48 protein-coding genes, 3 pseudogenes and 1 riboswitch (2 of these 52 running past the window's edge) are annotated in these 55,545 nt (G+C 72.2%); of the genes and pseudogenes, 29 read left to right on the top strand and 22 right to left on the bottom strand.

The window, feature by feature from the left end; translation table 11 throughout:
- The 3 genes from ACGFIK_RS05375 to ACGFIK_RS05365 form a co-directional block, all read right to left on the bottom strand.
- Nucleotides 1-593: the 5' portion of an LppM family (lipo)protein gene (locus ACGFIK_RS05375; protein ID WP_327025383.1), read on the bottom strand. The gene continues 298 nt to the left of window position 1, outside the view; 593 of the gene's 891 nt are visible here — the first part of the coding sequence; the start codon lies at nt 591-593; the stop codon falls past the left edge of the window.
- 222 nt (nt 594-815) lie between these two features.
- Nucleotides 816-1,241 carry an FAD-dependent monooxygenase gene (locus ACGFIK_RS05370; protein ID WP_327025384.1) on the bottom strand — a complete coding sequence of 142 codons (426 nt, stop codon included), beginning with the start codon at nt 1,239-1,241 and terminating at the stop codon, nt 816-818.
- Nucleotides 1,242-1,263: 22 nt separating this feature from the next.
- On the bottom strand, nt 1,264-2,244 hold the full coding sequence (locus tag ACGFIK_RS05365) for a LacI family DNA-binding transcriptional regulator (protein ID WP_327025385.1): 981 nt from the start codon (nt 2,242-2,244) through the stop codon (nt 1,264-1,266).
- A gap of 161 nt (nt 2,245-2,405) precedes the next feature.
- On the opposite strand from ACGFIK_RS05365, the gene ACGFIK_RS05360 reads away from it, so the two are divergent.
- Both ACGFIK_RS05360 and paaI read left to right on the top strand, forming a co-directional pair.
- Complete coding sequence (locus ACGFIK_RS05360) at nt 2,406-3,620, top strand: MFS transporter (RefSeq protein ID WP_393337835.1); 1,215 nt, start codon at nt 2,406-2,408, stop codon at nt 3,618-3,620.
- A gap of 256 nt (nt 3,621-3,876) precedes the next feature.
- Nucleotides 3,877-4,248, top strand: a pseudogene (gene paaI, locus ACGFIK_RS05355) (hydroxyphenylacetyl-CoA thioesterase PaaI); the annotation flags it as partial.
- A 717-nt stretch (nt 4,249-4,965) separates the two neighbouring features.
- On the opposite strand, the pseudogene ACGFIK_RS05350 reads toward paaI, so the two are convergent.
- Nucleotides 4,966-6,126, bottom strand: a pseudogene (locus ACGFIK_RS05350) (adenylate/guanylate cyclase domain-containing protein); the annotation flags it as partial.
- 200 nt (nt 6,127-6,326) lie between these two features.
- Between ACGFIK_RS05350 and ACGFIK_RS05345 the strand changes: the two are divergent.
- The 5 genes from ACGFIK_RS05345 to ACGFIK_RS05325 all read left to right on the top strand — a co-directional run bounded on the left by ACGFIK_RS05345 (nt 6,327) and on the right by ACGFIK_RS05325 (nt 14,670).
- Entirely contained in the window at nt 6,327-9,200 is a 2,874-nt protein-coding gene (locus tag ACGFIK_RS05345) for an AAA family ATPase (RefSeq protein ID WP_327025386.1), read from the top strand.
- A gap of 86 nt (nt 9,201-9,286) precedes the next feature.
- Nucleotides 9,287-10,057, top strand: a complete 771-nt coding sequence (locus ACGFIK_RS05340; protein WP_327025387.1) for a DUF5995 family protein — start codon at nt 9,287-9,289, stop codon at nt 10,055-10,057.
- Between the two features lie 242 nt (nt 10,058-10,299).
- Nucleotides 10,300-10,710 (top strand): hypothetical protein, encoded by a 411-nt coding sequence (locus ACGFIK_RS05335; RefSeq protein ID WP_327025388.1) that lies wholly within the window; start codon nt 10,300-10,302, stop codon nt 10,708-10,710.
- Between the two features lie 72 nt (nt 10,711-10,782).
- The gene (locus tag ACGFIK_RS05330) at nt 10,783-12,879 is read left to right on the top strand and encodes an amino acid transporter (RefSeq protein WP_327025389.1); all 2,097 of its coding nucleotides are present in this window, start codon (nt 10,783-10,785) and stop codon (nt 12,877-12,879) included.
- A 198-nt stretch (nt 12,880-13,077) separates the two neighbouring features.
- Nucleotides 13,078-14,670 (top strand): hypothetical protein, encoded by a 1,593-nt coding sequence (locus ACGFIK_RS05325; protein ID WP_393337830.1) that lies wholly within the window; start codon nt 13,078-13,080, stop codon nt 14,668-14,670.
- A gap of 94 nt (nt 14,671-14,764) precedes the next feature.
- On the opposite strand, the gene ACGFIK_RS05320 is transcribed toward ACGFIK_RS05325, so the two are convergent.
- The 5 genes from ACGFIK_RS05320 to ACGFIK_RS05300 all read right to left on the bottom strand — a co-directional run bounded on the left by ACGFIK_RS05320 (nt 14,765) and on the right by ACGFIK_RS05300 (nt 18,894).
- On the bottom strand, nt 14,765-14,971 hold the full coding sequence (locus ACGFIK_RS05320) for a hypothetical protein (RefSeq protein WP_327025391.1): 207 nt from the start codon (nt 14,969-14,971) through the stop codon (nt 14,765-14,767).
- A gap of 205 nt (nt 14,972-15,176) precedes the next feature.
- Nucleotides 15,177-16,034 carry a helix-hairpin-helix domain-containing protein gene (locus ACGFIK_RS05315; protein ID WP_327025392.1) on the bottom strand — a complete coding sequence of 286 codons (858 nt, stop codon included), beginning with the start codon at nt 16,032-16,034 and terminating at the stop codon, nt 15,177-15,179.
- 217 nt (nt 16,035-16,251) lie between these two features.
- Nucleotides 16,252-17,601, bottom strand: a complete 1,350-nt coding sequence (locus ACGFIK_RS05310; protein WP_327025393.1) for an FAD-dependent monooxygenase — start codon at nt 17,599-17,601, stop codon at nt 16,252-16,254.
- Nucleotides 17,602-17,613: 12 nt separating this feature from the next.
- Nucleotides 17,614-17,964 carry a TcmI family type II polyketide cyclase gene (locus tag ACGFIK_RS05305; protein ID WP_327025394.1) on the bottom strand — a complete coding sequence of 117 codons (351 nt, stop codon included), beginning with the start codon at nt 17,962-17,964 and terminating at the stop codon, nt 17,614-17,616.
- 123 nt (nt 17,965-18,087) lie between these two features.
- A complete protein-coding gene (locus ACGFIK_RS05300) occupies nt 18,088-18,894 on the bottom strand; it encodes a BTAD domain-containing putative transcriptional regulator (protein ID WP_327025395.1) in 807 nt (268 codons plus the stop codon).
- A gap of 383 nt (nt 18,895-19,277) precedes the next feature.
- Here ACGFIK_RS05300 and ACGFIK_RS05295 point away from each other — a divergent pair, with 383 nt between their 5' ends.
- The 7 genes from ACGFIK_RS05295 to ACGFIK_RS05265 all read left to right on the top strand — a co-directional run bounded on the left by ACGFIK_RS05295 (nt 19,278) and on the right by ACGFIK_RS05265 (nt 23,964).
- Nucleotides 19,278-19,622 (top strand): TcmI family type II polyketide cyclase, encoded by a 345-nt coding sequence (locus ACGFIK_RS05295; protein ID WP_327025396.1) that lies wholly within the window; start codon nt 19,278-19,280, stop codon nt 19,620-19,622.
- Nucleotides 19,609-20,331 (top strand): SRPBCC family protein, encoded by a 723-nt coding sequence (locus ACGFIK_RS05290; RefSeq protein ID WP_327025397.1) that lies wholly within the window; start codon nt 19,609-19,611, stop codon nt 20,329-20,331. Before ACGFIK_RS05295 ends, ACGFIK_RS05290 begins: the two co-directional genes overlap by 14 nt.
- Nucleotides 20,324-20,722: a cupin domain-containing protein gene (locus ACGFIK_RS05285; protein ID WP_327025398.1), complete on the top strand. Its 399-nt coding sequence runs from the start codon at nt 20,324-20,326 to the stop codon at nt 20,720-20,722. The genes ACGFIK_RS05290 and ACGFIK_RS05285 overlap by 8 nt, the downstream gene beginning before the upstream one ends.
- Nucleotides 20,719-21,993, top strand: coding sequence for a beta-ketoacyl-[acyl-carrier-protein] synthase family protein (locus tag ACGFIK_RS05280; protein WP_327025399.1), 1,275 nt, complete (start codon nt 20,719-20,721; stop codon nt 21,991-21,993). Before ACGFIK_RS05285 ends, ACGFIK_RS05280 begins: the two co-directional genes overlap by 4 nt.
- Nucleotides 21,990-23,246 carry a beta-ketoacyl synthase N-terminal-like domain-containing protein gene (locus ACGFIK_RS05275; RefSeq protein WP_393337823.1) on the top strand — a complete coding sequence of 419 codons (1,257 nt, stop codon included), beginning with the start codon at nt 21,990-21,992 and terminating at the stop codon, nt 23,244-23,246. Before ACGFIK_RS05280 ends, ACGFIK_RS05275 begins: the two co-directional genes overlap by 4 nt.
- A complete protein-coding gene (locus ACGFIK_RS05270) occupies nt 23,243-23,560 on the top strand; it encodes an antibiotic biosynthesis monooxygenase family protein (RefSeq protein WP_327025401.1) in 318 nt (105 codons plus the stop codon). The genes ACGFIK_RS05275 and ACGFIK_RS05270 overlap by 4 nt, the downstream gene beginning before the upstream one ends.
- A gap of 143 nt (nt 23,561-23,703) precedes the next feature.
- Nucleotides 23,704-23,964, top strand: coding sequence for a hypothetical protein (locus tag ACGFIK_RS05265; RefSeq protein ID WP_013734497.1), 261 nt, complete (start codon nt 23,704-23,706; stop codon nt 23,962-23,964).
- Between the two features lie 85 nt (nt 23,965-24,049).
- Here the strand turns inward: ACGFIK_RS05265 and ACGFIK_RS05260 are convergent, their stop codons facing one another.
- Nucleotides 24,050-25,486 carry a glycine hydroxymethyltransferase gene (locus ACGFIK_RS05260; protein WP_393337819.1) on the bottom strand — a complete coding sequence of 479 codons (1,437 nt, stop codon included), beginning with the start codon at nt 25,484-25,486 and terminating at the stop codon, nt 24,050-24,052.
- A gap of 19 nt (nt 25,487-25,505) precedes the next feature.
- Nucleotides 25,506-25,595: riboswitch (ZMP/ZTP riboswitch) on the bottom strand.
- 66 nt (nt 25,596-25,661) lie between these two features.
- Entirely contained in the window at nt 25,662-27,137 is a 1,476-nt protein-coding gene (locus tag ACGFIK_RS05255) for a S8 family serine peptidase (protein WP_393337816.1), read from the bottom strand.
- Between the two features lie 176 nt (nt 27,138-27,313).
- On the opposite strand from ACGFIK_RS05255, the gene ACGFIK_RS05250 reads away from it, so the two are divergent.
- Entirely contained in the window at nt 27,314-28,285 is a 972-nt protein-coding gene (locus ACGFIK_RS05250) for a DNA primase small subunit domain-containing protein (protein WP_327025404.1), read from the top strand.
- A gap of 1 nt (nt 28,286) precedes the next feature.
- On the opposite strand, the gene ACGFIK_RS05245 is transcribed toward ACGFIK_RS05250, so the two are convergent.
- Nucleotides 28,287-28,790: an Lrp/AsnC family transcriptional regulator gene (locus tag ACGFIK_RS05245; RefSeq protein WP_393337812.1), complete on the bottom strand. Its 504-nt coding sequence runs from the start codon at nt 28,788-28,790 to the stop codon at nt 28,287-28,289.
- A 104-nt stretch (nt 28,791-28,894) separates the two neighbouring features.
- Here ACGFIK_RS05245 and pdhA point away from each other — a divergent pair, with 104 nt between their 5' ends.
- From pdhA to ACGFIK_RS05220, 5 genes are all read left to right on the top strand, one after another.
- Nucleotides 28,895-30,061, top strand: coding sequence for a pyruvate dehydrogenase (acetyl-transferring) E1 component subunit alpha (gene pdhA / locus ACGFIK_RS05240; RefSeq protein ID WP_393337809.1), 1,167 nt, complete (start codon nt 28,895-28,897; stop codon nt 30,059-30,061).
- Nucleotides 30,061-31,077, top strand: coding sequence for an alpha-ketoacid dehydrogenase subunit beta (locus ACGFIK_RS05235; RefSeq protein WP_393337806.1), 1,017 nt, complete (start codon nt 30,061-30,063; stop codon nt 31,075-31,077). Before pdhA ends, ACGFIK_RS05235 begins: the two co-directional genes overlap by 1 nt.
- On the top strand, nt 31,074-32,540 hold the full coding sequence (locus ACGFIK_RS05230; protein ID WP_393337803.1) for a dihydrolipoamide acetyltransferase family protein: 1,467 nt from the start codon (nt 31,074-31,076) through the stop codon (nt 32,538-32,540). The genes ACGFIK_RS05235 and ACGFIK_RS05230 overlap by 4 nt, the downstream gene beginning before the upstream one ends.
- 262 nt (nt 32,541-32,802) lie before the next feature.
- Entirely contained in the window at nt 32,803-34,062 is a 1,260-nt protein-coding gene (locus tag ACGFIK_RS05225) for an Ig-like domain-containing protein (protein ID WP_327025408.1), read from the top strand.
- Nucleotides 34,063-34,327: 265 nt separating this feature from the next.
- Nucleotides 34,328-34,672 (top strand): STAS domain-containing protein, encoded by a 345-nt coding sequence (locus tag ACGFIK_RS05220; RefSeq protein ID WP_327025409.1) that lies wholly within the window; start codon nt 34,328-34,330, stop codon nt 34,670-34,672.
- Nucleotides 34,673-34,723: 51 nt separating this feature from the next.
- Here the strand turns inward: ACGFIK_RS05220 and ACGFIK_RS05215 are convergent, their stop codons facing one another.
- The 3 genes and pseudogenes from ACGFIK_RS05215 to ACGFIK_RS05205 all read right to left on the bottom strand — a co-directional run bounded on the left by ACGFIK_RS05215 (nt 34,724) and on the right by ACGFIK_RS05205 (nt 36,534).
- Nucleotides 34,724-35,104 carry an FKBP-type peptidyl-prolyl cis-trans isomerase gene (locus ACGFIK_RS05215; protein ID WP_327025410.1) on the bottom strand — a complete coding sequence of 127 codons (381 nt, stop codon included), beginning with the start codon at nt 35,102-35,104 and terminating at the stop codon, nt 34,724-34,726.
- 292 nt (nt 35,105-35,396) lie between these two features.
- Nucleotides 35,397-35,966, bottom strand: coding sequence for a hypothetical protein (locus tag ACGFIK_RS05210; protein ID WP_393337798.1), 570 nt, complete (start codon nt 35,964-35,966; stop codon nt 35,397-35,399).
- Between the two features lie 132 nt (nt 35,967-36,098).
- Nucleotides 36,099-36,534, bottom strand: a pseudogene (locus ACGFIK_RS05205) (helical backbone metal receptor).
- Nucleotides 36,535-36,610: 76 nt separating this feature from the next.
- Here ACGFIK_RS05205 and ACGFIK_RS05200 point away from each other — a divergent pair.
- Together ACGFIK_RS05200 and ACGFIK_RS05195 are read left to right on the top strand one after the other, a co-directional pair.
- Nucleotides 36,611-37,525: a hypothetical protein gene (locus ACGFIK_RS05200; protein ID WP_357531538.1), complete on the top strand. Its 915-nt coding sequence runs from the start codon at nt 36,611-36,613 to the stop codon at nt 37,523-37,525.
- A gap of 282 nt (nt 37,526-37,807) precedes the next feature.
- A complete protein-coding gene (locus ACGFIK_RS05195; RefSeq protein ID WP_327025413.1) occupies nt 37,808-39,076 on the top strand; it encodes a hypothetical protein in 1,269 nt (422 codons plus the stop codon).
- A gap of 109 nt (nt 39,077-39,185) precedes the next feature.
- Here the strand turns inward: ACGFIK_RS05195 and ACGFIK_RS05190 are convergent, their stop codons facing one another.
- On the bottom strand, nt 39,186-39,530 hold the full coding sequence (locus ACGFIK_RS05190) for an Lsr2 family protein (RefSeq protein WP_327025414.1): 345 nt from the start codon (nt 39,528-39,530) through the stop codon (nt 39,186-39,188).
- Between the two features lie 269 nt (nt 39,531-39,799).
- Here ACGFIK_RS05190 and lon point away from each other — a divergent pair, with 269 nt between their 5' ends.
- Nucleotides 39,800-42,121, top strand: coding sequence for an endopeptidase La (gene lon / locus ACGFIK_RS05185; RefSeq protein ID WP_393337794.1), 2,322 nt, complete (start codon nt 39,800-39,802; stop codon nt 42,119-42,121).
- Nucleotides 42,122-42,178: 57 nt separating this feature from the next.
- Here the strand turns inward: lon and ACGFIK_RS05180 are convergent, their stop codons facing one another.
- Nucleotides 42,179-43,924 (bottom strand): DEAD/DEAH box helicase, encoded by a 1,746-nt coding sequence (locus ACGFIK_RS05180; RefSeq protein ID WP_327025416.1) that lies wholly within the window; start codon nt 43,922-43,924, stop codon nt 42,179-42,181.
- Nucleotides 43,925-44,110: 186 nt separating this feature from the next.
- Between ACGFIK_RS05180 and ACGFIK_RS05175 the strand changes: the two genes are divergently transcribed.
- The 3 genes from ACGFIK_RS05175 to ACGFIK_RS05165 are packed head-to-tail and all read left to right on the top strand — an operon-like array spanning nt 44,111 to nt 47,576.
- Complete coding sequence (locus tag ACGFIK_RS05175) at nt 44,111-45,067, top strand: hypothetical protein (RefSeq protein WP_327025417.1); 957 nt, start codon at nt 44,111-44,113, stop codon at nt 45,065-45,067.
- A 4-nt stretch (nt 45,068-45,071) separates the two neighbouring features.
- Nucleotides 45,072-46,703, top strand: coding sequence for an asparagine synthetase B family protein (locus tag ACGFIK_RS05170; protein WP_393337790.1), 1,632 nt, complete (start codon nt 45,072-45,074; stop codon nt 46,701-46,703).
- 54 nt (nt 46,704-46,757) lie between these two features.
- Nucleotides 46,758-47,576 carry a MerR family transcriptional regulator gene (locus ACGFIK_RS05165; protein WP_393337789.1) on the top strand — a complete coding sequence of 273 codons (819 nt, stop codon included), beginning with the start codon at nt 46,758-46,760 and terminating at the stop codon, nt 47,574-47,576.
- Between the two features lie 110 nt (nt 47,577-47,686).
- On the opposite strand, the gene ACGFIK_RS05160 is transcribed toward ACGFIK_RS05165, so the two are convergent.
- From ACGFIK_RS05160 to ACGFIK_RS05150, 3 genes are all read right to left on the bottom strand, one after another.
- Entirely contained in the window at nt 47,687-48,898 is a 1,212-nt protein-coding gene (locus tag ACGFIK_RS05160; RefSeq protein ID WP_393337786.1) for an SLC13 family permease, read from the bottom strand.
- A 133-nt stretch (nt 48,899-49,031) separates the two neighbouring features.
- On the bottom strand, nt 49,032-49,253 hold the full coding sequence (locus ACGFIK_RS05155; RefSeq protein ID WP_327025423.1) for a DUF2188 domain-containing protein: 222 nt from the start codon (nt 49,251-49,253) through the stop codon (nt 49,032-49,034).
- Between the two features lie 119 nt (nt 49,254-49,372).
- Entirely contained in the window at nt 49,373-50,830 is a 1,458-nt protein-coding gene (locus tag ACGFIK_RS05150) for an LVIVD repeat-containing protein (protein ID WP_393337783.1), read from the bottom strand.
- Between the two features lie 29 nt (nt 50,831-50,859).
- Here ACGFIK_RS05150 and ACGFIK_RS05145 point away from each other — a divergent pair, with 29 nt between their 5' ends.
- Nucleotides 50,860-51,120 carry a hypothetical protein gene (locus ACGFIK_RS05145; protein ID WP_327025425.1) on the top strand — a complete coding sequence of 87 codons (261 nt, stop codon included), beginning with the start codon at nt 50,860-50,862 and terminating at the stop codon, nt 51,118-51,120.
- 84 nt (nt 51,121-51,204) lie between these two features.
- On the opposite strand, the gene ACGFIK_RS05140 is transcribed toward ACGFIK_RS05145, so the two are convergent.
- Both ACGFIK_RS05140 and ACGFIK_RS05135 read right to left on the bottom strand, forming a co-directional pair.
- Nucleotides 51,205-52,467 (bottom strand): nucleotide sugar dehydrogenase, encoded by a 1,263-nt coding sequence (locus ACGFIK_RS05140; protein ID WP_327025426.1) that lies wholly within the window; start codon nt 52,465-52,467, stop codon nt 51,205-51,207.
- A gap of 102 nt (nt 52,468-52,569) precedes the next feature.
- Nucleotides 52,570-53,937, bottom strand: a complete 1,368-nt coding sequence (locus ACGFIK_RS05135) for a serine/threonine-protein kinase (protein WP_393337780.1) — start codon at nt 53,935-53,937, stop codon at nt 52,570-52,572.
- Nucleotides 53,938-54,412: 475 nt separating this feature from the next.
- Here ACGFIK_RS05135 and ACGFIK_RS05130 point away from each other — a divergent pair, with 475 nt between their 5' ends.
- Together ACGFIK_RS05130 and ACGFIK_RS05125 are read left to right on the top strand one after the other, a co-directional pair.
- Entirely contained in the window at nt 54,413-55,030 is a 618-nt protein-coding gene (locus tag ACGFIK_RS05130) for an RNA polymerase sigma factor (RefSeq protein ID WP_327025428.1), read from the top strand.
- A 1-nt stretch (nt 55,031) separates the two neighbouring features.
- Nucleotides 55,032-55,545: the 5' portion of a hypothetical protein gene (locus tag ACGFIK_RS05125; RefSeq protein WP_357531528.1), read on the top strand. 305 nt of this gene lie beyond the right edge of the window; 514 of the gene's 819 nt are visible here — the first part of the coding sequence; the start codon lies at nt 55,032-55,034; its stop codon lies off the right edge, out of view.

Below are 55,545 nucleotides of genomic sequence, written 5' to 3'. Positions count from 1 at the left end.
GAGGGTCGGGGTGGCGCCTCGGCCACGGCACGTAGTTCGGCCGGCTTGGGCTCGTTGGGGTTGACCCGCCAGGTCACCGTCCGGTCGTTGACCTGGCCGCCGGCGTTGACGTCGAGAACGCGGCCGGGGAAGGTCACGGCGATCTCGAAAGACATCAACGACATGAATCTGGCTTGATTCTCCGGGTCCTGCTCGGCCACTTTCCCGCCGTACTTTTTCGGATCAAGCGGCAGGGTGAAGACGTATCGGTCGTTCGCCCGGACGATGCGCAGGCTTTCGCTGTCGAATTGATCGAGCGGCACATTCCGGTAGTTGATCTGAAAACCGAAGTGGGTGTCGGTCGCGTACGGCGTTTCGGGGCCGGGCGGCAGCGCGGGGATGTTCTGCCGAAGGTCGGCGAACCCCTGCTCGACGGTCTGATTGTTCCAGGTCAGGACCTTGCGCTCGGCGGTCAGCAGGAGTTGCCCGCTGACCGTGTCGTCCGCCTTGACGGTCAGCCCGATATTGAGTTGCATGCAGCCGGAAAGGGCCGCCAGCAGGACCAGGCACGCGACACCCTGGAGTGTCCTGCTGCGCCCGCTCCCACTTCTCATGGGCACAGTGTGTGCGCTTTCCGGCCGAGCCATCAGTCAGCGATCAGTCATAAGCAAGTCGCCGATCTTACCGATGGTCAGTCACATTCAGCCGAGGGCGCAAGGCGCATGAATCGATATTCTGAAGGGTTCGGGGCTCAGGTGATCGCCGGAGGTCGCCAGTCGGCATGACGTGCCATGCTGCGCAGGGCCGTCCGGTCGGGTGCCAGCCAGGCCAGGGTGTCACGTACCGCGACCGCCACCGGATTGCGCAAGTTCTGGCCGTACCGCGCCATCTGGGCCGCCGCCCGCGCGATGGCCTGGCTGCGGGGGCGCCGCCGCGTGCAGGAACGCCGGGACCTCGGTGCCGGGGTCGGCCACGGCGCCCAGGGTGACCGCGTCCTCGATCGCCTGGCAGCCGCCCTGCCCGAGGTTGGGCATCATGGCGTGCGCGGCGTCGCCGAGCAGCGCCAACCGGCCCCGCACGTAACGGGGCAGGGGCGTGGCCAGGTGGTAAAGGTCGTGCCGCAGTACCGCCTCCGGTGCGGTGGCGGCCAGCAGCGCGGGAATCGGATCGTGCCAGTGGCCGAAGTGTTCGCGTACCAGGGCCAGTTCGTCCGTGGCACGCCCGCCCGGCGCGGCCGTCCGTGACCTGCTGCGGGCCCTCACCAGCTGAGCGGCGTGCCGAGGCTCAGGCGGTTTCGCGTAGCACCAGCGACGACGGGAACAGGGTCACCGGCGGTGCCGGACGCTGCTCCAGCACCATGCTCGCGGCTGCCCTGGCGATCCGCCGCACCGGATGGCTCGCCGTGGTCAGGGCGGTCACCGAGGCCAGCGGGATGTCGTCGAACCCGGTCACCGCGACGTCGGCGGGCACCCGTACCCCGTCGGTCCGCAACTGGTCGATCACCCCCAGCGCGGTCGCGTCGCTGACCCCGACGATCGCGTCGGTGTCCGGCCAGCGGTGCAGCACCTCCCGGGCGGCCTGCCGGCCGCGCGCCACACTGAAGTCACCGGCCACCTCCCGGATCGGCAGGCCGGCCGCCCGCAGCACGCCCCGGTAAGCCTCCACGGAGCGGTGGGAACAGGCCAGCCAGGCCGGGCCGGTCACCATGGCGATCCGCCGACGGCCGGCGGCGTACAGGTGGCGGACGATCGCGCCGGTGCCGCCGCCGTTGTCGATGTCCACCGAGGGTACGGCCGTCGAACCGATGCCGATCGAGGCGGTCCGCCCGTGCAGACGGCGCGGCACCACATCGAGCAACGCTTCCGTGGTGTTGACCAGCAGCAGACCGGCCACCGCACGATCGTCGGCCAGCCGGGCCAGCTGTCCCGGCTGGTCCAGCGGCACCCACGCCACCGTCACCCCCAGCCCGTACGGGGCGCAGACCTGCGCGGTGCTGCTGACCACCTGGTCCAGGTAGCTGTCGTCGAGCACAGTCGGCGAGGCGCCGGCCACCGCCACCAGCAGGCGTACGCCGGCACCCCGGACCAGCGCCCTGGCCGCCGGGTTGGGCACATAGCCGAGCCGGTCGGCGGCGTCGCGCACCCGCTGTCGGGCGACCGGTGAGGCGAAGCCGGTCTCGGCGAGGACCCGCGACGCCGTCGACCGGGACACCCCGGCCGCACGGGCGACATCCTCCAGGGTGGCGTGCCGTCGTGTTGTCGTCATGTTGTGCTCCCCGTTGCCTGTCCGGTGCCGTCGTGCGGGTGTCTCGAGCGCATCATGCCTCGCCGCAGGGCCGGTCGGTAAGGACCGGGAGGATTGTTCTGGTAGCGCTCCCAGGTGTGGGATCGTGGCGAAGGTCAGCACCAGGAGAGGAACGCGAACACGTGGATCCCAGCGCCATCCCCACGGCCCCGCCGGTCGGAACCGGCCCGTCCCGCGCCGTGCTGGCCGCCCGCAACGGTGTCGCCGTGGTGTTCGCCCTCAACGGGCTGGCCGTGGCCACCTGGTTCGCCCGGGTGCCGGCGGTCCGCGACGGCCTGGACCTGACCCCCGGGCGCCTGGGGTTGCTCCTGCTGGCCATGTCCGCCGGCTCCATCGTGGCCATGCCCACCGCCGGCCTGGTCACCCAGCGCCTCGGCACGGCCCGCGCGGTGATGCTGTCCACTCTGATCCTGACGGTCGGGTTGACCATCGCCGGGGTGTCGGCAAGCGTGCTCGGTTCGTTGGCCGGAGTGGCCGTGGGCCTGTTCGGCCTCGGGTACGGCTCCGGCAGCTGCGATGTGGCGATGAACATCGAGGGTGCGGCCGTCGAACGGCGGCTGGGGCGTACGGTGCTGCCCCGCTTCCACGCCGCCTGGAGCCTGGGTGGGGTGGCCGGTGCCGGGATCGGGGCGCTGGCGGCCCGGCTGGGGGCGCCGATCGGGGTGCACCTCAGCGTCCTGGCCGCCCTGGTGCTCGTCGGCACCCTGTTCGGGGCGCGGGCCTTCCTGGCGGTCGAGCCGGAGGCGCAGCCCAGCACTCCGGCGGACCGTCGCCGCCGCCTGTTCGCCGCCTGGCGGGAGCCCCGCACCCTGCTCATCGGTCTGCTGGTGCTGGCGGTGGCCTTCGCCGAGGGCAGCGCGAACGACTGGCTGGCGGTGGCCTTCATCGACGGGTACGGCTTCGGCGAGGCGGCCGGGGCGGCGGTCTTCGGCCTCTTCGTGGTCGGCATGACGGTGGGTCGCACCCTCGGCACGGTGGCCCTGGACCGGTGGGGGCGAGGGCCGGTGCTGACCGCCACCATCGGGCTCGCCATCGTCGGGGCCGCCCTGGCGGTGCTGGCCGGCTCCGGCCCGATCGCGGTGTTCGGGGTGCTGCTGTGGGGCCTGGGGGCCTCGCTGGGCTTCCCGGTCGGCATGAGCGCCGCCGCCGACGAGGAGGAACACGCCCACGTCCGGGTCAGTGTGGTGGCGGTGATCGGCTACACCGCCTTCCTGGCCGGGCCGCCCCTGCTGGGCCTGCTCGGCGACCGGGTGGGCACCCTGCACGCCCTGCTGGTCGTGCCGATCCTCCTGCTGCCCACCCTGGCCCTGGTCCCCGCCGCCCGCCCGCCCCGCTGAGTCGAGATCCTGGTACGAAACCGCCCTTGGAGGGGCACTTTCGTACCAAGATCGGTCGGTCCCCGGGGAGGGTGCCGACCTCGGTGAAGTCGGCGGCGGAGAGGGCGGCCAGGTGGCAGGGCGATGATCCTGGGGCCGTCGGCGGGTGCCGGCGGCCCCTGCCACCGGCGATAACATGGTCGTCCCCCGGGCGGGGTCCGCCCGACCGCACGGCCTCAGGAGTCAGGTGGAACCGCAGCGCACCGCCGCGCATGAGATGTTCGAAGCCGATGTCGCCTCGAACCGGCTCGGCATTGAGTTGATCACGGCGGCGCAGGGTGCCGCGGTGGCCCGGATGCGGATCACCCCCGAGATGGTCAACGGACACCGCATCGCCCACGGCGGCTTCGTGTTCCTGCTCGCCGACACCGCCTTCGCCCTGGCCTGCAACAGTCACGGACCGGTGACCGTGGCCGCCGGTGGCGAGATCACCTTCGTCCGCCCGGCCTTCGAGGGTGACCTGCTGCTGGCCCGCGCCACCGAGCGCACCCGGTACGGGCGCAGCGGGATCTACGACGTCACGGTGACCCGCGCGAACGGGCAGGTGGTGGCCGAGTTCCGGGGCCACAGCCGAGCCCTGGGCCCGGCTGCGGTCGGCGACGACGCATTGGTGCCGAGGCAGGACAGCGCCGGGGCGGTCGCCGGCCACCCAGGCTGATCCACCCGGCCGGGCCGGTGCGGCACCGGCCGCCCGCGGACCACTGCCGGACCGCCACCGCCGGGCGGGGGTGGCGACCGAGGAGGGTGTCGGCTGGCACCCCTCCTCCGGCTGGTCCACGGTGGCCGTGGCGGCCCGGCGGGCGAAGGTGGCCCGCAGCCTGCGGGTCAGCCGGGCGGCGGCGACCTCACCCAGCACCGGATCGGCCAACCGGTACCCGCCGGTCGGCAGGGCCACGAGCAGCCCCGCCACGGCCAGGGCACACAGCGCCCCCTGGGCCCGCCGCACCGACCAACCCACCGTGTGCGCCAGCCGGGCCGCCGAGCGGTGGGTCGAGACGGTGGCGGCCAGCAGGGCCACCCGCAGGGGATCGTCGAGCCGGTCCAGCCGGGCGTCGACCACCCTCCGCACGCTCTCCGGTACGGCCGGGGCCGAGGTGTCGGAGTCCAGGGCCTCCACGTACGCGACCGCGTGTCCGGGGTTGCCGCCGACCAGGGGGATCAGGTGCGGGACCAGGGCGATCGGCCGTCCCGCCCGGCGCAGCAGTCGACGCAGCAGCCGGCCGGTGGTCACCGGGTCCAGGGCACGCAACCGCACCCGGGCCCACCCGGTCACCTGCTCGGTGCCGGTCGCCACCAGCGCCAACGGCAGACCCCCGGCCGAGGCCTGGTCCAGCAGCAGATCCAGTTGGTGTCGCAGGGCCGGTGCGGCCCGGTCGAGATCGTCGACGGCCACCACCACGGGTTGTCGTCGGGCCAGGTCCAGCAGCACCTCCCGCCAGCAGGCCGCCGCCCGGGCCCCGGTGCTGCCGGCTGCCCCGGTCACCGCCTCCGCCGTAGCCGCCAGGCGCTGCGGCGACACCTGACCGTGCAGGGCGGTGGAGAGGCGGTGGCGTACGGTCGCGGGGTCGTCGGTGTCCCGGACCCCGGCCAGCCCGCGCAGCAGGTCCACCACCGGGGTCAGGGGACCGTCCGGATGCGGGGGACAGGCCGTCACGCACCAGCGGATCGGCCTGCCGTCCACCGTGGTGACCCGCCGGACCAGCTCACCCAGCAACCGGCTGCGGCCGGACCCGCGCGCACCGGTCAGCAGCAGGCCCCGGGGGCCGTGTCCGCGTACCGCCCGGTTCAGGTGGTCCTGGGCGGTGGCCAGCTCCCGGACCCGGCCCAACAGGGGCACCTCGGCCGGGGGTGGGGTGGGACGCAGGGTGCCGGTGGCGTGCCAGATCTCGATCGGGGCGGCCCGGCCGGCCACGGTCACCGCCGGGGCCGGCTGCTGGGCGATCAGGCCGTGCACCGCCCGGTGGGTGGCCGGGCAGAGCGCCACCCCACCGGGAGGCGCGTACCCCTGCAACCGCGCGGCCAGGGTGGTCACCGCGCCACTGGCCACCCCGTGCCCACCGTCGTGCCGGATCCCCAGGTCCACCACCGCCTCGCCGGTGGCCACCCCTACCCGCACCCGCAGGCCGGGGGCCAGGGTGGAGCTACGGCGGTCCAGGGCCCGCTGGATCTCCAGGCCGGCCCGCACCGCCCGGTACGCCTGCCACCCGTCCCCGTGCCGTGCCCCGAACAGGGCCATCACGGCGTCGCCGACGTACTTCTCGACCGCGCCGTCCCAGCGGCGCAGTATCCGGGCGACCGTGCCGAAGTAGACCCGTTGCAGGGTGCGGATCTCCTCCGGATCAAGTCGGCCGACCAGCTCGGTGGAGCCGACGATGTCGACGAAGAGCACGGTGACGATCCGCCGCTCCTCGGTCGTCGACCAGGGCCTTCGGCTGGTCGACCCGCATGCGCGGACGATGGTGGACATGGGCATCGAGACGCACCCGCCTCTCCTGCAGATGTGGGTCGACGTTGCCGGGGAGACTGCCATCGCGGGTCTGACCGGCGGATCGGCAGAACGACGTATGTCCGACCTGCGAAACCGGTCGGTCGCAATGTGGAGGCGGGCGGTGAGCAGGCTCCCGCGGTGGTAGAGGGCGACCGGCGGCTGTGACTAGGCTGCGAGCCATGGCCAGCGACGTGGACAGCACACCGCTCGTCGGTCGGGCCGACCTGGTGGCGGCGACGCGGGCCGCGCTGCTCGACGACGTGCCGCCGGCCGGCACGGCCGCCGTCTTCCTCACCGGTGAGAGTGGGGTTGGCAAGACCCGGCTGCTGCGCGAACTCGGCCGACGGCTGGGCGAGGCGGGTGCCCTGGTGCTCACCGGCTCCTGTCTGGACATCGGCGACGCCTCGCCCCTGCACCCGCTCCGGCAGGCGTTGCGCCGCCTCGACGCCGACCTGTCCCCGGCCGCCGCCGCCTCGGTCCGGGCGCTGCTGGCGATGTTCGCCGACGAGGCCGCGGGCCCGGACGGCGCGGGGGCCCTGCTGGAGCGGGTCGCCCGAGGGCTCAGCGTGATCGCCGACGGCCGACCGGTGGTGCTGGTCCTCGACGACCTGCAATGGGTGGACCGGACCACCCGGCAGTTGCTGCTGTACCTGCTGGCCGGTCTCGGTGACCTTCAGCTGTCGGTGCTGGCGGCGGTGCGTTCGGAGTCCCTGCAGGGTGCGCATCCGCTGCGTCGGGTGCTCACCGAGCTGCGTCGGCTGCGGTCGGTGCAGGTGCTGGACCTGGCCCCGCTGGACCGGGCCGCCGCCGAGCAACTGGCCGCCGCGGTGGTGGGCCGGCCGCTGCCCCCCGAGGCGGTGGAGCGGTTGTGTCGGCGCAGCGGCGGCAACCCCTTCGTCGTCGAGGAACTGGCCCGCGATCTGCGCGACGGCCGCGACGGGCTCTCCGACACCCTGCGGGAGGTCTTCCTGGCCCGGGTGGACGCGCTGCCTCAGCCGGCGCACCGGGTCGTGCACGCGGTGTCCGTCGGGGTGGAGCCGGTCGAGCACTGGCTGCTGGCCCAGGTGCTGGGACTGCCCGAAGAGGAGCTGTTGGAGGCGGTCCGGGCCACCGTGGCCCACCGGTTGGTGGTCGGCTCCCAGGACGGCTACCGCCTGCGGCACCGCCTCGTGGCCGAGGTGCTGGAGGACGAGTTGCTGCCCGCCGAGCGGGCCGTGCTGCACCGCCGCTACGCGGAGGCCCTGACCGGGGCGCCGGGGGAGTTGCACCAGGCCCGGCTGGCCCACCACTGGCGGTTGGCCGGCGAGCCGCAGCGGGCCCTGCCGGCGGCCATGGCCGCGGCCCAGGAGGCGGAGCGGCTGTACGGCTACGCGGAGGCGCACCGGCACTGGTCGGTAGCGGTGGAACTGTCCCAGGACCTGCCCGATGCCGAGCGGGCGGTGCTGTTGGGGCACGCGGCGGAAGCGGCCCACCACTGCGGTGAGTACGCCCGCGCGCTGACCCTGCTCGAACGACTGGCCGAGATCGACACCGACCGTCCCGAGTGTGAGCTGCACATCCGTCGGGCCCGTTACCTGGCCGCGGCGGGTCGCTCGGCGTTGGCCGAGGCGGAGTACCAGCGTGCCCTGGACGCCGCCGACTGCAGCCCTCGGCAACGGGCCACGGCCGCCGCGCGCCTGGCCGAGCTGCTGCTGCAACTGGGCCGGTACGCCGACGCCGGCCAGTGGGCCAAGGAGGCGTTGAGCCTGGCCGAGCACGCCGGTCAGGCCACCACCGAGCTGGTGCTGGCCAGCATGGCGCTGGGTTTCTCCGAGGCGTACCGCCAGGATCCGGACGCCGGGTTGGCGGTGCTGCGCCGGGCCCTGGCGACCGCCGAGACCGCCGGCCGTCCGGAGGACGTCGCCCTGGCCTACCTGCATCTGGCGGAGTTGCTCACCGGGCCGCTGAACCGCCTGGAGGAGGGGGTGGTGGTGGCCCGCCGGGGCGCCGAGCGGGTGGCCGAGCTGGGGTTGGGGCGCAGCTACGCGACCCGGCTGCTGGCCATCGCCACCAACGGGCTGTTCCGGGTGGGGCAGTGGGCCGAGGCGGCGGAGGTGGTCGCCGCGGCCCTGCGGCACCGCCCCAGCGGGACCGACGCGGTGGAGTTGCTGCTGGCCCGCTGCCGTCTCTCGGTCGGCTGCGGCGACATCGAGGCGGCCGACCGGGACCTGGACGCGGTGGCCACCATGCTGGCCGGTGGGGGTGCCCGACACGTCTTTCCGCTGCTCACCCTGCGGGCCGGGCTGGCCATGTGGCAGCGCCGCCATGATGTCGCCCGGCACGCGGTGCAGCGGGGGTTGACCGAGACCCGCTCCGACGACCTGGTCATCCTCGTCGTGCTGGTCTGGCACGGCCTGCGTGCCGAGGCGGAGGCGAAGGCCGACCGGGTGCCGGTCGACGATGAGGCGGTGCGCCGGTTGCGGCAGATCGCCGACCGGGTGGCCGAGCGGAGCGAGCGCGCGGCCCAGCAGGTACGCGACGTGATCTCCGGTTATCTGGTGCTCTGCGCCGCCGAGATCAGCCGGCTGGAGGTGGCCGATCCGGACCTGTGGGCCCGGGCCGCTGCGGAGTGGGACCAGCGCAACCATCCCTATCCGGCGGCGTACGCCCGACTGCGTCAGGCGGATGCGTTGCTGACCCGTCGGCGGCGTACCGCGACCGCGGGCAAGCTACTGCGGCAGGCGTACGAGATGGCCCAGGGGCTCGGCGCGGTGCCGTTGACCGAGGAGATCCGTACCCTGGCCGGTCGGGCCCGGGTGACCCTTGAGGATCCCGGCCCGTCCCCGGCCGGGCCGGGCGACGCGGCTCTGGCCGCCCTGACCCCCCGCGAGCTGGAGGTGCTGGCCGCGATGGCCGAGGGGCTGACCAACCGGGAGATCGGCCAGCGGCTGTTCATCAGCGAACGCACCATCGGGGTGCACGTCTCGCACATCTTCGACAAGCTCCAGGTCCGGACCCGGGTGCAGGCGAGCACCAGCTACCTACGTAGTCGCGGGCAGGTCTCGGATACGTAGTTCTACTGATGTGACCGGGGTGATCCGCCTGAAAGGCTGAGCCTGGCGCCGCACGGCACCAGGGCGGCGAGCAGGGCGGAGGGGACATGAGTGAGCGGGTCTGGGGGCCGGTGCACGGGGACATCGTGGACCTGCTCGCCGACCACCCGGCGGACGTGCCGGCGGTGGTCGACCACCTGACCAAGTTGCAGGATCTGCTGGTCCGGATGCCTCCGCTGCTGGACAGTTGCCCGCTGGCCGACTTCAACAAGCTGTACCTGACCATCACCACCAGCGTGCTGGACGGCCTGTACGCCGACCGGTTCGTCGACCCGGCCTTCCTGGCCCGGCTGGACGTGGAGTTCGCCGCCCGGTACTTCGACGCGCTGCGGCTGTGGACCGAGTCCAGTCCGGGTACGCCCAAGGCCTGGTCCTGCCTGTTCGAGCGGATGCAGGGCCCGGACGCCCGCCCGCTGCCCTCGGCGGCGGCCGGAGTCAACGCCCACATCAACTTCGACCTGCCGTTCGCCCTGGTCACCACCTTCGATCACCTGGAGTCCGAGCCGGTCGACGGTAGCGACCAGCACCGCGACTACCTGGAGATCAACAAGATCTTCGCGGACAAGATCCCCAGCCTGCGTCGGGGCTACCTGGAGCGCTGGCAACTGCTGATCGACATGCTCAACGGGGAGATCGACGACTGGTACCAGGGCGAACTGATCGGCTACACCCGGGACGTCGCCTGGCGCAACGCGCAGCGGATCTGGCGGTGCCGTCACGATCCGCGCCAACACGAACGCGAGCGCAAGCGGCTCGACGAGACGGCCGCCGCGCTCGGCCGGTTGCTGCTGTCGCCTCTGGGGGCGCTTCTGCAGTAGCCGGGAGACGGGGGTCCCCGCGCCCGCCCGGTGGGGCGGAGCGCGGGGGCGGTCCGCCACCGGGACCACCGGGGGCGTGCGGGGTCGACCGGCCCGGGGGGGTGTCGGTCGGCCCCTCACGGGTACGCCGCGACCATGACCCCTGCTTCTCGGCGCCGTCCCGCGACCCGGCCGAGGCCTCGCCCGGCCGCCCCGAACCGTCCCGCCCGCCCGGGGGACCGAGTCGGCCGGGGAGTACGCGGATGATCGGGCAGCGCTTCGGCTTCCGCTTCGATCCGCTGTGGCGACCCCTGCTGGCGCTGCTCGGGGTCCGACCCTCGACCGCCTGGGTGCAGGTCGACCCGGAGAACCTGACGGTGCGGTTCGGTCCCTGGCGGCTGCGGACCAGCCGGGACAACGTGTGGGGGGTCCGGACGACCGGCCCGTACCGCTGGTGGCGGGCCATCGGCCCGCACCTGTCGGCCGCCGACATCGGGGTCACCTTCGGCAGCAGCACCGCCCAGGGGGTCTGCGTACGGTTCGGGCGACCGGTGCCGGCCCTGCTGCCGGGCCGGTGGCTGCGGCACCCGGCGGTGACGGTGACCGTCGCGGATCCGCAGGCCCTGGCCCGGGCCCTCACCCCGGTACCCGAGGGGGGTACCGACCCGCTTTGACCGTTTCGGCGAGGTGGTGGTCGACGACCGCCTACGGTCGGGGCAGCGAGTGGGGAGAGGGCGGGCGGGGCCATGGGGGACGGGAGCAGAGGGCGGGGTGGCCGGGAACGTCGGGGCAGGGCCGCCGCCGGCACCCCTGAGCCCGCCCTGCGGGCCGCCCGCGACCCGACCCGACCGGGGGAGGGGGCCGGGCGACGGGTAGCCGTGCCCGAGCAGGTGGCGATCCGCCAGCCCGGTTCCGCCGTGCCGCAGAGCCGGTTGCGTCGCTGGCTGCTCGTGCACCGGGTGCAGCCGATCGGCCCGGAGACCGCCGAGGGGCAGGCCCGGGCGCACTCCTGGTGGCGGGTGATGTGCCTGACCGGGGTCGACTACTTCTCCACCCTGTCGTACCTGCCCGGCATCGCGGTGCTGGCCGCCGGGGCGCTGTCCCCGGTGGCGACCCTGCTGATCGTGGCGCTGACCCTGTTCGGCATGCTGCCGATGTACCGCCGGGTGGCCGGGGACAGCCCGCACGGCCAGGGCTCGGTGGCCATGCTGGAACGGTTGCTGCCGTTCTGGCGGGGCAAGATCTTCGTACTGGTCCTGCTCGGCTTCGTGGCCACCTCGTGGATCATCACGATCACCCTCTCCTCGGCCGACGCCACCGTGCACATGCTGCAGAACCCCTACCTGCCGGAGGCCTTCAGCGGCAGCACGGTCGCGGTCGTGGTGACCGTGGTGCTGCTGCTGATCCTGGGCGGGGTGTTCCTGCTCGGCTTCCGGGAGGCGGTGGCGGTCGCCGTACCCCTGGTCGCGGTCTTCCTGGCGCTGAACGCGGTGATCGTGGTCGTCAGCCTGGGCGAGATCGCCGCAGATCCCCAGGTGCTGACCGAGTGGACCGGGGCGGTGTCCGCCGGGGGTGGCCCGGGCCAGGTCCTGTTGACCGCGGCGTTGGCGTTTCCGCTGCTGGTGCTGGGGCTCTCCGGCTTCGAGACCGGGGTGAGCATGATGCCCCTGGTCGCCGGGGAGGGGCCGGACCCGGCGGCCCGGCTGGCCGCCCGGATCCGCAACACCCGGCGCCTGCTCACCGCCGCCGCCCTGATCATGTCGGTGTATCTGCTGTCGACCACCTTCGTCACCACCCTGCTGATCCCACCCGAGGAGTTCGCGCCGGGCGGGGCCGCCAACGGGCGGGCGCTGGCCTACCTGGCCCACGAGCAGGTCGGGGAGGCCTTCGGCACGGTGTACGACCTCAGCAGCGTGCTGATCCTGTGGTTCGCCGGGGCCTCGGCGATGGCCGGCCTGATCAACATCGTGCCGCGCTATCTGCCGTCGTACGGGATGGCTCCGGACTGGGCCCGGGCGGTCCGGCCGGTGGTCATCGTCTACACCCTGATCTGCATCGGCCTGACGGTCGTCTTCCGGGCCGACGTGGACGCCCAGGCGGGGGCGTACGCCACCGGGATCCTGGCCATGATGGTCTCCGCCGCGGTGGCGGTGGCGATCGCCGCGGTCGGTCGCCGACAGCGGGCCGTCGCCGTCGGCTTCACCCTGCTCACCCTGGTCCTGCTGTACGCGCTGGCCGAGAACGTGCTGACCAAGCCGGACGGGATCGCCATCTCGGGGCTGTTCATCCTCGGCATCATCGCGGTGTCCCTGGTGTCGCGGGTCAGCCGGACCACGGAGCTGCGGGCGGAGCGGGTGGAGTTCGACGAGGCGGCGCGGCGGTTCATCGCCGACTCGGTGGCCAACGACGGTCGGCTGCACGTGATCGCCCACAAGCGGCGCAGCGGGGCGGTCAAGGAGTACACCATCAAGGAGCGGGCCCAGCGGGGGCAGAACCCGGTGCCGGGCGCCACCGACGTGCTGTTCCTGGAGATCGACGTGGTGGACCCCTCCGATTTCCGGCACGTACTGCGGGTGCGGGGGGTCGAGGTGGGTGGCTACCGGGTGCTGCGCGCCGGCAGCCCGGCGGTGCCCAACGCCATCGCCGCGATCCTGCTGGCGCTGCGCGACGCCACCGGGGTACGCCCGCACGCGCACTTCGAGTGGTCCGAGGGCAATCCGATCGCCCACCTGCTGCGGTATCTGATTCTGGGGCGCGGGGACACCCCGCCGGTGGTCCGGGAGATCCTGCGCAAGTCCGAGCCGGACCCGGCGCGCCGCCCCGGCATCCACGTCGGCGGTTGACCGGCTGGTCCAGCTCGGTGACCGGCCGGGTCCGGGCCGATGACGGCGGATATGAAGACGAAAGGAGTACTTATTCACCTATGCCGGATTTCGACCCTTTGGGGTCGTACGTTGCCTCTGGTGGCTGTCGCGAGGTCAGCCGCTCCGCGCCCGATTCGGTGCGGCCTCTGTTTCGCACACACGAGAGGCAGGAACCTCATGTCCACGTACCTTGGGGGCCGACAACCGGCCCGCCGCGGGCGGCGATCGCACTGGTCCCTGGTCGGTGGGCTGGCCGCCGGCAGCCTGGTGGCCGCGGTGGCGGGCCTCAGCGGCGCCGCCGCCTCGCCCCCCGACCGGCCCCTACCGGCCCCGGACCTGGCCCTACCGGCCGCCCTGTCGACCGACCAGGGGCCGCACCGGGACTCCGAACCGGTCGACCAGGGGCCGCACCGGGACACCGAACCGGCCGAGCGGGGAGGCAGGTGGCAGCGCCCGGACAACGCCTCCCCCGGAGGCCGGAACGAGGATCCCAGCGCCCGGCCACCCGCCGCCAACGGACGGCCCGCGCGGCACAAGCCGGTGCAGGTGCCCTGTGACTCCGCCCGGCTGATCGCCGCCCTGGTCCGGGTCAACGCCGAGGGGGGCGGCCTGCTGCGGCTGACCGAGCGGTGCACCTACACCCTGACCCACGCCTTCGCGCAGCCCGACGAGTACGACGGGGGGATCCGGGACGCCCGCGAGGCGGCCGACGCCGCGGAGAACCCCGGCGACGCCGAGGCCCCGCCCCGCAACCCGGCCCACGACACCGCCGGACTGCCGGTGATCTACCACGCGATCACCATCGAGGGCTCCGGGGCGACCATCACCCGGGGGGCCCAGGCGAAGGACTTCCGCTTCTTCACCGTCCGCGACGGCGGCGAACTCACCCTGCGCGACGTGACCTTGCTCAACGGCCGGTCCAAGGCGGAGGGGGGTGCCATCCACATCGTGCACGGTGCCACCGCCGTGGTCGAAGGGGTCACGGTCGCCAACAGCACCTCCCTGTCGGCCGAGGGTGGCGGCGGGGGCATCTTCAACGACGGCAACCTGCGCATCAGCGACAGCACCCTGGTCGGCAACCGGGCCGCCGGCGCCCAGGGCAAGGGCGGGGGCCTGCTCAACGGTGGGGTGATGACCATGCACCGGACCGAGTTCCGGCGCAACAGCGCGGTCAGCTACGGCGGCGGACTGGCCAACTTCCGGGCCGCCGGGGACGTCTACTCCTCCACCTTCGTCCGCAACAACGCCGGCCAGGGCGGCGGGCTGGCCAGCTTCTCGGCGCGTACCAAGGTCTTCGACAGCCTGGTCGCCGGCAACAGCGCCGAGACCGGCGGCGGCCTGGCCAACTCCGACGCGGTGCTGGTGCTCGGGCAACTGACCGTGCGGGACAACCTGGCCACCGTCGCCGGGGGTGGCATCTCCTCCGTGCAGGGGCTGCTGCCGATCGACGACAGCGTGATCACCGGGAACATCACCCGCGGCAACGGCGGCGGGGTCTACGCCGCCAAGTCCAACCTGCTGGTACGCGGCACGGAGGTCAGGGGCAACGAGGCGGTCGGCAAGAAGTCACAGGGTGCCGGCCTCTTCATCACGGCCGGCTCCGGCTCGGTGTACCGCAGCCTGCTGGTCGACAACCGGTCCACCGTCAAGGCCGGTGGCATCCTGGCCGAGCGGGCCCGGATCAAGATCGACGATGACAGTGTCATCGTTGAGAACGGCCCCACCAACTGCCTGGGCAGCAAGGTTCTCGTAACGTCCTGCTTCCGCTGAGCGCCACCCACGACGACGCTGCGCCCGGCCTCCCGCCGCTCCGATCCGTGACGATCGGAGGGTACGAGGCCGGACGCGGCGTCGTCGTATCCGGTCACTGCGAGGGCTCGGGCAACTCGCAGTCGACCTTCGGGTTGGCACCTACGTAGTTCAGCGGACCGGCGGCGATGGTCACCAGGATGGTGCCGACCTCGGCGCAGTTGGTCTCCTCGTCGCTGTAGTAGCCGCGCTGACCGGCCGCGATCGCACCGATGACGAGCCAGATCACCACGAGGACTCCGAATATCGACGTGCCGCGCATGACTTCCTCCACGGTCGGGGGTGATGGCCAGGGTGTCGGCCCATGTACCCAACCGCGCTCTCCGGCTAACGAGGGCGGGCCGCGACCACCACGTCGAGGCCAGCGTCGGTACGCGAAAAGCCGGTGCGGCGGCGCCGTGATTCAGCGCCGCCGCACCGGCGGTGTGGTCCTTCTTCCCGGGCGGAACGCCGGGCAGCGGGTGCCCTCAGGCGGTCGGCTCGGACTGGCCGGCCAGGATCTTCGCCTGCTGGGGCCAGGTGGGCAGGCTTGCGGTGGCCCGCAGCCCGGCCCCCTTGATGGTGTTCCGCAGCGTGTCCTCGTCCAACTCCGCCAACTGCCGGTAGGTCCGGATGCCCGCGTCGTGCAGGGCGGCGGCCATCTTCGGCCCGACCCCCTGGATGCGCCGGAAGTCGTCCCCGGCCACCGGTGCCGCGGCCTCAGGGCTCGGGCTGCTGGCCTTGGTGGCGGCCTTGCGCCGCTGCGGCGGGGCGGCCACGGCGGTGCTGACCGCCGGGGCGGCCGACTCCGTGCCGTCCGTGCTGGCGAGAGCCGGTTCGGGGGTGTCCGTGACGGTGACCGGTTCGGCGGTGTCCGTGGCCGGGGCCGGTTCCGGGGTGGCGGCGGATTCCGGGGTGTCCGTGACAGCGACCGGGTCGGGGGTGTCCTCGGTGGCGGCGGACTCCGGGGCATCCGTCGTGGCGCGGGGGGCCGGGATGTCGATCGTGGCGGTCGGCTCGGGGGCGTCGGTCGTGGCGATCGGCTCGGCGATCGTGGCCGTGCTGTCGGCCGGGGTGGCCTTCGAGTCGTCACTGGTCGCGGGGGAGGTGTCGGCCGCGGTGGTGGCCACCGGGTCGGCGGACACGCTGGGTGGTGGCTCCGACGACGCGAGCTGTCCGCTCGGGCTGGACTGCTCGGCCGCGGCAGGCTGGCCGGAGGCCGGGTCGGTCGTGGGGCTCGCCGAGGGGGGTTCGTCACGCCGGTTCCGCAGCACCACCCAACCCGCTGCCAGGCCGACCAGCAGCACCACGAGCAGTATCAGCCACCTGCCGAAGGAGTCGATCACGGCAAACCTCCCTGAAGTTCATGTCCGGATCGTCGCGAGAAAAACACGCCGAAGCTTCGCATACCAACGACGCGGGCGACAGGCAGGCCAGGTAACAGTCCGTATACCGGTCCACAGTGGGCTACCGGGGGTACCGAGGGAGGAACTGAGGGTGGAGAAGCGGTCGACCCCCGGTGCCCGTCCTCGGGCACCGGGGGTACGTGTCGATGGGTAGCGCTCAGTCCTCCTCGCCGCGATAGCTGTAGAAGTCGTCGACGAACTTGCGTCGCAGCCGGGGCACCCGGCTGGTGACCCGGAAGTATCCCCGCGCGCCGAGCAGGGCCACCCGACCGAAGACCGGCTTGTACATCCGGTCGTCCCCGCTGGTGCCGCTGCGGGCCAGCGAGTCGGCCACCCGGGCGAAGCCGTACGGCACCATCACCGCCTCGTAGTCGGCCACCGCCTGGGTCAGGGACTTCTCCCCGGCGGCGGCCAGCATCAGTTGACGGCGCAGCAGGTTGGCGTCCCGCAGCGCGGTGTTGGCCCCCACCCCCCGGCCCGGGGTCATGGTGTGGATGGCATCTCCTAGCAGGGTCACCGTGCTGCTGTGCCAGGGCGGCACCGGTTCCGAGGTGGACACCCGGATCGGCAGAGCGCTGTCGGGGTCGGCCCGACTGAACAACTCGCGCAGGTGGGGATGCCAGTTGGTGGTCAGGTCCAGGGCCACCTGGATCAACTCCGACCCTCGGCGATCCAGCACGTCCTCCGGGAAGCGTCGGGCCGTGCTCCAGACCACCAGGTTGATGTTGTCCCGGGTGCTGTCGTGCCGCAGGCCGGGCCAGTCGGCCAGCAGCGCCGCCTCGGCCGGGTCGATCTCCGGCTTGAGTCGGCCCTCGGCGTCCCACTTGAACTCCATCACGTGCAGCACCCCCATCACCCCGCCGGAGCCGAAGATCAGGGTGATGCCCCGCTGTACCGCCGGGGACAGCAGGGCCCGGGTGTCCTCCGTCAGCGGGATCCGGGTGGCGATGTTGATGGTGCCGGCGTCCCGGATCACCGCGTGCGGCAGGTACTGCCGGCGTACCGCGGAATGGGTGCCGTCCGCGGCCACCAGCAGGTCACCGGTGGCGCTGCCGCCGTCGGCGAAGTGGGCGGTGACCTGGCCGTCGTCGTGCTGGTCGTACCGGGTGAAGGTGCGGTCGAAACGCACCACGTCCTCCAGTCCGGTCAGCAGCACCTGGCGCAGGGTCATCCGCGCCACGGACCGTTCCGTGTCGACCGGATGGGTGTCCGGGCGCAGCGGGAAGGAGGCCGTGGGCCGCAACCGCTGGTCCACCACGTTGAAGTAGCGCGGGGACCGGGCGCAGGTGGCCAGGTAGACGGCGAACAGCTCCGGGGGCAGGCAGTCACGGAGCGATCGGCTGCCGGTAGGGCCGATCCCCACCCGGTAGCCGAGCAGCCCGTCCGCCCGGGTGCGGTGGCGCTCGTACACCTCGACGCTGATGCCGGCGCGACGGAGCCCGTGCGCCAGGCAGAGTCCGCCGGTGCCCGCCCCGATGATCAGGACATGCGGTGTCCGGTTGGTCATGGCGGCGCCCGGTCAGCTGGCCGGGCGGGGAGCCGGGACCTCCACGCTGTCCCAGCGGTAGAAGCAGTTGGCGATGGCGTCGCGGGGTGAGCGCCAGGTCGGCAGGTACGGCGAGGTGTGCGCGGACAGCCGCTCGTTGACCTGGCGGAAGAGGGGGTGGTTGCGGGCCGCGGCCAGGGCGTCGGCCCCCACGTCGTCGGTCTCCATCAGGTGTACGCACAGGTCGTGCAGGCAGTACAGGGACCGATGGCGTATCCCGGTCAGGCCGGGCAGTTCGGTCGCGTCGGACTCGGTGAAGATCTGGGCCACCCGCCCCTCCGCGCCCGGGATTATCCTGCTGACGATAACGAGTCGACTGCTCATCGGTCCCCTCTCACCGGTGGTCGCGCACCGACCGCCTGGCCGGGCACAGCTGCCACATTGCCGGTGGGACTGTCACCTGGCCGTCAACGCCGACGGTCGATCCGGTGACGTCGGGCCATCTGATCAGCCACCCCGGCGGGTCGGCCGGATGGCCGGGTGCCGGCAGGGCCCCGAGGCCGCCTGACTGGCCCGCCGGATCGGTTCCAGGGTCTCGTCGAGCAGGGCGCTCATCGCCGGGGAGGGCTCCAGCCGCAGCTCGCGCAGCAGCAGGTCCCGGTAGACGTAGTAGGCGTGCACCGCCTCGAAGGCGTTGCCCTCGGCCAGGTGGATCCGCACGATGAGCCGGTGCGGGGTCTCCCGCAAGGGCTCCGCGGCCATCGCCTCCAGGGCCGCGTCCAGCGCCTCCCCGTGTCGTCCGGCCCGCAGGTGGTGGCCGGCCACCTGCTCCAGCATGTGCAGTCTGAGTTGGCGCAACCGTTCCCGGTCGGTCGACACCCAGTCGTCGTACCAGCCGGGCAGCAGGTCGTGCCGGCCGGCGGCGAGACTGTCCGCCGCGTCGGTCGGGGTCTGTCCGTCGCGTACCCGGGCGGCGACGTCGACCAGTCGGTCGACATCGACCTGTACGGCCGGATCGAGACGCACCGTGTCCGCGCTGGTGGTCAACGGGCAGTACGGGTCCTGGCGCAGTCGCCACAGCGCGGTGCGCAACGAGGACAGGGCCCGCTCCTCCGTGTTCTCCGGCCACAGCAGACCGGCCAGATGGGTGCGGGTCGTGGCGGGGCGCAGCCCGATCAGCGCGATCACCCGTTGCAGGCCACGCGGCACCACCACCGGGGACCCGTCGTGGGTCAGCCGGAAACCGCCGAGCAGATGCAGTCGGATCTGCGCGTTCCGGGGCTTCCCGGTGGTCGGCGTGGGCGATTCGGCCACGGGCACCCCCTGCACAACGGGTGGTCTGCGGGTCTGGCCGTTGCCCCGGCGTGGCCGCCGCGACGCCACTGTCGACTGCGAACATCGCGCCACGGGCCTGCGCGAAGCCGGGTCGGACCGTCGTGAAGGCTATCAATAGTGGTTACTCTGGGTCAATGACTGTGTCGGTCGGGCAACTCATGGGTCGTCTCTGAGAATGGCTCTGAACTGGCAAATCGCAGAGATCTTCGGGCTGAGGCTGCACAGTCAGGGCCATCGGATGCGTCAACGCAGCGTCACGAAGGCCGGGGTCGGTGGGGGGTGCCGTTGACGCCGGGGTGACGGCCTGATCCGCAAGGTGTGCCCAGTCGACCGGGACACCGGGCGGTGGGGGAGGAGCCGACATGGACCGAACGCTGATCGTGGCGAAGGTGGTCCCGACCGCCGAGAAACTGGTCGCCGAGATCTTCGCCGAATCCGACACGACCGAACTGCCCCACCTCGTCGGGGTCTCACACCGGTCGCTGTACCGGCTGCACGACCTGTACGTGCACCTGTTGGAGACCGACACGCCGGGCGACGGCGCGGTCGAGGCGGCCCGGGAGCATCCGGAGTTCCTCCGGATCAGCACCCGACTGCGCCCGTACGTCACGCCGTACCTGCCGGACTGGCGTTCGCCTCGGGACGCGATGGCCCGCTGCTTCTACCGCTTCGACGCCGAACCGAGGAGGGACCATGACCGTCACTGATGGCGGCTCGCTGACCGAGGAGATCACCGACATCCTGGTGACCAACTGCGGGCTGGATCCGGCGGCGGCCGCCCGTGAGCCGGCCGCCTCCCTGGAGGAACTGGGGATGGACTCCCTCGCGTTGCTGGAACTGACCGCCGTCGTCGCCGACCGGTGGCGGGTACGCATCCCCGAGCAGGCCGCCCGGCTGAGTATTCCGGCCGTGGCCGACCTGGTCTCCCGGGGCACCGCCCCGCCCGGGCACACCGAGAACAGCATCGTCATCGCCGCCCCCCTGGAGCTGGTCTGGTCCGTCACCAACGACGTGGCCGGCTGGCCCGACCTGTTCACCGAGTACGCCCGGGCCGAGATCCTCGGCACCGAGGGCGACACCGTGCGGTTCCGGCTGACCATGCACCCCGACGAGAACGGGGTGGCCTGGAGTTGGGTCAGCGAACGCACCCCCGACCGGGCCACCCGGCAGGTGCGGGCCCAGCGGGTGGAGACCGGCCCCTTCGAGTACATGCGCATCCACTGGATCTACACCGAGGAACCGCAGGGGGTACGGATGACCTGGGTGCAGGACTTCGCGATGAAGCCGACCGCGCCGCTGGACAACGCCGGGATGACCGAGCGGATCAACGCCAACAGCCAGGTGCAGCTCGCCGTCATCAAGGAGCGGATCGAACGGCTGGCCGAGGCCCGGTCCACGGGAGGCGACGATGCGTGACCTGGCCCTGGTGGCCGCGCGGGACGTGCCCGCGGACCGCCGTCGCGGTGGCGAACTGCGGGTGCTGCTGGGCCCGCGTACGGTCGGGGCCACCTCCGGCTTCATGGGGGTGGCGAGCATGGCGCCGGGGGAGCGGATAGCGGAGCACTACCACCCGTACAGCGAGGAGTTCCTCTATGTCGTCCGGGGTGCGATCACGGTCGACCTCGACGACGAACCGGTAACCCTGACCGCCGGTGAGGCCCTGTTCGTGGCCCGCAACGTCCGTCACCGGCTGCGCAACACCGGTGACCTCCCCGCCGAGGTGGTCTTCCACCTGGGCCCCTTGGCCCCCCGCCCGGAACTCGGCCATGTCGACACCGAGCTGGTCGAGCAGCGGGACGGGTCGTGACCGGCCGGCAGACCGTGGTGACCGGGATCGGGGTGGTGGCCCCCGGCGGGGTGACCCGGGACCGGTTCTGGAAGACCATCACCGAGGGGCGCACCGCCACCCGCCGGATCAGCTTCTTCGACCCGACCCCCTTCCGCTCGCAGATCGCCGCCGAGTGCGACTTCGATCCGGACGCCGCCGGACTCACCCTGGCCCAGCGGGGACGCGCCGACCGGTACGTGCAGTTCGCGCTGGCCTGCGCCGCCGAGGGGGTCGCCGACAGCGGCCTGACCCTCACCGACGCCGAGCGGAACCGGGCCGGGGTGGTCCTCGGCACCGCCGTCGGCGGCACCATGGCCCTGGAACAGGAGTACGTGACCGTCAGCGACAGCGGTCGACACTGGCTGGTCGACGCCGCCCTCGGCGGCCCGTACCTGTACCAGGCGCTGGTGCCGAGCAGCCTGGCCGCCGACGTGGCCTGCGCCCACGGCCTGCACGGCCCGGCCCAGGTGGTCTCCACCGGCTGCACCTCCGGCATCGACGCGATCGGCTACGCCCACCAGTTGATCGTCGACGGGGAGGCGGACATCGTGCTGGCCGGCGCCGCCGACTCGCCCATCTCCCCGGTCACCGTGGCCTCCTTCGACGCCATCGGGGCCACCAGCCCGGACAACGACGACCCGGCGCACGCCTCCCGGCCCTTCGACGCCGACCGGCACGGCTTCGTGCTGGCCGAGGGGGCCGCCGTGCTGGTGTTGGAGGAGGCCGGGCACGCCCGGCGCCGCGGCGCGCACATCTACTGCGAGGTGGCCGGCTACGCCAGCCGCAGCAACGGGTACCACATGACCGGGCTGCGTCCCGACGGGGTGGAGATGGCCCTGGCCATCGGTGACACCCTGCGTCAGGCCGCGATCGCCCCCCAGGAGGTCTCCTACATCAGCGCGCACGGCTCCGGCACCCGGCAGAACGACCGGCACGAGACGGCCGCCTTCAAACGGGCCCTGGGGTCGGCGGCGTACCGGGTGCCGATCAGCTCCATCAAGTCGATGGTCGGACACTCCCTGGGTGCGATCGGCTCCATCGAGATGGCCGCCTGCGCCCTGGCCATCGAGTACGGAGTGGTGCCCCCCACCGCCAACTGGACCACCCGGGACCCGGAGTGCGACCTGGACTACGTGCCCAACGAGGCGCGGGAGGTGCCGGTGGAGGTGGCCCTGTCGGTCGGCAGCGGCTTCGGCGGGTTCCAGTCGGCGATGCTGTTCCGTCGGCTGGCCCGGCAGGGGACCCGGTGAGCGAGCAGCGTCGCCGGGCGGTGGTGACCGGCATCGGGGTGGTCGCCCCCAGCGGGATCGGCAAGCAGGCCCACTGGCGTACGGTGCTCTCCGGTCAACGGCGTACCGGCCCGATCACCCTGTTCGACGCCGCCGGGTATCCGACCCGACTGGCCGGTGAGGTGCCGGACTTCGAACCGGCCCGCTACATCGACAACCGGGTGCTGGTGCAGACCGACCGCTGGACCCACCTGGGATTCGTGGCCACCCGACTGGCCCTGGCGGACGCCGGCCTGCCCGAGCGTCCGCTGGACCCGTACGGCTGGGCGGTCACCCTGGCCAGTTCCTCCGGCGGGAACCTGTTCGGCCAGCGGGAGTTGCAGCGGCTCTGGTCCTCGCCGAGCCGCACGGTCGGGGCGTACCAGTCGATCGCCTGGTTCTACGCGGCCAGCGTGGGTCAACTGTCCATCGCGCACCAGGCCAAGGGGCCCTGCGGGGTGCTGGTGACCGAGTCGGCCGGCGGCCTGGACAGCCTGGCCCAGGCGGTACGCATCATCCGCCGGGGGGCCCGGGTGGTGCTGGCCGGGGCGACCGAATGCCCGCTCAGCCCGTACGCCCTGGCCTGCCAACTGCGCTCCGGCCTGCTCAGCGGGGCGGACGACCCGCGGCGGGCCTACCTGCCCTTCGACTCCGCGACCAGCGGCTACCTGCCCGCCGAGGGAGGGGCCGTCTTCGTCGTCGAGGAGTACGAGCACGCCCGGGCCCGGGGGGTGCGCGGCTACGCCGAGGTGACCGGCTGGGGTGCCACCCACGACGCGGCCCACACCACCGCCGACAGTGCCGGTGACCCCCACCAGTACGCCCGCGCCATGCGGCTGGCCCTGGGCCGGGCCGGGGTCGAGCCGCACGAGGTGGACCTGGTGGTGCCGGACGCCCTGGGGGTGGCCCGCTACGACCGGGCCGAGGCCACCGCGCTGCGCGCGGTCTTCACCGGTACGGCACCACCGGTCAGCACCCACAAGACCCTCACCGGGCGGGCCCACCAGGGCGGCTCGGCCCTGGACGTGGCCACCCTCCTGCTCGCCTTCGCCCAGGACACCCTGCCTCCCTCGGCCGGCCCGGAGCAGGTGGCCGAGGGCTGCGAACTGGACTTCCTGCGTGAGCCCCGTCGTCCCCGTACCCGGGTGGGCCTGGTCTGCGCGCGGGGCTTCGACGGTTTCAACAGCGCGCTGGTGCTGCGCGGCACCGGCCCGGCCGGAGAGGACCAACCATGACACGAGGACGGGTCGTCTTCCTCGTCCGGGTGCCCACCGAGCGCACCGAGGACTTCCTGCGGGCCTACGAGGGGGTACGGCACCTGGTCGCCGACGGGGTGCCGGGGCACCTGGTCGACCAGGTGTGCCGCTCGGCCACCGACCCGGAGCAGTGGCTGATCACCAGCGAGTGGGCCAGCCTGGCCGACTTCGAGGCCTGGGAACGCAGCCCGGAACACCGGGACCTGGTCCGGCCGATGCGCGAGTGCTTCACCGACGCCCGGTCCCTGCGGTTCCACGTCCACGCCCAGACCCCGGTCCCGACCGGAGGGTGAGCGGCCGGATTGGGAGTGTGCCGATGACGTCGACCGATCGGCCCAGCGGTCAGCGGGGTTCTCACCGGAGGACTGACGTAGCGCGTTCACCCGTTTGCAACCTGTGACGGCCCCCGTGTTCTGGTCCTGGATGGACAGTCATAATGGATCGCATGGTTGCCTGGGAGTACGCCTTGTTGGTCCGCCGCTATCAGGGGCAGGGCCGGAACTTTCACGTCACGTTCGTCTGGTACGGCCCCGACGGGTCACGCAAGGATGTCACCGCCTACGGTGACACCGCGGTCGCCCATCTCAACCGGGTAGGCCGGGAGGGCTGGGAACTCGTCACGGCCGCCGAGGACGTGAACAACGTGCAGGGCAGCACCGAGGTCCACCGCTACCACCTCAAGCGCCCGCTGAACTGAGCCGTGCCCGGTAAGCGGCAGGCGGCAGTGCAGAGCGGCCGGCCCGGCGCCGCAGGGCGCCGGACCGGCCGGGAAGATGTGTCGGTCAGCCCAGGTCGACGCCGGGGTACAGCGGGAAACCGGCGAGCAGGTCGCCGGCCTGCCGGCTGACCTTGTCCGCCAGGGCCGGGTCGAGGACGTACTTGGCCTTCGAGGCCGTGCCGTCCGGGTTGGCCCCGGCGCTGGTCTGGCTGAGCACGGTGTGGATCAGCTCGGCGGTGCCGTCCATCTCCGCGGTGCCCAGCCCACGGGTGGTCAGGGCCGGGGTGCCGATCCGGATGCCGGAGGTGTACCAGGCCCCGTTGGGGTCCTGCGGCACCGCGTTGCGGTTGGTGACGATGCCCGAGTCCAGCAGGGCCTGCTCGGCCTGCCGGCCGGTCAGGCCGTACCCGGTGACGTCGATGAGCACCAGGTGGTTGTCCGTGCCCCCGGTGACCAGCTTCGCGCCCCGGCGCAGCAGGCCCTCGGCCAGGGCCTGGGCGTTGTCGACGATGCGCTGGGCGTAGTCGGCGAAGTCGGGGCGGCGGGCCTCGGCCAGCGCGACCGCCTTGGCGGCCATCACGTGCGGCAGCGGGCCGCCGAGCACCATCGGGCAGCCCCGGTCCACCTGCTCGGCCAGTTCCGGGCCGCAGAGCACCATGCCACCGCGCGGACCCCGCAGCGACTTGTGGGTGGTGGTGGTGACGATGTGCGCGTGTGGCACCGGGTCGAAGTCACCGGTGAAGACCTTGCCCGCCACCAGGCCGGCGAAGTGGGCCATGTCGACCATGAAGGTGGCCCCGACGGAGTCGGCGATCTCCCGCATGATCCGGAAGTTGACCTTCCGGGGGTACGCCGAGTAGCCGGCCACCAGCACCAACGGCCGGAACTCCCGGGCTACCTCGGCGACCTTGTCGTAGTCGACCAGGCCGGTCGCCGGGTCGGTGCCGTAGCTGCGCTGGTCGAACATCTTGCCGGAGATGTTCGGGCGGAAGCCGTGGGTGAGGTGCCCACCGGCGTCCAGGGACATGCCGAGCATCCGCTGGTCGCCCAGCTCCCGGCGCAGGGCGAACCAGTCGGCCTCGGTGAGGTCGTTGACGTGCCGGGCCTGGGCCCGCTTCAGCGCGGGGGCCTCCACCCGGTCGGCCAGGATCGCCCAGAAAGCCACCAGGTTGGCGTCGATGCCCGAATGCGGCTGCACGTAGGCGTGCGCCGCGCCGAACAGCTCCCGGGCGTGCTCGGCGGCCAGCGCCTCGACCGTGTCGACGTTCTGGCAGCCGGCGTAGAACCGGCGGCCCACCGTGCCCTCGGCGTACTTGTCGCTGAACCAGTTGCCCATCGCCAGCAGGGTGGCCGGCGAGGCGTAGTTCTCGCTGGCGATCAGCTTGAGCGACTCGCGCTGGTCGGCCAGCTCCGCGCCGATCGCGTCGGCGACGCGCGGCTCCACGGAGCGGATGACCTCCAGGGCGCTGCGGAAGGCGGTGGACTCGGCGTTGGGCGACATGCGACCTCCTGACGACGGTGCGGAAGGCCCAGGCGCTCGGCGTGCGTCGTTGTGACGGGACCGCTTCCCGATGGTGCTCCATCCCCACGCGCCAGTCACGGCCCGCGCCGATCCTACCCGGTGCGGTGTCGGCCCTCGGTGGGGTCCGGTCCCGGGTGCGGCAGCCCGTCCGGGGTCACCGCACCGCCCGGTCGGCGTTGACCAGGCCGGCGCCGTGGAAGCCGTTGCGGGTACCGCCCTGGCAGGTGGCCGAGTAGTCGGCCGGGTTCGGCAGCAGCGGCACCGGGTCGTAGCGGCCCGCCGGGCAGGTCTGGGGCACGGCGGTGCGCTCCAGCAGCGCCGACAACTGCCCGGCATTCATGCCGGGGTGCACCGACCGGGCCAGGGCCGCCACCCCGGTGACATGCGGAGCGGACATCGAGGTGCCCTGCTTCCACCCCCAGCCGTCGGTCCGGGTCACCGTGTTGTAGGTGGTCGACAGGATGGCGTCCGTGGTGGTCGGGACCAGGCCCTGGGTACGGATCCGGCTGTCCCCGCCGGGGGCGGTCACATCGATGACCCCCTGGCCGTACGAGGAGTAGTAGCTCTTGGCTCCGGTCGGCCCGACCGCGGCGACGGTCACCACCCCCGGGGCCTGGGCGGGCAGCACGAGGCAGGCGCCGGTGATCTGGCGTACCTCCGGTATGCCGTTGTTCGGGCTGCCGGAGTCGACGAACCGGTGGGCCAGGTCGTAGTTGGCGTTGCCGGCGGAGGCCACATGCAGCACCCCCTTGCTCTGCGAGTAGCGCAGGGCCCGCTGCACGGCCTGCCACACCGGGCGCTGGCGGGGGTCGTTGCGGCAGTTCAGCTCCCACGGGTCCAGGTAGTAGCTGTTGTTGGTCAGCTGCATGCCCTGCTCGGCGGCCCACATGAAGCCGCAGACCGCGGCCTCCGGATAGATGTAGCCCTCGTTGTCGACGACCTTCACCGCGGCCACCTTGACCCCGGGGGCCACCCCGGTAACCCCTACCCCGTTGCGGGCGGCGGCGATGATCCCGGCCACATGGGTGCCGTGGTCGGAGGTGGTGGGATTCCAGGCCGCCTCGCTGGGGTCGGCCACCCCACCGAGGCAGGAGACGCTCTTGTCCCGGGCGATCTGGGTGGCCAGGTCGGGGTGGCTGCTGGAGATGCCGCTGTCCAACACCCCCACCACCACCTCGGCGCTGCCGGTGGTGACCGTGTGGGCCCGCGGCAGGTCGATCATCGGCATGGCCCACTGCCGGTCGAAGAGGGGCTCGGCGTCCGGGTCGGCCGTCGGGGCCGCCGCCTCGGCCTCGGTCAGCTCCACGGTGTGGCCCTCGTCCAGGACGGTGCCCAGCCCGGCGGTGGGGGCCACGGACTCGATCCCCGCCCCGGCGGCCTGGGTGACGAAGTCACGGTTGGCCGAGCGGACGATCAGCACCCCGATCTGCCGGTAGTCGGCCACCACCCGCCCGTCGGCGGCGGCCACCCGCGCCAGCGCCCGGTCGACTGTGCCGCCCTGGGGTGCGAGCACCAGGTAGGTGGCCTCAGGGCCGGTGGCGGAGGCGGTGGCCGTGCCGGTGGCGGTGCCGGTGAGACCGACACCGAGGGCCACGGCGGCCGCCACGGCGAGGGCCGTACGACGGAGCATGTTCACTCCCCTCCCCAGGGTGTTACCCGCCGGGCGGGCTCCTGGCGGGAGGCGGCCCGGCGGTGGCGGACGGCGTGCCCGCCCTTCAAGACCACAAGCGTCCTGTCGATTTGTGGCGTTACAGCCCAGGTGCTGTTGCGCCGCATCCGGCCGACACCGCCCCTAGGGTGAGGTCCATGACACGCGCGGCCGAGGAGATCCAGGTGGGGCGGCGGGTGGTGCGCGTCTCCAGCCCGGACAAGCCGTACTTCCCGGAGCAGGGCCTGACCAAGCTGGACGTGGTGCGCTACTTCCTGGCCGTGGGTGAGGGCATCCTGCGGGCGTTGCGGGACCGGCCGACCATGCTGGAACGGTGGCCCCGGGGGGTGTTCGAGGGGGCGACCGTCGCCACCCGGCAGAGCAACCGGGGGGACGCCTTCTATCAGAAGCGGGTGCCCGCCGGGGCGCCCGACTGGGTGGGCACCGCCCATCTGACCTTCCCCAGCGGCCGGACCGCGGACGAGGTGGCACCGGGGGAGTTGGCCGTGGTGATCTGGGCGGTCAACCTGGGCACCCTGCGGTTCCATCCGTGGCCGGTGACCCGCGCCGACGTCGAGCGACCCGACCAGTTGCGCATCGACCTGGACCCGATGCCCGGGATCGGGTTCGACCAGGTGGTGCCGGTGGCCCAGGAGGTACGCGCCTTCCTGGAAGAGTTGGGCCTGGTCGGCTACCCCAAGACCACCGGCGGGCGTGGCCTGCACGTCTACCTCTCCATCGAACCCCGGTGGAGCTTCGGCGACTGCCGACGAGCCGTGCTGGCGCTGGGCCGGGAGATGCAGCGCCGCCGCCCCGACCTGGTCACCACCACCTGGTGGCGGGAGCAGCGGGACCGGCCGATCTTCATCGACTTCAACCAGATGGCCCGGGATCACACCATGACCTCGGCGTACTCGATCCGGCCCACCGCGGCAGCCCTGGTGTCCGCGCCGCTGGACTGGGCCGAGTTGGACCAGGTCCGGCCGGAGGACTTCGACGTGCTGAGCATGCCGGGCCGGTTCGCCGAACGCGGCGACCCGCACGCCGGGTTGGACGGCCGGCGATTCGGTCTGGAACCCCTGCTGGAACTGGCCGACCGGGAAGGGCTGGCGGCGCCACCGCAGCGGTGAGCTACGACCAGGGGCTGTTGACCCCGGCGTACTCCTCGAAGACCAGCCAGCTGCGGGTGGACAGCACCCCGGAGATGCGCTGCACCCGGTCCAGCACCACGTCCCGCAGGGTGGCGTTGTCCGGCGCACGGACCAGGGCCAGCACGTCGTGCTCGCCGCTGAGCAGCGCCACATGCTCGACGTAGCGCACCCGGGCCAGCTCCGCGGAGACCTCCCGCCAGGTGTTCTGCCGGATGGTCAGGGCGATGTACGCCGAGGTGCCCAACCCGGCCGGTTCGGGGGCTACCCGAGCGGTGAACCCGGTGATCACCCCGTCCCGGACCAGCCGCTCCACCCGGGCGTACGCGTTGGTCCGGGACACATGCACCCGCTCGGCCAGGGTACGGATGGAGATCCGCCCGTCGCGGGTCAGTTCGTCCAGCAGCCGACGGTCCACCTCGTCCAGTTGTGCCGAACGTCCCGTGGCGCTCGTCACGGCCGGGCCCTTGACGGTCTCCTGGCCCACACCAGCCTCCCTGAGGTGCCAATCATCCCGCGTTCTCCGGGGATCTTGAGTCAATCATCCGACCACAGGAGCATAGGGCCACCACATGTCCAGGAGGTTCCGCCGTGACGACGACCCCCCAGACGGCGCGCAGGGCATCCCCGCGAAAGCGCCGGCCGGCCACCCCGGCCGCACCGGACCCGTCCGCCGGCCTGATTCCGCAGGCCGAACCGGTCCGGCTGCTGAACTCCGACGGCACCCCGCTGCCGGCCCACCCCGACTATCCCGAGCCGCCCGTCGAGGCGCTGCGCGAGATGTATCGGCGGATGGTGATCGGCCGACGCTTCGACGCGCAGGCCACCGCGCTGACCAAGCAGGGCCGGCTGGCCGTCTACCCCTCCTCCCGAGGTCAGGAGGCCTGCCAGGTCGGCGGGGTCCTCGCCCTGCGCGAGGACGACTGGGTGTTCCCCACCTACCGCGAGTCGATGGCGCTGACCGCCCGGGGCATCGACCCGGTCGAGGTGCTCACCCTGCTGCGCGGCGACTGGCACTGCGGGTACGACCCCACCGTGGTGCGTACCGCCCCGCAGTGCACCCCCCTGGCCACCCAGTGCGTGCACGCCGCCGGCCTGGCCTACGGCGAGTCGTACCAGGGTCGCGACACGGTAGCGTTCGTCTACATCGGTGACGGCGCCACCAGCGAGGGCGACTTCCACGAGGGGGTCAACTTCGCCGCGGTGTTCAAGGCGCCGGTCGTCTACTTCGTGCAGAACAACCGGTACGCGATCAGTGTCCCGCTGTCCCGGCAGACCGCCGCCCCGACCCTGGCCTACAAGGGAGTCGGCTACGGGGTGCCGAGCGAGCAGGTCGACGGCAACGACCCGGTGGCGGTGCTGGCCGTGCTGAACCGGGCGGTCGCCCACGCCCGGGCCGGCAAGGGCCCGTACCTGGTGGAGGCGCACACCTACCGGATGGAGCCGCACACCAACGCCGACGACCAGACCCGCTACCGCGACGCCGAGGAGGTCGAGGCCTGGCGCGACCGGGACCCGATCGCCCGGCTGGAGAGCTACCTGCGCGCCCGGAAGGCGCTCGACGACGCCGCCGTCGCCGAGATCGCCGAGGAGGCCGAGGCGTACGCCGCACGGCTGCGCGAGCGGATGAACGCCCAGCCCACGGTCGACCCGCTGAGCCTCTTCGAGCACGTCTACGCCGAGCCCACCCCGCAGTTGGTGGAGCAGCGGGAACAGGTCCGCGCCGAGCTGGCCGCGAGCCAGGAGGAGGACGCCTGATGGCCACCATGACGATGGCGAAGGCCCTCAACGCCGCCCTGGCCGACGCGATGCTCGACGACGAGCGGGTAGTCGTCTTCGGCGAGGACGTCGGCCAGTTGGGCGGGGTCTTCCGGATCACCGACGGCCTCCAGGCCCGCTTCGGCGACAAGCGCTGCTTCGACACCCCGCTGGCCGAGGCCGGCATCGTCGGGTTCGCCGTCGGGCTGGCCATGTCCGGGCTGCGCCCGGTGGTCGAGATGCAGTTCGACGCCTTCGCCTACCCGGCCTTCGAGCAGATCGCCTCCCATGTGGCGAAGATGCGCAACCGCACCCGGGGGGCGCTCAGCGTGCCGATGGTCATCCGGGTGCCGTACGCCGGGGGTATCGGTGGGGTGGAGCACCACTGTGACTCCTCCGAGGCGTACTACGCCCACACCCCGGGCCTGAAGGTGATCACCCCGGCGACGGTCGCGGACGCGTACTCCCTGCTGCGGGAGGCGATCGACGACCCGGACCCGGTGGTCTTCATGGAGCCGAAGAAGCTCTACTTCGCCAGCGGCGAGGCGGACCTCTCGGCGCGTACCGAGCCCTTCGGTCGGGCGGTCGTCCGCCGGCCCGGCCGCGACGCCACCCTGGTCGCCTACGGCCCGGCGGTGCCGGTCGCCCTGGAGGCCGCCGAGGCCGCCAAGGAGGAGGGCTGGGACCTGGAGGTGGTCGACGTACGCACCATCGTGCCCTTCGACGACGCCACCATCGCCGCCTCGGTACGCCGGACCGGCCGGTGTGTGGTGGTGCAGGAGGCGCAGGGCTTCGCCGGGGTGGGCGCGGAGATCGCCGCCCGGGTGCAGGAGCGCTGCTTCCACGCCCTGCACGCGCCCGTGCTGCGGGTGTCCGGGCTGGACATCCCGTACCCCGCGCCGATGCTGGAGCACACCCACCTGCCCTCGGTCGACCGGGTGCTCGACGCCGTGGCCCGCCTGCAGTGGGACGACCAGCCGGACTCCCGGTGGCTGACCGACGGGGTGCCGGCATGAGCGACCAGGTCTTCCTTCTGCCCGACCTGGGGGAGGGGCTCTCCGAGGCGGAGATCGTGCAGTGGCGGGTAGCGGTCGGTGACGTGGTCACGGTCGACCAGACCGTGGTCGAGGTGGAGACCGCCAAGGCCGTCGTGGACGTGCCCTGCCCGTACGCCGGCCGGGTGGTGGCCCTGCACGGCGCGGAGGGCGAGGTACGCCCGGTCGGCCAGCCGCTGATCACCGTGGCGGCGGACGGCGCAGCTGAACCGGTCGGGCACGCCGTCTACCGGGAGGAGGAGCGGGCCGGTTCCGGCAACGTCCTCATCGGGTACGGCACCGGCCACGGCGGGGCCCGCCGCCGTCGGCGGGCCCGCCCTGTCGCGTCGCTGGCCTCGCCGGCTTCCGCCCCGGCTGCTTCGACTCCGGCCGCCCCGGCTCCGGCTGCTTCGGCCCCGGTGGCCCCGGCACCGGTTGCTCCGGCCCCGGCTGCGGTGGCCGCGCCCGTGCCGTCGCAGTCGGTCGCGGCCCTGGTCATCTCGCCGATCGTGCGTCGGCTGGCCCGCGAGCGCGGGGTGGACCTGGCCACGGTACGCGGCAGCGGGCCCGGCGGGGTGATCCGGCGGGCGGACGTGGAGGCGGCCGCCGACGCTGCGGCCTCGCCCATCGCCGCGGCCTCGCCCGTCGGCACGGCCTCGCCCGTCGGCACGGCCTCGCCCGTCGGCACGGCCTCGGCCACCGGCACCGGCGAGCAGCCGGCGGCGCACCTCGGGCTGTCCCCGACCGGCGCCGGGGACGTGGTCATCCCGCTGACCGGCATCCGCAAGGCGATCGCCGACAAGCTCTCCCGCAGCCGCCGGGAGATCCCCGAGGTGACCATCTGGGTGGACGCCGACGCTACCGCCCTGCTGGCGACCCGGGCCGCGATCAACGCCGCCCGCCCCGACCAGCCGGTGAGCATCCTGGCCCTGCTGGCCCGCATCTGCCTGTCCGGGCTGCGTCGGTACCCGCAGCTCAACGCCCGGGTGGACACCGAGGGCCAGCGGATCGTGCAGTCCGCCGGGGTGCATCTGGGCATCGCCGCCCAGACCGACCGTGGGCTGCTGGTCCCGGTGCTCCGCGATGCCGACCGGCTCACCACCGCCGAGTTGGCCGCCGAACTGGCCGCCACCACGAAGGCGGCCCGGGCCGGTGAACTGCCACCGGCCCGACTGACCGGCGGCACCTTCACCCTGAACAACTACGGGGTGTTCGGTGTCGACGGCTCCACGCCGATCATCAACCACCCGGAGGCGGCCTTGCTGGGGGTGGGCCGGATCATCGACAAGCCATGGGTGGTCGACGGTCAGCTGGCGGTACGCAAGGTCACCCAGCTCAGCCTCACCTTCGACCACCGGGTCTGTGACGGTGGGGTGGCCGGTGGGTTCCTGCGGCACGTCGCCGACTGTGTCGAGCGGCCGGAGTTGCTCATCGCCGCCGTCTGAGCCGCCCCGAACCTCGCGCCCGGCATCGGTACGGATGCCGGGCGCGTTCGGCGTCGGCACCGGCGTCCGGGCACGGGTGGGGACATTCCCCGCAGGCCACCCGTTGCCGCGCTGGCCGGTACTGCCGGGGCCGTTGCGGTCTGGAATTCGTAAAAGCGTCCTGGCCGCGCTTTTCGCCGCGCTTTTCTGAATGGCGAAAATGTCGCTTCCCCGTAGAGAGAATGTGGCAGAGGCCGCAGTGATAAACGGGGGGACGATCATCATGAGGTTCAGGCGGCGACTGACGCTTTTCGCGGTGACCGTCGCGGCGGCACCGCTGGCGTTGGGAGCATGTACCACTGACCGCAAGGCCGGCCAGCCCGCCGAGGCGCGAGCCAAACCGGAGGTGACCGTCACTCCGGCCGAGGGCGCCCGTGGGGTGCCGCTCAGCGGCGAGATCGGCACCGATGTCAAACACGGGCGGGTCACCTCCGTGCGCATCACCGACGACAAGGGCGGCACGGTGGAGGCCGAGCCCCGCGAGGACGGCACCGGATGGGTGCCGAACAAGGCGTTGGCACCCAAGCGCACCTACACCGCCGAGGTGGTGGTGACCGGTGACTCAGGGGACACGGTCACCCGCAAGACCACTTTCACCACCGGCGAGAAATCGTCGAAACCGGCCATCACCAGCGTGCTGTATTTCGCCGGAAATCGGACGTACGGCACGGCTATGCCGGTAACGGTGGCCTTCGACCCGCCAATTCCCAAAGAGGCGAGAGCGGATGTGCAGCGCCGATTGTTCGTGAAGACGGATCCGCCGCAGCCGGGCACCTGGTCCTGGGTTGCCGACGGTAGTCAGGTCTATTACCGGGCCCCCGACTTCTGGCGCCCCGGGACGACCATCAGCGTCCGGTCGGCCCTGGAGGGCCTGCCCATCGGCAAGGAACACGTCGGTGACACGGACAAGCGGGCCACCTCGAAGATCGGTCGGCAGGTCCAGTTGGAGATCGACAACGCGACCAAGCGGATGTCGGTCTTCCAGGACGGGAAACTGCTGCGCAAGCTGCCGGTCAGTCTCGGTAAGCCGAGCACCCCGACCTCCAGCGGCAAGATGGTGATCATGGAGAAGCACGACTTCACCACCTTCGACACCCGGGGTTCCGCCGACCCGTACGTCGTCGACGTGGAGGACGCGCAGCGACTCACCTGGGGCGGTGAGTTCATCCACGGCGCACCCTGGTCGGAGGGGGACCAGGGCAACACCAACGTGTCGCACGGCTGCACGAACCTGTCGGCGGCCAACGCCGACTGGCTGATGGGCGTCACCCAGGTCGGTGACCTGGTGACCGTCAAGGGCACCGAGGTCGAACTCGGCGAGGGCAACGGCTGGACCGCCTGGAACGTCAGCTGGGATCAGTTCGCCAAGGGCAGCGCCCTGCCGGTCCCGGCCGGGCTGCAACCCACCCCGACACAGGAGCCGGACCCGGGGGCGGTGGCCGGTGGCTCACCGGAGCCGGACCCGTCCTCCAGCGGCGGCTGAGAGGGACGCATCTCCGGGCCGGTCCGTGACGGACCGGCCCGGAGGCCGTTGCACGCCGCCGCGAACGGCCAGCCACCCGGTGGTGCCGCGTGGGTCGGCGTCGGCGGGCGGTCGGGGATCGGGTCGTCGAGGCGCAGGGGTACGGACCCGGGCGGGGGATCCTCCCTAGGGTGGACCCGAGGTGCCTGCGGGTCATGCCCTGGATCTACCCGGAACCCGCTTCGCGCAGGGTGGAAGTGTCGGTGCCGGGGGATAGGTTCGACTCATGCGAGAGCGCGAGGAACGATTCCACGTCGAGACCACGGTGTCGGGCGACGTGGTGTGCGTGCGCGTGGTCGGGGTGGTCGACATCGCCACCGTCGGGGCGTTGCGGGCCGCGCTCTGGGCGGCCCCGACCCGTTCGGAACTCCGCGTGGATCTCTCCGAGGTCCGGCTGCTCTCTGCGGCCGGGGTGCGCGCCCTGCTCGCGGCGCGACTGTGGGTGCGGGCCCAGGGCGGCGAACTGGTGCTGGTGGACCCGCCACCCGTGGTGGACCGGGTGCTGCGCGCCACCGGTCTGCGCCGGGTGATCCCGATCGTCGACGCCGACCGGGTCCTCACCTCGGTGTGACGCCGCCGGGGCGTCCGGCGCCGGGCACGGGGCCGGCGCCGGACGTCGCGGTCAGCTGAGGCCGAGCAGGTCGACCACGAAGACCAGGGTCTCGTTGGGCTTGATGAGACCACCGGCGCCCCGGCTGCCGTAGCCGAGGTGCGGCGGGATGGTCAGCTTGCGCCGGCCCCCGACCCGCATCCCCACCACGCCCTGGTCCCATCCGGCGATGACCCGTCCGCCGCCGAGCGGGAACTCGAAGGCCTCGCCACGGTTCCAGGAGGCGTCGAACTCGGCGCCGGTGGAGTGGGCCACCCCGACATAGTGCACCCGGGCGAGCTGACCAGGCTGGGCCTCCGGTCCCTCGCCGACGGTGATGTCCTCGATCACGAGGTCGGCCGGCGGGGCTCCCTCGATCGGACCGATCTCGGGCTTGCTCGCTGCCTGGTTCATGCGAATTCTCCTGTGACGTCGGTTTCAGTCAGCACAATCCTGCCGGATGCTACGACACCCCCTCCCACCCCCCACCCCAACCTTCCCCGCGATCTTGCACTTTCGGTCGCCGATACAGGCGCATTGCCCCGATATGCGACGACCAAAAGTGCAAGATCGCGGGGGCGGGGGCGGGGGCGGGGGCGGGGGCGGGGGCGGGGTGGGGTGGGGTGGGGTGGGGTGGGGGTGGGGGATACGACGGGGCGGGCGTCACCGGTGGTGACGCCCGCCGCGTGGGGGGAGGTGATTCAGGTCAGCGGAGCCAGCCGAAGCGCTTGACGATCGGCAGCCGGGCCCACTGGCGGCCCAGGCCCCAGGTGTCACCGGCGTTGGTCACTGCGAGCAGGGCCAGGACACCGGCGTAGATCAGGTGGTCGTCCATGAACGGGTTGGTGGTGGGCAGGGCGGCGGTCCACATCATCACCAGCAGCAGCCCACCGCTCACGGCGGCGATGCGCATCCCGATGCCGAGCATCAGGGCGGTACCGATCGCGGCCAGGCCGATCATGAACAGCCAGTCCGCCCAGGCGGCGCCGGCGATGCTGTTGTAGAAGCCCTCGAACGGGCCGCTGACCCCGAAGGTCAGGAAGCCCTTGGTGGGGCTGCCACCGTTGATCCAGGCGTTCTTCGCCTCGGTGGAGAAGCCCAGACCGATCAGCTTGTCGAGGAAGGCCCAGAGGAAGATCCAGCCCAGGGCCAGGCGGAGTCCGCCGAGCAGGTAGCGGCTGGCGCGCTTGCTGGTGTTCTGCTCCCGGACGGTTGCGGCCCCGGGGGTCTTGGCGGCGGCGGTGTTCCGCTCCATCATCGCGGTCATGGTGTCCACGTCCCTTCTTCGCTTCGCACCGCTGTCCCGGTGGCATCTCTATTGGACGCCTGTCGGGTAGGTGGTGTGCAGGGCCGACCAGGCCATGACCGGGCGGGACCTTGGTCCCGGTCGGTCGGGACCTCGCGTAGCTCAGCCGGAGCCGACGACCGGGTCGGCGAGTTGACCGGCCAGCAGGTCGCGAGCCTCGGCCAGCGAGGGGCCGTACCAGGTCAGATGGCGTCCGGAGACCAGGGCGCAGGGGAGGGGAGCGAAGGCCTCCGGCCCGTCGTCGCGGGTGAACCGGTACGGCTCATCCGGCAGTACGACGAGGTCCGGTCCCGTCGCCCGCAGTTCCGCCAGGCTGAATCGAGGGTACCGCTGGGTGCGCCGCGTGCACATGGTGCACACCGAGCCATCCGGGTTCCGTGCCGGCCCCAGCTCCCTGAGCAGGTCGGCCAGTTCGGTGAGCGCCTGGTCCACTGTGCGCGGACCGGTGGGAGCACCAGTCGGTGGCCCCGACCAGCAGGCCGGGCAGGGTCACCGCGACCGCCTCGGTCAGCGAGGGCACCAGGGAGACCACCCGCACCGGCGTACCTCCTCACCAGGCCGCCGAAAAACCCACCCTGCCGGGCCTCGGGGTGGGCCCAGGGCAGAGGACCCGCATGATCGTCATCCTAGACTCGGTCGATCGGCGGCAGGATGGGGTGGATGCGACGATGACCGGTGGCGAGGACTCCCGGCCGGCGATGATCCCGGTCGGGGCGGGACGCGGCGAGGTGCTCCTGCGCGCCGGGCGGCGGGTGTACGCCGGCCTGCGCCTCGGTGACCTGATCCGGCGGCGGCCCACCGGCCTGACCGCCAACCAGTGGAACCTCGCCGCCCGGGAACCGCTCGACCTCGTGGTCGGGGCCGCCGACGCTGACCAGGTCGAGTTCGCGGTGCAGTTCCGGCCGCCGTCGCCCGACCCGGCCGCCCGTCGCGCCGAGCGGGCCATGGCAGCGGTCACCGCCGCGGTCGGTCTGCCGGTCCTGCGGATCGTCTCGACCACCCTGAACGCGACCGAGCACGGGCCCGGCATCCTGACCTACCTGATCGACGCCCGCCGGTACGCCGAGGGTGGCGCCGGGACCGAGGTGGCCGCCGTGGGGTTCCGCGACATCATCGGCCGGCTGCCCGACGGCCGCACCGGCGCGGTCAACGACCTGGGTGCCCTGGCCCGGGCCGACGCGGTCGAGGCGTACGTGGCCCGACGGTTGGCCGACCCGATCCTGCGGGGGCTGCACGTGCGGTGGACCGCCGGCCCGGCCGAGGGCTGGGCCTGGGTCGAGGTACGCCCCGGCGAGTGCCTTGTGGAACGGGTGTCGCTTGAGGTCCACCGTCTTTCCTGCGGGGTGGATCCCGCTCGCCTGGCCGAGGATCTGGCCACCCTGGCGGTCGGCGACCGGCTGCGCCGGCTGGAGGCCGACATTCCGGTTCTGGTCGATCGTGCGGAACTGCGCGATGACATTCGGCGACTGCGGGATCGCCGCGAGGAACTCGCCGACGGCTTCCCGTACGACCATCTCTGTCAGCTCTGACCTCCGCCGGTGGAACACCTCCACCGATGCTGCCGCCGCGCCCCGTGGCGAAAAAAAGTCAGCCGACTTTGAACCGGCCCCCCTGGCGGGTCCGTACCTCACCGGGAATGGACAGGATCTCCCCGACCCGCACCGACAGGCGCGGGAGACGGTGCGGAAAGGGCATCGTCGTCAGTCGACGTGCCATCGGCGCGTTCGGATGTCCGCCGGGCGTGCCACCACGATTCCGTTCGGTCCGTCGAGTCACGAATCAGGTACCGGATCGAGAAGGAGAGCAATTCGATGCGCAGGTCCCCCCGGTCGCGCCGACCATCCGGTAACACGCGGACGAAGCGACTGCTGGCCGTCGGTGCCACGCTCGCCGTATTCGGCGGGGTGGTCGCCGTTACCCAGATCTCATCGGCCGGTGACCGACGGCCGAACAAGCAGCCCCGTCCGGTGGCGGCCGAGTGCGTCGCCCCGATTCCGGGCGCCACCGCGCCGGCCGCCCGTGGTGCCACCACCACCCGCACCTTCCAGAATGGCCGGTGGGTGACCAATCACTGGGGTGACGGACAGCAGACCATCGAGGAGTGCCAGGAGACCCGCAACGGCGGCGGTGCCGCCACCGGCTCCCAGGCTGTGGCCTGCCCGGACGTGGTCAGCCGGCTGCCTCAGGTGCCCGATCGGGCCCGCGCCGAGGTGGACCGGAACCTGGGCCTGTTGCAGACCCAGATCACCGAGGCCGACCAGCGACTCGCCGCCGAGGGCAACAGGGGGCAGGGCTTCATCAACAACGCCATCCTGGGTCCGCTGGCCAGCAAGCGGCGGGCCACCCTGGACCGGATCACCATCGCCATCGACCGGTTCGGTCCGCGTCCGCGCGGCCTGGCGGATCTGGCCAACTGCCAGGTGCGGCCGGTGAACAACAACAACGGCGGAAACAATGGGAATCCCAACAACGGGGGTGGCAACAACAACGGTGGTGGCAACAACAACGGGGGCAACCCGAACAACGGCAACAACGGCCTCCAGGTGCTGGCGAACAACTGCAACAACAGCCGGTTGCAGCCGCACGACGGCTTCCAGAACGGCAACCGTTGCATCAGCACCGCCTTCGGTGAGGTCGGCTCCGCGGCCAACAACCCGTCGCTGCTGATCACCGAGTTTCCCCAGCAGATCAACCGTAACCAGGGCTTCGCCATCCGGGTGAGCACCCGTAACCTGGTCCGGGACCGCTTCCTGCCGGCCGGGCAGGGCGGCTACTACCTGGAGAGTTCCCTGCTCAACGGCGAGGGGCTGACCCGGGGGCACTTCCACACCGCGTGCCGGATGTTGAACAACACGAACGAGGCGCCCGCCCCCGATCCGGTGCCGGCCTTCTTCGTCGCTACCGAGGACGGTGGCGGCGGCCGCCAGCCGGACAGCGTGGTCATTCAGATTCCGGGTCTGCCGGAATCGGGTATCGCCCAGTGCGCGGTCTGGGCCGGTGACGGATCGCACCGGATCCCGATGGCGGAGCGGGCGAACCAGACCCCGGCCTTCGACGCGGTACGGATTCAGGTGAACTGATGTCGTGAGTTGACTCGCAACGACCAGGGCCGCCCGGGAGGACTCCTCCGGGCGGCCCTGGTGGTCGGGGGAAATATCGCACGTTGCGAGTTGCGCAGGCGAGCGTCGTTCAGCGGTTCTTGTACGCCTCGACCACCTCGACCGGGATGCGACCCCGCTCGGAAATCTTGTATCCGTTGCTGACCGCCCATTCGCGGATGGCGCGGTTCTGCTCCCGGTTCATTCCGGGAGTCGCCGGGCCGGTGGTACGACGAACGGTGCGGCCGAGGTCGGTGCCCCGCCCGAGCCTGCGTCCGGCATTGATAAACGGATCCAACGCCTTGCGCAGGACTCCCGCGTTCTCGTCGGAGACATCGATGGTGTACGCCACGCCATCAAGACTGAACTCGAGCGTTCGGTCGGCTTTACCGCCGTCGAGGTCGTCGGTAAGCACCGTGATTACTTTTCTCGCCATCGTTGACTACTCCCTGTGTGTGGCGGGGTGTGGTCAAAGTTTGACGTATGCGCCGCCAATTGCGCAACAAACGCACGCCCTGCTGCGGGTGGCGTTTTGCGCTTCAATGAAATCCCGAATAGGTCACCTTGCTTGCAGAGGTGGCGCAGGGTCCCCCTCCGGGGAGGTCACGTAAGACCGTTCCGGTGTTCTGGATCACATCGAGGAACAATGAGGGTTCTTCGTGACTTGAGCCTGACACGCTCAACTCATGGGATAGCAGGTGTTCGATGGCAACTCTTCCGGTACTTCCACTGACCGACGCCGTACTGCTGCCCGGCATGGTCATCCCGGTGACCCTCGACCCGACCACCCAGGCTGCGGTCGACGCGGCCCGTGCCACCGGCGACCACCGGCTGCTGGCCGTGCCCCGCCTGGACGGCGAGTACGGTTCCGTCGGCGCGATCGCCACCATCGAGAAGGTCGGCCGGCTGCCCAGCGGCGAGCCGGCCGCCGTGATCCGCGGCATCGCCCGCGCCCGCATCGGCACCGGGGTACCCGGTCCCGGCGCGGCGCTCTGGGTCGAGGCGTCCGAGATCGACGAACCCGCCCCGGCCGGCCGGGCCCGGGAACTGGCCCGCGAATACCGCGCCCTGGTCACCGCCGTGCTTCAGCAACGGGGTGCCTGGCAGGTCATCGACGCCGTGGAGCGGATGACCGACCTGTCCGAACTGGCCGACTCGGCCGGCTACGCGCCCTGGCTCAGCCTGGGGCAGAAGACCGAACTGCTGGCCGCACCGGACGTCACCGCCCGGCTGGAACTGCTCGTCGGCTGGGTCAAGGACCACCTGGCCGAGCAGGAGGTCACCGAGCAGATCAACTCCGAGGTACGCGAGGAGTTGGAGAAGACGCAGCGGGAGTTCCTGCTGCGCCAGCAGCTGGCCGCGATCCGCAAGGAACTCGGCGAGGACGCCCCGGACGGCACGGCCGACTACCGGACCCGGGTCGAGGCCGCCGACCTGCCGGAGAAGGTACGCGAGGCGGCGCTGCGCGAGGTCGGCAAGCTGGAACGGGCCAGCGACGCCTCCCCGGAGGCGGGCTGGATCCGTACCTGGCTCGACACGGTGTTGGAGATGCCGTGGAGCACCCGTACCGAGGACAACACCGACCTGACCGCGGCGCGGGCCGTGCTGGACGCCGACCACGCCGGTCTGTCCGATGTGAAGGACCGCATTCTGGAATACCTGGCGGTACGCAACCGGCGGGCCGAGCGGGACCTCGGGGTGGTCGGTGGCCGGGGTTCCGGGGCGGTGCTGGCCCTGACCGGTCCGCCCGGGGTCGGCAAGACCAGCCTCGGCGAGTCGGTGGCCAGGGCGCTCGGCCGCAGGTTCGTCCGGGTCTCCCTGGGCGGGGTCCGCGATGAGGCGGAGATCCGGGGACACCGGCGTACCTACGTCGGCGCGTTGCCCGGCCGGATCGTGCGGGCGTTGCGTGAGGCCGGCTCGATGAACCCGGTCGTGCTGCTCGACGAGGTCGACAAGCTCTCCGCCGGGTACGCGGGCGATCCGGCCGCCGCCCTGCTGGAGGTGCTCGACCCGGCCCAGAACCACACCTTCCGGGATCACTACCTGGAGGTCGACCTGGACCTGTCCGACGTGCTGTTCCTGGCCACCGCCAACGTGGTGGAGGCCATCCCCGGCCCGCTGCTGGACCGGATGGAACTGGTCACCCTGGACGGCTACACCGAGGAGGAGAAGGTCGCCATCGCCCGGGACCACCTGCTGCCCCGGCAGCGGGAACGGGCCGGGTTGACCGCCGAGGAGGTGGAGGTGGATTCCGCCGCCCTGGGTCGCATCGCGGGGGAGTACACCCGGGAGGCCGGCGTACGCCAACTGGAACGGGCCCTGGCGAAGATCATGCGCAAGGTCGCGGTGACCCTGACCGCCGACCCCGCCCCGGTCCGGGTCGGTGTCGACGACCTGGTCCGCTACCTCGGTCGGCCCAAGCACACTCCGGAGTCGGCGCAGCGTACGGCGGTGCCGGGGGTGGCCACCGGCCTGGCGGTCACCGGCGCCGGGGGAGACGTGCTGTTCATCGAGGCGACCAGCATGGAGGGCGAGCCGGGACTGACCCTCACCGGTCAACTCGGCGAGGTGATGAAGGAGTCCGCGCACATCGCCCTGTCCTACCTGCGGGCCAACGGTCGCCGCCTCGGCCTGGATCCCAACTCCCTGGCCGGGCGGCGGATCCACCTGCACGTCCCGGCGGGTGCGGTGCCCAAGGACGGCCCCAGCGCGGGCATCACCATGGTCACCGCCCTGGCCTCACTGGCCAGCGGCCGGCCGGTACGCCCCGAGTTCGGGATGACCGGCGAGGTGACCCTCTCCGGCCGGGTGCTGCCCATCGGCGGGGTCAAGCAGAAGCTGCTGGCCGCCCACCGGGCCGGCCTGACCGAGGTGATCATCCCGGCCCGCAACGAGCCGGACCTCGACGACCTGCCCACCGAGGTACGCGAGGCGCTGACCGTGCACACCCTGGCCGATGTCGCCGACGTCCTGGCCCTGGCGCTGCGCCCGGCCGAGGCCGACACCCGCACGCTCACCCTCGCCTGAGGTGAGGAAAGGGTCCCCTGCCAACGCACGGCAGGGGACCCTTTCCTGAGTTGTGGGTCAGCGGCGGTCCCGGCGGTCGCCGTCGTACCGCCGCTCTGCACCGCCCCCGTCGCCGCCGTCCCGGTCGCGGCGTACGGTGGCCTTGCGGCCCTTGATGGTGCTGTTGCGCAGCCCGGCGATCACCTCGTCGGCGACGGCGACCGGCACCTCGACCAGGGAGAACCGGTCGGCGATCTCGATGGAGCCGATGTCGCGGCCCCGGATGCCGGTCTCCCCGGTGATGGCACCCACCAGGTCCTGCGGACGCACCCCGGCTCGGCGGCCCAGGCCGATGAAGACCTGGGTGGTGCCGGTGGTGCGGGGCCTCGACGGACGGCGGTCGCCCCGGCCGTCGGCCCCGGGCCGGGTCTCCCGGGGGGCACGGACCGCCACCTGGGGGATCTCCTCCGCGGCCTCCTCGGTGCCCGGCAGGGTGGCTTCGTGGGCCAGCTTAACCGCGGCCAGCGCCACCTCCATCAGGTCGAACTCGTCGCTGAGCGATTCGACGATCACCCGGAACGGGTCGAGGTCGTCCTCCAGCAGGCTCTCCCGCAGCGCCGCCTGGGTCAGCTCCAGTCGGCGGGTACGCAGGTCCGCCACCGTCGGGATCTTGTCGATGGTGATCCGCTGCCCGGTGACCCGCTCGATGGTCTTGAGCATCCGGTGTTCCCGGGGTTCGGCCAGGGTGATCGCCACCCCTTCCCGCCCGGCCCGGCCGACCCGGCCGATGCGGTGCACGTACGACTCCGGGGCCGAGGGCACGTCGTAGTTGACCACGTGGCTGAGCTGCTCGACGTCCAGACCACGGGCCGCCACGTCGGTGGCGACCAGCAGGTCGGCGGTGCCGCCGCGGAGCCGGCCCATCACCCGGTCGCGCTGTTCCTGGCTCATCCCGCCGTGCAGCGCCTCGGCCCGGTACCCGCGCCCGTTCATGGTCTCGGTGAGCCGGTCGACCTCCTCCCGGCTGCGGCAGAACACGATCGCCGCGGTCGGTGATTCGACGTCCAGCACCCGGCCCAGGGCCGCCGGCTTGTGCGCCCGGGCCACCAGGTACGCGCTCTGGCGTACCCGGGGGGCCTCCCCGGCCAGCGGCTGTTCCCGGGCGATGAGGATGCGGACCGGGTCGGTCAGGTGGGCGCGGGCCATCCCGTCGATGCGGGCCGGCATGGTGGCCGAGAACAGCACCGTCTGCCGCTGCTCGGGGGCGTGCTCCAGGATCGCCTCGATGTCCTCGGCGAAACCCATGTCGAGCATCTCGTCGGCCTCGTCCAGCACCACCGTGGCCAGGTTGCCCAGCCGCAGGGTGCCCCGGGCGATGTGGTCCAACGCCCGGCCCGGGGTGGCCACCACCACGTCGACCCCGTTGTCCAGGGCGCGCAACTGCCGGCCGATCGGCTGGCCGCCGTAGATCGGCAGCACCCGGGCCCCGAGATCCTTGCCGTAGCGGTGGAAGGCCTCGGAGACCTGCACGGCAAGTTCCCGGGTCGGCACCAGCACCAGGGCGACCGGGTCGCCGGTGGGTCGCTCGTCGGGCATCCGTTGCAGCAGCGGAAGGGCGAACGCGGCCGTCTTGCCGGTGCCCGTGGCGGCCTGCCCGAGCAGGTCCCGACCGGCCAGCAGCGGGCCGATGGCCTCCCGCTGGATCGGCGTGGGCTCCTCGTAGCCGAGCGCGGAGAGCGCGGCGAGCAGTTCGGAACGCAGGCCAAGGTCCGCGAAGGCGGGCGGTTCGGTGGACGGGTCCGGCAGTACGGGCGTGGAACTCATGGGTCAAGTTTTTCATTACCACTGCGGGCGCACTGCGGCGACCACCGCAACACCGGCAACGACCAGTGGCGATAAGGCCGCTCCACACCCCTTCAGGGAAGATAGGAGGATTGTTCGGACTCATCCCGGTACGTGTGGTTAGTGTCGGCGACAGGCGAACCCTTCACCGGGAGAGAGGACCCGACCATGCGAGTGCCCAGTCGAAGTCCGGGACAACGGCCTGGTCCTCCTGCCGCCCCGGCCCGGCGTCGCCCGCGCGGCCCGGTACGACCTCCGGCCGCCACCGGACCCGATCTGGACGCCTACCGCCGGGCCGTGGCGGAACTGCTCGTCGAGGTGGGGGCGCTCGCCTCGGCCAGCAGCACCAAGGCCCGCCAGGTGCTGATCGATCAGCGGCTGCGGGAGCCGGCCCTGGCCGCCGTCCTGGACGCCACCCCCCAGGGGCTGGTCGGGGCCCGGGAGACCCTGCTGTTGGAGATGGCCCGGTACCAGCCCAACACCCGCAGCTCCGCCGCCGACCTGACCGCCCTGGTGCGGATCTACCTGCTGTCCCGCATCGACGTGATGTGGTGGCGGGAGGCGGCCACCTTCCTCACCGACACCGAGGTCCAGCACAGTCTGGAACTGGTCGACCTGGAGTGGCTGCGGCGGCGGGATCTGCTGAACTTCCGCTACACCGGACAACCCCGCAACCTGCTCGGCCGGGGAGCACGCGCCCTGCGTCGTCGGATGCTGCCGCGCGCCACTCCGCGTACCGCCGGTCTGCTGTTCCGCCGGGCCCGCCGCGAGGTGGTGGCCCTGCTCAACGACCTGGGTCGCGAGTTCGCTGCGGTGACCCCGGCCGGCACCCCGCCGCTCTGGGTGACCAGCCTGGTGCGCAGCGCCGAGCACCAGTACCGGCTGCGGCGCCTGGGGTACGCCGCGATGGTGCCCAGCGGGCACTGCCTGGGCTGGGCGGCCGACCTGGAGATGCAGTGGTTCGACCACTTCGGGGTCCGGGACACCCTGGCCGGGCTGCTGCTGGACCGGCAGCGCTGCGGTGAGATCAACGTGGTCGACGAGGGGCAGGCCTGGCACATCTGCCTGGCCCCGACCGCCACCGCCCGACTGCGCCGGGCCTACGAAGCCGAGATGGGGATCTGAGGCGATGTGCGGAATCGTGCTCAGCCTGGGCCCGGAGGCCGATCCGGTGATCTTCCGCCGGATGCTGGCGGTGCTGGCCACCCGGGGGGAGGTCACCGAGACCCGGTACGAGGCCGGCCTGCTCGCCGGCACCCGCCGACTGCCGGTGGTGGATCGGGACCGGGCGGTGCAGCCCTGGGTGTCGGCCGACCAACGGTGGCTGCTCTGCTACAACGGGGAGGTCTTCAACCACCATGAGCTGCGGGCGGAGCTGAGCGGCCTGGGCCACCGGTTCCGCAGCGGCAGCGACACCGAGGTGGTGCTCGCCGCCTTCGCGCAGTGGGGCGAGCAGATGGTCACCCGGCTGCGCGGCGAGTACGCCATCGCCATCGTGGAACGGGCCACCCGCCGGGTGTACCTGGCGCGGGATCCCCTCGGGGTCAAGCCGCTGTACTGGTCGCGTACCCCGGGATGTCTGCACCTGGCCAGCGAGATCAAGGCCCTGGTCCGGGCGGCGGCCCCGGTGGTCGAGGTGCCGCCGGGCCACCACGGTTGGGTCGACGCGGACCGCCGGGTCCACCTGCGGCCGTACGTGGACCTGCTCTCCCTGGGTGCCGGGGCGCCGGCGGTGACGGATCCGGACGAGGCCGCCCTGCTCGTCCGTACCACCCTCACCGACAGCATCCGGGTGCGCCTGGACACCGATCTTCCGGTGGGGGTGGTGCTCTCCGGCGGGTTGGACAGCTCGCTGGTGCTGCTGCACGCCGTGCAGGCGCACCCGGACTGCGTGGCGGTCACCGTAGGGGTGCCGGAGAGCCCCGATGTGGCGTACGCCCGGCGGTTGGCCCGCGACCTCGGCGTCCGGCACGAGGTGGTCGAGCTGCGGCCACGCGACATCCGGCTGGCCGAGGTGCGGGAGGCCATCCGGATCTCCGAGCTGACCGAGTACGGCGACATCATCAACGCGGTGGTCTCGGTGCCCATCTTCCGGCGGCTGGCCGAGCTGGGCGTCAGGGTCGTGCTCACCGGCGACGGCTCGGACGAGCTGTTCGGCGGGTACCCGATGTATCACGAGGTCGGGCCCGAGGCGGCCCGACGGCTCTTCCTGCACAAGATCCGCAACCTCTGCCGTACGGAGTTGCAGCGCGTCGACCGCACCAGCATGGGTTTCGGGGTGGAGGCCCGGGTGCCCTTCCTGGACCTGGCCCTGGTCGAGTTGGCCATGCGGCTGCCGGTGGACTTGAAGATGCGCGAGGGTCAGGAGAAGTGGATCGTCCGGCGGGCCTTCGCCGACCTGCTGCCGGACTACATCCGGCGGCGGCCGAAGAACCCGATGTCGTACTCCTCCGGCCTGCACGAGCGGGCCCGGCTGTACAAGCCGCTGTTCGCCCGGCTGCACCGCACCTTCGGCTACCACCTGTCCGAGCCGGTCCGTCGTGACTTCGACAGCGTGCTGTCCCGCTGCGACAACGACCTGGAGGCGGCGATCGCCGCCGGGCGGGCGCGGCGTGACTACACCGTGCTGGAACACGCCCGCGACCTGGTCGGCGCGGCCCGGTGGAACGCAGCTCCGATGGTGCGTCGGCTGGTCACCCCGCGCCGCAACCGGGTCTCACCGCCTCGCAACCGAGACGACGGAGCACCGCTGCCTGGTTGACCCGGTGGCCCGGGTTGACTCTGACACCGTGTCAGCGTCGACAGTGGAGGGGCCATGTTCACCATCGGAGATTTCGCCAACCTGGGCCGGGTGTCGGTACGGATGCTGCGGCACTACGACAGCATCGGGCTGCTCCGCCCGGCCACCGTCGACCCGCGCAGCGGCTACCGCTACTACACCGCTGCCCAACTGGGCCGACTGAATCGGGTGATCGCCCTCAAGGAGCTGGGGCTGACGCTCGGCCAGGTGCGGGCGATCCTCGACGAAGCGGTCGACAGCACCGAGTTGCGCGGCATGCTTCGACTGCGTCGAGCACAGTTGGAGGCGCAGATGGCGGCAGACGTCGCCCGCCTGGCCGGCGTCGAGGCGAGACTCCGCATGATCGAGACGGAGGGTCGCATGAGCAGCCAGGATGTCGTCATCAAGGAGATCTCCCCGATCCGGGTCGCGGCGCTGTCCGCGGTAGCGGGCAGCTACGACGGGGCGGACATCGCGCCCGCGCTGACCCCGCTCTACCCGGAGCTGTTCCGTCGGTTGGAGGCCGCCGGCATTCGCCCCGCCGGGCCGGCGCTGGCCTGGTACGACCAGGCCGATGACGGTGAGGCCGTCATCGTGTACGCCGGAGTGGGGATCGACGTCGACGCGGCGGACCCGGACGTGACCGTGGTTCAACTGCCGGCGATCACCGCGGCGACCACGGTCCACCACGGTTCGATGCTCACGGCCGACCAGAGCATCCAGGTGCTGGCCCGGTGGATCGAGGAGAACGGCTGGCGGGCGGATGGCTTCGCCCGCGAGTTGTACCTGGACTACTGCGCGGACGAACCCGACAAGGGCGTCACCGAGCTGCACCTGCCGGTGCGTCGGGCCTGACCCCCATGGGCCGCCCGGCACGGGGCGGGCGGCCCTGGAGTCCGACGGCCGTGGCCCCAGGTCACGGCCGTCGGACGGCTCGGTGTCGGTTCCGGCGCGCTTGGGCCGGCTCAGCCGGTGAGCAGCAGGGCGCCGACTGCCGCCAGGGTGCCGAGGACCGCCAGCACGGTGCTGGTCAGCAGGAACCGTGCCAGCGGCACCCGCACCCGGGCGGCCCGGCACCGCTCCAGCCACAGCAGGGTGGCCAGGGAGGCCCAGGGCAGGGCCAGCGGGCCGATGTTGGTGCCGACCAGCAGGGCCAGCAGGCGCTGCCGGTCGCCGGTCGGCAGCACCGCCTCGCCGGCCAGGTACGCGGGCAGGTTGTTCACCAGGTTGGCCAGCAGGGCCCCGGTGCCCCCGGCTCGCAGCACCCCCGAGGTGCCTCCTTCGTCACCGGCCAGCCAGGCGACCAGGTCGTTGAGCCCGTACCGGCCGATGGTCTGGATCACCAGGAACAGCCCGGTGACGAAGACCAGCAGCCGCCAGGGCAGCAGGGCCGGGCGCAGGGTGCCGGGGGAGCGCAGCGCGAAGCCGAGCAGCAGCAGGCCGGTGGCGACCGCCGAGGCGAGCCCGACCGGGGCCCCGAGCAGGATCGCCGCGACGAAGAGCAGACAGGCGACCAGGGCCGTGCGGTAGAGCACCGGATCGGCGGGCCGGTGCAGCTGCGGTGGCGGGAACCGTCCGCCGGGCGGGGAGTCCCGACGCCACCAGAAGTACCAGAGCAGCACCGCGGTGACCGTGATGGCCGCCAGTTGGGGCAGCCACATCAGGCCCAGGTACCCCAGCGGGTCCAGCCCGATCCGCTCGCTGGCCAGCAGGTTGGTCAGGTTGGACACCGGCAGCAGCAGGCTGGCCGTGTTCGCCAACCAGACCGTGGTCACCGCCAGGGGGGCCACCTGGGTACGCAGAGTCACCGCCAGGGTGAGCATCACCGGGGTGAGCAGTACCGCGGTGGTGTCCAGGTTGAGCACAATGGTGGTCAGCGCGGCGAATCCGACACAGAGCGCGAACAGTGCCGTCCAGCGGCCCCGGGCGGCCTGCGCCAGCCGGGTGGCGAGCACGTCGAAGACCCCGGCGGCGGCGGTCAGTTCGGCGAGCACCACCACCGTGCCCAGGAAGATCAGCAGGGGCAGGATCCGGGTCAGGGTGGCGGCGGCGTCGGCCCGGGGCAGCAGCCCGGTCGCGACACAGGCGGCGCCGGCCAGGGCCAGCCCGACGGCGATCACGTCCAGCGGGTGTGGCCTGCGGCCAGGTGGTGTCGGGGCGTCCCCGATGGCGGTCACGGCCGGCCATCCTCGCATGCCCCCGAGGCCTGGCCGGCACCGGAGCCGGCCGAGGTGACGGCGGCGGCACCGGGGATGGAACACCCCGCCGGTCGGCGTCACCTGCCGACGCCGACCGGCGATCCGTCCGGGGTCAGCCGACCGGCGGGTAGGGGTCGTCCCGGTAGGTGAACTCGGTCTCGATCCGGCCGTCCGCGGTGTGCACCACGAGCTGACTCGGCTCGTTGCCGTGGGCCACCTCGCGCCCGGCGGAGACCGCGCGCTCCTTGGTGTCGTACCTGCCGACCACGGAGCCGCCCTGCTCGACCTTCCAGCCGCCACCGTCCGGCACGACGTGATATTCGGTGCGGGTCATCTCGGCATCCCTTCCTGGTACCAGAGGTGCCGACGAGGTACCCGGGACGCCAGGGGCAAAACACGACCCTCGGTCAGGGGGATGCGCTGGGGCGGACCCGGATCCGCCCCAGCGACCTCCTACCAGCTCAGATAGCTGGGCTGGGTCTGCACGTTCAGCTCACGGAAGTGGACCAGCTTGGCCGTCCAGGTCCGCCAGTCCTCCAAGGCCAGCACGTCCAGCCCCTTCTGGATGTCGGAGGAGTAGATGTGCCCGTTGTAGTAGTAGGCCGACCAGGAGCCGCCGACGATCATCTGGGTGTCCGACAGGGGTCCCCGCTCCCAGAAGCCGATCTCGGTGGGCCGGCGGGAGTCCGTGAAGTCCCACACCGAGATGCCACCCTGATACCAGGCCTGGACCATGACGTCCTTACCGAGCACCGGGATCAGGGAGCCGTTGTGCGCCACGCAGTTCTCGGTGTCCCCGTTGGTCCGCGGGATCTTGTAGTAGCTGCGGAACTCCAGCTTGCGCTTGTCGCCCCGGCCGGTGAGGTCGTAGATGGCGTTGGCGCCCCGCTCCGGGCCGACGGTCTCGTTGCAGGTGGCGCCGCCGCCACCGCCCAGTTCGTCGGTGAAGACCACCTTGGTGCCTCGGTTGTTGAAGGTGGCCGAGTGCCAGAAGGCGAAGTTGGTGGTGTCCCGGACCCGGTGCAGCACCCGGGGGGCCTCCCGCTTGCTGATGTCCAGCAGCACCCCGTCGCCCATGCAGGCCCCGGCGGCCAGGTCCTTGCTCGGGTAGGCGGTGATGTCGTGGCAGCCGGTGGTCGCGGAGGCACCCGTACGGCCCTCGTAGCCGCCGTCCGGGAAGAGGTTCGGGGTGGCGACCACGGCGGCGTCGGTCGGCTTCTTCAGCGGCACCTTGACGATGCTGATCGAGTCGTGCGGGGGCTTGCAGTCCGGGAAGGCGTCCTGCGGGCTGTACGAGGAGACGTACAGGTAGACCGCCTTGTTGTCCTTCGCCGGCACCAGGGTGTGGGTGTGCGAGCCGCAGGCGGTCTCCACGGACTTCAGGTAGCGCGGCTGCTTCTTGTCCCGCACGTCGAAGATCTTGATGCCCTCCCACGACTCCTTGATCGAGGCGGGCTGGGAGACGCTGCCGCAGGAGTCGTCGCTGCGGGAGGCGTCGGTCGACAGGAACAGCAGGTCACCGTAGATGGAGATGTCGTTCTGGGCACCCGGGCAGAGCACCTGGGAGACGATCTTCGGCTGGCTGGGGCGGGACACGTCGTAGATGACGAACCCGTCGTAGTTGCCGACGAAGGCGTACTTGCCCTGGAAGGCGATGTCGGTGCCGAGGGCGTTCGTGGTGTTGAACGGCGACTGCTTCGGCAGGTTGGCGATGAGCCGCAGGTTCGGGCTGCTGGAGATCTCGTCGACGCCCAGGGGCGCCTCGACGGCCGAGGTGGAGTCGGTGGCCACCTGCGCGACCGGCTGGGCGCTGCCCGGCGTGGCGGTGGCGAGGCTGGCTAGCAGGAGCCCGGTGGCGACGGCGCTGGTCAGGCGTAACCACCGTCCCCGGGGCGGAGTCGATACGTCCATCGGCGACACCCTTCGAGACAGGAAGGAGGATGTTCGTACCGTACGCCCCAGTTACCAAGGTCGATGTGATCCAGGTCACATTTGGCCGTCGACTGCTAGCGCCCGACAGCCCGCTTTTCGCCTCGAAACCCCTGCGTGGTGGCCGGGCAGGTCGACGGCTTCGGGCCGGGCCGGGTGCTGGTGCACCGGGAACTGGCCGCCGAGCAGGGCTGGTCGCCCTGGCCGCCTCGGTGCTGCCGGCCCGCCGGGCCCTGCGTCGACCGGTCGTGGAGGCGCTCGCGGACCTGTGATGGTCCTTCGGGCCGGGATCGGCGGGGTCGCCCGCGTCGGTCCCGGCCCGCAGGGGTGGCCCCGTCGGTTCGGCGGGGCCGCCCCTAGATGCGTTCCACCTTCGGGCCGGAGCAGCGGTTACGGGCGTCGAAGATGTACCGGGCGTGCCGCTCCACGAGGGGATAGTCGAACACGTCGTGATCGGTGATCACGACCACGCAGTCGGCCTCCCGGATCTCCCGTTCGGTCAGTTCCACCGTCAGCACCCCCTCGGGCAGGTGGTGCGCCGCGGCGTACGGCTCGACCGCCCGGACCTCGGCGCCGAGTTCCCACAACCGCCGGGTCACGTCGACCGCCGGGGAGTCACGCATGTCGCCGGTGTTCGGCTTGTACGCCAGCCCGAGCAGCAGCAGCCGGGCCCCACTGACCGCCTTACCGGACCGGTTCAGCCCGGCCATCACCCGCTGCGCGACATGCTCGGGCATCTCGTGGTTGATGTCGTTGGCCAGCTCGATGAACCGGAACTGCCGTCCGAGCCGGCGCTTGACCTGCCAGGACAGGTAACAGGGGTCGATCGGCAGGCAGTGGCCCCCGACCCCCGGCCCCGGCCGGAAGGGCATGAACCCGAAGGGTTTCGTCGCCGCCGCCTCGATCGCCTGCCACACGTCGATGCCCAACTGGTGCGAGAGCATCGTCAGCTCGTTGACCAGCGCGATGTTGACCTGGCGGAAGGTGTTCTCGATCAGCTTGGTCAACTCGGCCACCTGGGTGGAACCCACCGGGACGGTACGCTCCACCAGCCGCCGGTAGAACCCGTCGACCCGGTCCAGCGCGGCCGGGTCCATTCCGGAGACCACCTTGGGGGTGTTCTCCAGCCGCCAGGACCGGTTGCCCGGGTCGATCCGCTCAGGACTGTAGCCGAGGTGGAAGTCGCCCGGGCTGTGCAGCCCGCTGGCCGACTCCAGCAGGGGCCGCAGCAGTTCCTCCGTGGTGCCCGGGTAGGTCGTGGACTCCAGGATGACCGTGCAGCCCGGCCGCAGGTACGGGGCGATAGCCGTACCGGCCTTCTCGACGAAACTCAGATCGGGGGTGCCGTCGCGCAGCGGGGTGGGCACGGTGATCACGCAGAAGTCGAAGTCCTCCGCGTCGGCGTACTCGCTGCTGGGGTGGTACCGGCCGCTCGCCAGGGCCCGGCCCAGCCGGTCGGTGGGGATGTCCGCCACGAAGGACTCACCCGAGGCGAGCCGCTTGACCCGATCGGTGTCCACATCGAGACCCACGACCTCGAAGCCGGCCTCGACGGCGCGCATCGCGAGGGGCAGTCCGACGTACCCCTGGCCGACGACGACCAGCTTCTCCATGCGCATCCGGGCTCCCGAGCATCGGCCAGCAACTGCTGGTAGGGAGCCTAGGGCGAATTATGATGCCAGGTGTCCGTTTAGGGGAATTCTGGTGGTGTTGGGGCGGAGTCAGCTGGTGGTGTTGTCATCGACCGGCGGGTTGTCGCCGGGCGGCTCGGTGGTCGGCGGCGCGGACGAGGCCGGCGGAGGCGCCGAGCTGGGTTCGCTGGCGGGGGTGGACGGGCTGGGCGAGCTCGGCTCCGGCTCGGGGGCCGGCGGCTCGGGCGACTCGCTGGGCTGCTTGGTGGTCACCGAGGGGGAGGGCGAGGAGGTCGGCCTGCCGGTCGACCCGGCCGGACGGTACGGCGACACCTGCACCGGCTCGCTCTCGGTCTCGTCCACCGGGGCCTCCTGCTCTACGACCGAGCCGGCCGCGGGAGGACTGCTCGGCACCTGCACCGCCGGGGTGTCGGCCTCACGGGCCGCGCCGAGGGCCGCACCGAGGGCGACCAGGCCCACCACCACGGCGGTGAGGGCACCGACCAGGGTGCCCCGCCCTCGCCGGGCCCCCACCGGTGCGCTCTGCGCCACCGTGTCGGCCGTCCGGGTGTCCGGCCCGGGGCCGCGTACCGCCAGGGTGGCCGGCACCATCGCGGTCGGCAGGGAGCTGTCCGACACCGCGCTGCGGGCCGCCTCCGCCATCGCCGCCCCGCTGCTGAACCGGTCCGCGGGATCCTTGGCCAGGGCACGTTCGACCAGGGCCCGCACCGCCTCCGGGATGTCGTGCGGCAGCTCCGGGGGCGGGTCGTCGAGGTGTCGTACGGCCACCTGGAGGGGGTTGTCGCCGGTGAAGGGCGGGCTGCCGATCAGGCAGCAGTAGGCGACCGCCCCGAGGGCGTACAGGTCGGTGGCCCCGGAGACGGGGCGTCCGGCGGCCTGCTCGGGGGCCATGTAGAGGGCGGTGCCGGGCACCGCGTTCGTGCTCGTGATGCTGGTCACATTGACCGACCGGGCGACCCCGAAGTCGACGAGGACCACGGTGCCGTCCTCCTGCACCAGCAGGTTGCTGGGCTTGACGTCCCGGTGCACGATGCCCCGCTGGTGGGCGGCGTGCAGGGCCTGCGCGGCCTGCGCCACCACGGACATCGTCTCGGCGACGTCCAGACGGCCCTCGGCCTCGATCCGCTTCGACAGGGGTTGGCCGGTGACGAACTCCATCACCAGGTAGTCGGCCCGACCGCCGCCGGCCAGCTCGTCCTCGCCGCAGTCGAAGACCTGCACGATGCCGGGGTGGCGCAGGGCGGCCATCATCCGGGCCTCGGCCCGGAACCGGGCGATGAAGTCGGGGTCGGACACCAGGGACGGCAGCAGCACCTTGATCGCTACCTGGCGGCCGAGGATCAGATCGGTGCCGCGCCAGACGTCGCCCATGCCGCCGGTGGCGACACGTTCGTCCAGGCGGTACCGACCGCTGAGTACGACCTCCGAAGACAACACGGCACCACCGTACCCACCGTGGGCGTCATCGGCGCGTCTGCCGTCCGTGCGGATGAGGTCTCCCGGGGGTGGGGGCGAGGCGCCGGCCGGTGCGATGACGACCAAAGGTGACGAGGCGGCTGCGTCCCGCATCGAGGTCGGGTCGGATAGCCGGTCGGCGATCAGCCCGGAGGGCCGTCGGCGTCGATCAGGCGCGGCTCGTTACGGCGAAACGCCGGTCAGGAGGGCGGATATTTGTCACCTGTTGTGGCGGGAACCGATGCCCTGTACCCCGACTCAGGTGGGTCGAGTTCCCGCGGTTGGGCGACACCGGTGGTTGTGGTCGACGGTGCTGTCGGGAACAATCCGCATCCGGGCCACAGCGGCCAGGATACGAGCAGGTTGACGGGGGCGGGGTGCGGGGAACAGGTCCAGCCCGGGACGTTCGTCCCGCACCCGGGGCTACGCACGCCGACAGGACGGAAGCGGCAAGGCCATGTCCGGTGAACTGAGTCGGGCCGTCGAATCGGCTCAGGCCGGCGACGAGGAGTCCTTCCGTTTCCTCTATCGCAGCCTCCAGCCCGGGCTGCTGCGCTATCTGACCGCCCTGGTCGGTGCCGACGCCGCCGAGGACGTAGCCTCGGAGACCTGGTTGCAGGTGGCCCGCGACCTGCCCAACTTCAGCGGTGGGGAGTTCCGTGCCTGGGTCGTCACCATCGCCCGCAACCGGGCCATGGACCACCTGCGGCGGCAACGCCGTCGCCCCGCCCTGCCGGTGCCGGTGCAGGAACTCAGCGAGTTGGCCGGGGACGCCGACACGGCCGAGCGCGCCGGGGAGAGCCTCGGCACGGAAGCCGCCCTCGCGATGATCGCCAGCCTGCCGCCCCGGGAGGCCGAGGCGGTTCTGCTGCGCGCCGTGATCGGACTCGACGCCGAGACCGCCGGGCGGGTGCTCGGCCGCCGAGCCGGGGCGGTGCGTACCGCCGCCCACCGGGGTCTGCGTCGGCTGGCGCTGATGCTGGGGCAGCGGGCCGAGGGCAGCGGCGCGACCGCCACGCCGCCGCTGCCGCGTACCGGCTCGCAGGCGCCGCACGTCGAGTCGGTGGACGGTTGACGTGAGGGGAATCCGGATGTTCCTGCGGCGGCTGGAGGGCTCCGCTGCGCCGACCGACTACGAACACCTGCTCGAGGCCGTTCGTGAACCCCGGCCGGCGGCCCCCTCGGACCCGCTGACCACCCTGCTGCACGCCGCGACCGCCCCGCCCAGGCCTTGGGAACTCACCGGCGAGGAGGCGGCCCTGGCCGCCTTCCGGGCCGCCCGACACGATCAGACGGCGGCGGCGAAGCCCCGCACCCGGCGTCGGCGGTTCACCGCCGGAGCGGTGGTCTGGATCGCCGGGGTGGTCGCCACCGCCACCGCCGGTGCCGCCCTGGCGGCGGTACGACTGGACCGCCCGGCCGACCGGCCGCCACCCGCCCCGTACACCGCCGCGGTCGCGCCGTCACCGAGCACCGCCCAGGCCCGGCCCGACCGGGGTGGCACCGACCCCACCCCGAGGGCCCCCGAGAGCAGCACTCCCACCCCGGACGCCACCCCCGGGGCCAGCGTCGCCCCGAGCGAGGCCGGAC

Source organism: Micromonospora sp. NPDC048871, from assembly GCF_043198155.1.
GTDB lineage: Bacteria > Actinomycetota > Actinomycetes > Mycobacteriales > Micromonosporaceae > Micromonospora.
This window is presented reverse-complemented; position numbering and strand designations above follow the sequence as displayed.

Excerpts from the sequence above, each read along its gene's own strand:
- ACGFIK_RS05365 (WP_327025385.1), bottom strand. The coding sequence starts at position 2,244 with ATGACGACAACACGACGGCACGCCACCCTGGAGGATGTCGCCCGTGCG.
- ACGFIK_RS05345 (WP_327025386.1), top strand. The coding sequence starts at position 6,327 with ATGGCCAGCGACGTGGACAGCACACCGCTCGTCGGTCGGGCCGACCTG.
- ACGFIK_RS05340 (WP_327025387.1), top strand. The coding sequence starts at position 9,287 with ATGAGTGAGCGGGTCTGGGGGCCGGTGCACGGGGACATCGTGGACCTG.
- ACGFIK_RS05335 (WP_327025388.1), top strand. The coding sequence starts at position 10,300 with ATGATCGGGCAGCGCTTCGGCTTCCGCTTCGATCCGCTGTGGCGACCC.
- ACGFIK_RS05330 (WP_327025389.1), top strand. The coding sequence starts at position 10,783 with ATGGGGGACGGGAGCAGAGGGCGGGGTGGCCGGGAACGTCGGGGCAGG.
- ACGFIK_RS05325 (WP_393337830.1), top strand. The coding sequence starts at position 13,078 with ATGTCCACGTACCTTGGGGGCCGACAACCGGCCCGCCGCGGGCGGCGA.
- ACGFIK_RS05320 (WP_327025391.1), bottom strand. The coding sequence starts at position 14,971 with ATGCGCGGCACGTCGATATTCGGAGTCCTCGTGGTGATCTGGCTCGTC.
- ACGFIK_RS05310 (WP_327025393.1), bottom strand. The coding sequence starts at position 17,601 with ATGACCAACCGGACACCGCATGTCCTGATCATCGGGGCGGGCACCGGC.
- ACGFIK_RS05305 (WP_327025394.1), bottom strand. The coding sequence starts at position 17,964 with ATGAGCAGTCGACTCGTTATCGTCAGCAGGATAATCCCGGGCGCGGAG.
- ACGFIK_RS05295 (WP_327025396.1), top strand. The coding sequence starts at position 19,278 with ATGGACCGAACGCTGATCGTGGCGAAGGTGGTCCCGACCGCCGAGAAA.
- ACGFIK_RS05290 (WP_327025397.1), top strand. The coding sequence starts at position 19,609 with ATGACCGTCACTGATGGCGGCTCGCTGACCGAGGAGATCACCGACATC.
- ACGFIK_RS05285 (WP_327025398.1), top strand. The coding sequence starts at position 20,324 with ATGCGTGACCTGGCCCTGGTGGCCGCGCGGGACGTGCCCGCGGACCGC.
- ACGFIK_RS05270 (WP_327025401.1), top strand. The coding sequence starts at position 23,243 with ATGACACGAGGACGGGTCGTCTTCCTCGTCCGGGTGCCCACCGAGCGC.
- ACGFIK_RS05265 (WP_013734497.1), top strand. The coding sequence starts at position 23,704 with ATGGATCGCATGGTTGCCTGGGAGTACGCCTTGTTGGTCCGCCGCTAT.
- ACGFIK_RS05260 (WP_393337819.1), bottom strand. The coding sequence starts at position 25,486 with ATGTCGCCCAACGCCGAGTCCACCGCCTTCCGCAGCGCCCTGGAGGTC.
- ACGFIK_RS05255 (WP_393337816.1), bottom strand. The coding sequence starts at position 27,137 with ATGCTCCGTCGTACGGCCCTCGCCGTGGCGGCCGCCGTGGCCCTCGGT.
- ACGFIK_RS05250 (WP_327025404.1), top strand. The coding sequence starts at position 27,314 with ATGACACGCGCGGCCGAGGAGATCCAGGTGGGGCGGCGGGTGGTGCGC.
- ACGFIK_RS05235 (WP_393337806.1), top strand. The coding sequence starts at position 30,061 with ATGGCCACCATGACGATGGCGAAGGCCCTCAACGCCGCCCTGGCCGAC.
- ACGFIK_RS05230 (WP_393337803.1), top strand. The coding sequence starts at position 31,074 with ATGAGCGACCAGGTCTTCCTTCTGCCCGACCTGGGGGAGGGGCTCTCC.
- ACGFIK_RS05225 (WP_327025408.1), top strand. The coding sequence starts at position 32,803 with ATGAGGTTCAGGCGGCGACTGACGCTTTTCGCGGTGACCGTCGCGGCG.
- ACGFIK_RS05220 (WP_327025409.1), top strand. The coding sequence starts at position 34,328 with ATGCGAGAGCGCGAGGAACGATTCCACGTCGAGACCACGGTGTCGGGC.
- ACGFIK_RS05215 (WP_327025410.1), bottom strand. The coding sequence starts at position 35,104 with ATGAACCAGGCAGCGAGCAAGCCCGAGATCGGTCCGATCGAGGGAGCC.
- ACGFIK_RS05200 (WP_357531538.1), top strand. The coding sequence starts at position 36,611 with ATGATCGTCATCCTAGACTCGGTCGATCGGCGGCAGGATGGGGTGGAT.
- ACGFIK_RS05195 (WP_327025413.1), top strand. The coding sequence starts at position 37,808 with ATGCGCAGGTCCCCCCGGTCGCGCCGACCATCCGGTAACACGCGGACG.
- ACGFIK_RS05190 (WP_327025414.1), bottom strand. The coding sequence starts at position 39,530 with ATGGCGAGAAAAGTAATCACGGTGCTTACCGACGACCTCGACGGCGGT.
- lon (WP_393337794.1), top strand. The coding sequence starts at position 39,800 with ATGGCAACTCTTCCGGTACTTCCACTGACCGACGCCGTACTGCTGCCC.
- ACGFIK_RS05180 (WP_327025416.1), bottom strand. The coding sequence starts at position 43,924 with ATGAGTTCCACGCCCGTACTGCCGGACCCGTCCACCGAACCGCCCGCC.
- ACGFIK_RS05175 (WP_327025417.1), top strand. The coding sequence starts at position 44,111 with ATGCGAGTGCCCAGTCGAAGTCCGGGACAACGGCCTGGTCCTCCTGCC.
- ACGFIK_RS05170 (WP_393337790.1), top strand. The coding sequence starts at position 45,072 with ATGTGCGGAATCGTGCTCAGCCTGGGCCCGGAGGCCGATCCGGTGATC.
- ACGFIK_RS05165 (WP_393337789.1), top strand. The coding sequence starts at position 46,758 with ATGTTCACCATCGGAGATTTCGCCAACCTGGGCCGGGTGTCGGTACGG.
- ACGFIK_RS05155 (WP_327025423.1), bottom strand. The coding sequence starts at position 49,253 with ATGACCCGCACCGAATATCACGTCGTGCCGGACGGTGGCGGCTGGAAG.
- ACGFIK_RS05150 (WP_393337783.1), bottom strand. The coding sequence starts at position 50,830 with ATGGACGTATCGACTCCGCCCCGGGGACGGTGGTTACGCCTGACCAGC.
- ACGFIK_RS05145 (WP_327025425.1), top strand. The coding sequence starts at position 50,860 with ATGTTCGTACCGTACGCCCCAGTTACCAAGGTCGATGTGATCCAGGTC.
- ACGFIK_RS05140 (WP_327025426.1), bottom strand. The coding sequence starts at position 52,467 with ATGCGCATGGAGAAGCTGGTCGTCGTCGGCCAGGGGTACGTCGGACTG.
- ACGFIK_RS05130 (WP_327025428.1), top strand. The coding sequence starts at position 54,413 with ATGTCCGGTGAACTGAGTCGGGCCGTCGAATCGGCTCAGGCCGGCGAC.